Raw genomic sequence first — 56,750 nt, 5'->3', positions numbered from 1 at the left:
TATCGTGGTCGACTTCTTCACCAATCCGCTCGATTATGTGATTCCGTCTGAATATAGCAGTTTGGGAACCAGTGCTTATGTCCTGTCCAAGGTGGGCGATCGGGGGCGTTTCGCGGATACTGTCGATTCCATCTACTATGAAAGCGCGGATTCTTATGCTCAGCTAAGGCTGATCTATTTGCAGAACCGGCGCTATGAACTGGGTGAAGAGGCCCCGGCGGATGAAATCGACCCGCTGGCGCTGGATACGGAAGGATTTTGAGTATGGCGTTTGATGTGACCCGCCGCACATTTGTTCTGGGAACAACAGCCGCGTTGGCAATGCCAGGCGCGGCCTGGGCGCTGAATGAGTCACAGGCCAGCGCCTTGGTTGGCAAGCTGGTGGGCGCGATCAACAAGATCATCGATTCCGGCAAATCGGAAAAGGCGATGATTGGCGAGTTTGAGAAAGTGTTCAAACGTTACGCCGATCTGTCTTATGTGGCGGCCTATGCCATGGGGGCTGATGGTCGCCGGGCCAGTGGTGGGCAGAAAAAGGCCTTTACCAAGGCCTTTACCGGCTACATGTCGCGCAAATACGGCAAGCGCTTTCGCGAATTCATTGGCGGCCGGTTGGAAGTGACCGGTGTGCGCAAGGTCAAGAATTATTACGAGGTGACCACCGTCGCGCATCTGCGTGGCGAGGCCCCGTTTGATCTGAAATTCCACGTCTCGGATCGGTCGGGCAAGAACCTGTTCTTCAATATGTATATCGAAGGCGTGAACCTGCTTTTGACCGAACGCACCGAGATTGGCGCGATGCTGGATAAGCGGCGCGGCGATATTGATGCGATGATCAAGGATCTGAGCAAAGCCGGGTGAGGCGGGCGGAGCCAAAATCCGTTGACGGATTTTGAGGGGCGCCGCCCCTCTTGGTCGCGGGGCGACCAATTCACCCCGGGATATTTTTGGCCCAGAGAAACACAGGCTAGTCCAGTTGCGTTGTTTCTCCGCTGGCCGCGTCATAGCTGGCGGCCATGGCATGGCGGAGCGTGGCGAGATTGTCGTCAGTGCTTTGGCTCGGGTCGGGCGTGATCTGATCGAGAATGTCGATGGTGATACTGCCTGCTTTGGGCAGAAATGCACCGCGTGGCAGCAGTTTATCCGATCCAATGATGACAAAGGGCCGGACCGCTCGCTTTGTGGCCTGGGCAATCAGAACCGCGCCGGGTTTGAAGGGCGGCAGGCCGGGCGTGCGGGAACGGGTGCCTTCGACAAACAGGATCGGAGAGCGGCGGGGTGGCATGGCCGCGACGGCGTCGGTCAGCGAGTCGAGCGCGTGGCGGCCATTCTCACGGTCGATCTCCAGCAGGCCTGCGCCCTGAAAACCGCGTTTTAACAGGGCGGCGCGGCAGAGCTCTTTCTTGGCACCAAAAGTCACCCATTTCTGATCCGGGATCACATGCAGCATGGCGAACCCATCGAGATGGCTGCGATGGTTGACGGCGATGACGCTATTTTCGTCCTGTGCCAGCGCCGCGCGGGCGCTGTCGCTGATAATCACACGGATGTCGAGAAACCACAAAAGCCAGGAACAGGCGCGCGAGACCCGTCGCCAATACCAACCGCGAAACCCGCGCCTTTGGCCGCAGAAACTGGGGGCCACCGCAAGGAAAAGAAAGATCAGCGGGCCGCAAAGGATGAGGGTGAGGCGTTTCAACACGCGCAAAGGCGCAACCGGGAGCGGATGGGCGGTGGGCAAGGCGGGCTCTTTCACGCGGGGGCCAAACAGGCCGCAAAGGCGTGTCCGAACGGTTTGATTTCAATTCCCTTAGGGCAGCCTAGCATGTTGAGGCAAGGCGTGTTGTGGCCTCTGGGTCAGCGACAGCCGTTAATTCCCCCCCAGAATGTCGCGCAGAACCTGGTTCAGGATCGAATCTCGCACGCGTTGGTCGCGTGGCGCGGGCTGCGGGGCTGGTTGCGGTGCCGGGGCCTGCACCACCGGAGCCTGCGAGGGCAAGGGCTTGGCCGGGATGCCTTGGTGCACGCGTGTCATGACCTCGCGCCAGATCTCGGCGGGCAAGCCGCCCCCGGTGACGCCCGACAGCGGGGTGTTGTCATCATAGCCCATCCAGACACCGGCCACGTAATCGGCGGTAAAGCCGACAAACCAGGCATCGCGTGCCTCTTGGCTGGTGCCGGTTTTGCCAGCGACCGGGCGGTCGGACAGGCGGGCGCGGGCGCCGGTGCCTTCGGCGACGACCTTTTCCATCATCCAGATCAGCTCGCCCGCGGCGCGAGGCTGGATCACACGTTCGCCAATGCCGCCGCCGGCCCCCATCAGCGGGGTGTCATCACCGCGCAGGCGCAGCTCGGTCAGGCCATAGGGCGTCACGGAGGAGCCACCATTCAGGATGCCTGCATAGGCACCGGTCATCTCGAGCAGGGTCGCCTCGGAGGAGCCAAGCGCCATGGACGGTGTGTCCTTGAGATCGCGATAGATGCCGAAGTCGCGGGCGACCCGCATGACCAGATCGCGCCCGACAGATTCGGAAATCTTGACCGCTGGAATGTTGAGCGAGTCTTTCAGCGCATCGGTCAGGGTGACGCGGCCCTTGAAGGTCTTGGTGTAGTTCTTGGGGCACCATTCGCCGGAACCAGGGATGTTCATACAGAACGGTTCGTCCAAAACGGTGTCGAGCGGGCCATAGCCCAGTTCCAAAGCGGTCGCATAAACAAAGGGTTTGAAGGCGGAACCGGTCTGACGGACCGCTTGGCTGGCACGGTTGAACAGGCCTGACGCATCGGTTTTGCGTCCGCCGATCATGGCGCGCACGGCACCATCGGCAGACATGACCACCACGGCGACCTCGGCCTTGGATCCTTCGCGCACCTTTTCAGAGAAAACCTTGTTGACCGCTTCGGCGGTGGCGGCCTGCAGGCGTTGGTCCAGTGTGGTGCGGATCAGCACGTCTTCGGTGGTGTCGCGGGTAAAGAATTCAGGGCCCGAGCGCATGACCCAATCGGCAAAATAACCCCCGGCAGACATTTGCGCCTCGGCGGCCAGGGTGGCCGGGTTGTTTTGGTAATGCCGTGTTTCTTCGGCGGTGAGATAGCCCTGTTCGTTCATCAGGCGCAGCACGGTGGCGGCGCGATCTTGCGAGCGTTTCAGGTTGGCCGTGGGGGCCATGCGGGTCGGGGCCGTCAGCAGCCCGGCAATCATCGCCGATTCGGCTGGGTTCAGGCTGGCGGCGGTCTTGTTGAAATAGCGCTTGGCGGCGGCTTCGGCCCCATAGGCCCCGCCGCCCATATAGGCGCGGTTCATATAGATCGCGAGGATGTCATCCTTGGAATACTTACTTTCCATCGCCATCGCATAGATGGCTTCCTTGATCTTGCGCTGGATATTGCCGCGGCGGCAATCGGCGACAAAGGCCGACTCGCTTTCCCATTCGCTGGGGTCGTAGGTATTGCCGAGGCAAAGCAGTTTGGCGGTCTGTTGGGTGAGGGTCGAGCCGCCATGACCGGACAGGGGGCCGCGCCCTTCGCTCAGGTTGATGCGCACCGCGCTGGCAATGCCGCGGGGGCTGAGGCCGAAATGGTTGTAGAAACGTTTGTCCTCGGTGGCGACAATAGCGTTTTTCAGGTGTTTCGACACCCCGTCAGCTGTAACCGCGCCGCCATATTGATCGCCGCGTCGGGCATAGACCGCGCCATCGCGATCCAGCAGGGTGACAGAGCCGCGCGCGCGTCCATCAACGATTTCAGAGACTTCGGGCAGGCCCGCACGGGTGTAAAACACCGCTGTGCCGATGATCATCGCCAGAACCAGCGAGACAAAGACAGTGGTGCGCCAGATCAACCGCCAGAGCCAGCGAAAGATGCCGATAAAGAAGGCCGCAATGGGATTGCGACGGCGCGCGGTCTTGCGCTTGGCTGGTTTGCGGCGTTTCGGGGCGGGCTTTTTGGTGGGTTTCTTGGCACCTGCACGCGGATAGCGTTTATCCGCCACCAATCGCCCCGGTTTTCGTCCTGAGTTACTCATCAATTCTGCCTGCCTGAATGCTGCCCGACTACGGGTGCCTCGTTTTCATTGATACGATTCTATCTTGTTCTTTGGCGAATGTTGACCACCTCAAACTGCCATATACACTTTTTGTTTAGCTTAAATTTTGAGCATTAACCATGCTGTGCGCATTTTTTGTGCGCTATTTCCGCGAAGTTGCCCGTTTTTGTGGCTGAAAGCTTCAATCTGCGCCGCCGACAGGCTTTTTCTGCATTTGCGAAATACGCGAGGGGACGCTCGGGGGTGACCCCGATGAGATGAAAGGGAACAAGGTGAAACTGATCATTGCAACGATCAAGCCGTTCAAACTCGAAGAGGTGCGCGAAGCGCTCACCGGGATCGGGGTGCGCGGCATGATGGTGACCGAAATCAAGGGCTTCGGCTCTCAGTCCGGTCACACCGAAATCTACCGTGGCGCTGAATACGCTGTGAACTTCGTACCCAAGATCAAGCTGGAGATCGTCGTATCGGCCTCCATGGCGGATCAAGTGGTCGATACCATCAAATCCACCGCTCAGACGGGCAAGATCGGCGATGGCAAGATCTTTGTTCTGGATGTGGCGCAGGCCGTGCGGGTGCGCACCGGCGAAACCGACGCGGACGCGCTGTAAGCGCGACCAAGAAATCAAGGGAAGAAACGATGATGAATTTCAAGACACTCGCCTCGGCGGCTGTTCTTCTGGCCCTGCCCTCGCTGGGCCTGGCACAAGAAGCAGACGTCACGCCGCCGAACGAAGAGATCGGCTTTATCTTTACAACCTTCATGTTCCTGGTCGCCGGTTTCCTGGTGTTCTGGATGGCCGCAGGCTTTGCCATGCTCGAAGCCGGTCTGGTGCGCTCCAAGAACGTCACGATGCAGCTGACCAAGAACATCGCGCTGTTCTCGCTGGCGGCGATCGCCTATTACGTGGTTGGCTACAACTTGATGTATCCGGGTGACGCCTGGACCATGGACGGCGTAATCGGCGCGTTCAAACTGGCGGTGCTCGAGCCGGTTGGCCTGGCCGAAGCCACACCTGATCTGACCTATGCGTCTGTTGGTTCCGACTTCTTCTTCCAGTTGATGTTCTGTGCCACCACCGCGTCTATCGTGTCCGGTACTCTGGCCGAGCGTATCAAGCTGTGGCCCTTCCTGATCTTCGTGATCCTGCTGACAGCCTTCATCTATCCAATCCAGGCCTCCTGGAAATGGGGTGGTGGCTTCTTGGCACCGGGTATCGACGGTCAAGTTGACTTCCAGGACTTCGCTGGTTCCACTGTTGTGCACTCTGTGGGTGGCTGGGCCGCTCTGGCTGGCGCGCTTCTGCTTGGGCCACGTCTGGGCAAGTACAAAGATGGCCGCACTGTTCCCTTCATGGGTTCCAACCTGCCGTTGGCAACTCTGGGTACGTTCATCCTGTGGCTGGGTTGGTTCGGCTTCAACGGCGGTTCGCAGCTTTACATGGACACAGCCGGTAACGTTGCTGACATCTCGCGCATCTTTGCTAACACCAATACCGCCGCTGCTGGTGGTGCGATTGCAGCCCTGCTGCTGACCCAGATCCTCTACAAAAAGGTCGACCTGACCATGGTTCTGAACGGCGCATTGGCCGGTCTGGTGTCGATCACTGCCGAGCCGCTGACCCCAACCCTGGGTGTGGCCACTCTGATCGGTGCTGTTGGTGGTGTGATCGTGGTCTTCGCGGTTCCATTCCTGGACAAGCTGAAAATCGACGACGTTGTTGGCGCGATCCCGGTTCACCTGTTCGCCGGTATCTGGGGCACCATCGCGGTTGTCTTCACCAATGACGCGGCCACCATCGGCCAGCAGCTCTACTCGATCGTTGTGGTTGGTGTGTTCGTCTTCGCCGTCAGCTTTGCGATCTGGTTCATCCTCAAGATGACCATGGGCATCCGGGTTGGCGAAGAAGAAGAGATCACCGGTCTCGACATGGCCGAGCTGGGCATGGAAGCCTATCCGGAATTCACCAAGGGCTAAGCCCCGCGTGACATGAAATGAAGAGGCCCGGATCCATCGATCCGGGCCTTTAGCTGTTTGACGTGACTGTGACGTGTTTATGACTGCCAAAGAAAAGACTTTCATTTATGCGGTATAGAACTTATCTAATCTGCGCGACGTTACCTCTTTCGACTTCTCTACTCTTCGCAGGGTCAGGCATCGATTTAGCACTGACTTAGCCACACTGCCGAATAGTTCGGGCAGATTTGAGATAGGAGAAAGACAATGGCCAACGGCACTGTCAAATGGTTCAACACCACCAAAGGTTACGGCTTTATTGCCCCTGAAACCGGCGGCAAGGACGTATTCGTTCATATTTCCGCGGTCGAACGCTCGGGCCTGACCGGCCTGGCGGACAACCAGAAAGTCACATTCGACATCGAACCCGGCCGCGATGGCCGCGAGAGCGCGGTGAATATCGCTCTGGCGTGAGCTAAAAGTCAGATCGCTTTGGAAGGCCCTTCAAATATGAGGGGCCTTTTGCTTTCTTAGCGGCATACGTGATTGTTGATTTGGAGATTGTGATGCAGCGGCGTAGTTTGATGTTCGGTGCGCTATCAAGCCTTTTGGGTGCGAATTTGGTCAGAGCGGGAGGGGTCCCGGATTGGGTGCCGGTTCCGAAATGGTCGCCTGAGGTTATCCCGGATTTGAAAACTGTTTCCGAGCGCATGGTCTATTACTTTGGCAGCAAATACGATTATGTGTTGTTTTCCCACTCGACCTGTTGCGTCCTTGATAAGGGCAAAGAGGAACAGGCCGCGATCGACACCGCAATGCAGATCCTGCTGGATATTGTCGGTTTTCACCCCGATTTTGCGACTCGCACCATGACCGATGGGGCAGTCTTGGTGTCCTATAATGAGTCAGCATTCAACGTGTTGCCCGCAGAGTTTACTCTGGAAAACCAGGCTTGGGTGGCAGCGGAACACCTTCAGGGATTAACCGAAGGAGAGGCTCTTTGGGGCAAGGGCGGGTTGAATAAATTCGACCAAGAGGCTCAGATGGGCTTGCTAGGGCGGAGCTATATGTTTCTCGACGCTGAGGCGCGGGATGTGGTTCAGGTGATACGCGGGTAAGGCTTAAGGGATAGGTGACCTACCAAGGCGGCGGAACCAAAAGTTTTAAATAAAACTTTTGCAAATTCCGTGGACGGAATTTGGTAGCGCCTGGTCTTAGCGGTTGTTTTCCTGTTCCAGGCGTTGGCGCGCGATGATTTCGTTTTGTTCGGTCTTGCGATTTTCGAACAGGCTCGCTTCGACATAGCTCAGATGATCCTCGACTGCCTTTCGGGCGGCTTCGGGGTTGCGGGCCTGGAGCGCGTCATTGATCCGCCCATGTTGTTCCAGCAGTTGATCGCGGGTGGTGCGTTGGCGGAACATGATGGTCCGGTTGTAGAAAACCCCTTCGCGCAGCAGTTGATACATCGACCGCATCATATGCAGCATGATCACGTTATGGCTGGCCTCGATAATGGCGAGGTGGAAATCAGCATCCAGATGCGCCTCTTCTGCCGGATTGCGTTTGGAATGGGCGGCGCACATCTTGTCAAAGATTTTTTGGACCACATCCAAATCGGTGTCGCTGCCATGGGTGGCGGCGCGCTCTGCCGCCAGCCCCTCCATGTCGCGGCGAAAGGACAGGTAGTCAAACACCGCCTCGTCGTGATTGGCAAAGAGCTGGGTCAGAGCCTCGGAAAAGGCCGATCCCAGGAATTCGGTCACAAAAATCCCAGCCCCGGCCTTGCTTTCCAGCAATCCACGATCCTGCAGGGTTGCGATGGCCTCGCGCAGAGAGGGGCGCGACACGCCCATGCGCTCTGAAAGTTCGCGCTCGGAGGGCAGGCGTTCGCCGGGCCGAATGATCCCGCGCAGAATCAGTAGTTCGATCTGATCGACAACAGCGGCAGAGAGTTTTTCAGGCTTGACCGGGGTAAAGGGCATGGGGGGCTCGTTTCAAATTGGTAAGGTCAGCTTACCAACGAGAAAGGGAAATTACCAGCGATCCAGCGCCGCCTCATCCTCATCCCTTGCGGCGACCCAACCGGCATCCTGTGCCGTGTGCTCTTTCTTCCAGAAAGGCGCGCGGGATTTGAGGTAATCCATCAGATATTCCGCCGCTTCAAAGGCATCCTTGCGGTGGCGCGCGGCGGTGGCGACCATCATGATTTTTTCGCCTGCGCCCATGCGGCCATAACGATGGATGATCAGCGCATCCCCGAGTGACCAGCGCTCCACCGCCTCGGCGGCGATCTTTTCCAGCGCTTTTTCGGTCATGCCCGGATAGTGTTCGATTTCCATGACATCCAGGCCGCCAGCGACATCGCGCACGATCCCGGCAAAGGTAACAATAGCGCCCATATCATGGCGACCATTGGCAAAACTCTCGGCCTCTTGGCCATAGTCAAACGGGGCTTCCTGAACGGTGACGCGCATGGTTCAGCCGCCTGTCATGGGTGGGAAAAACGCCACTTCCTGTGCGCCCTCCAGCGGGGAATCAAAATCGCTCAGCTCTTGGTCAATGGCGACGCGCAGGGCCGACAGATCGGCAAAGGCCGCCTCATACCGTTCTTCGCGTCCGCGCAATTCGGCGATCAACTCGTTGACTGTGGTGGCGTTGGTTTCGATCTTTTCCTTGGGCAGACCGATACGCTCGCGCACCCAGGCAAAGTAAAGCACGTTCATGTTAACGGTCCTCTCGCAGCAAAGGCAGGGCCTTGCGGAAATAGTCAAACCCGGTGATCAGGGTCAGCGCGGCGGCCACCCAAAGCAGCACCAGCCCAATATCCCCCGACCAGATCATCCCGGTATATTTCCAGCGTAGCCCCAGCACGTCTTCCTCTTGTCCGTCCAAGATAGATTGGAACATCGCCTGATCCATGCCAAAGGCAGACATGCCCAGGTAATGTTCGAATACGCCCTGGGCAAAGAGGATGGCAATTGCGACCATCTGGGCGGTTGTCTTCCATTTGGCGAGCTGCGTGACCTTGAGCGTTCCGGCGACATCGCCGAGAAATTCACGCAGCCCCGAGACAAAGACCTCGCGGAACAGGATCACCGTGGCGGGCAGGACCAGCCAGGGTGACATCGAAGAATAGCCGACGATCACCATCAAGGCGATCACCACCATGGCCTTGTCTGCGATCGGGTCCAACATCGCGCCAAGCTTGGTTTCCTGTTTCCAGGTCCGCGCCAGATGGCCGTCAAACCAATCGGTGACGGCGGCCATGATGAACAGGATCAGGGCGGCCCAATCGGCAAAGGGGCGATGGAAATAGAGAAACATAAGCGCCAGGGCCGGGGCGGCCAGTAGACGCAGGGCGGTCAGGATATTTGGTATCGTCCAAGTCATTAACCCCTTCCTATCGTGGATTTCCCTGTTGTGAAAGGTGGCAGGGCGGGCTTGCACAATGGGTCGCGGGAGCACATTTGTGATAATGTGAATAAAAGCGTGAGGTTTGACGATGCGCGTGATGGGAATCGTGATGTTCGCGGCTTTGTCAGCCTGTTCCGGTGACGAAGGCGTGCGTGCCTATGGGGCGGCGGATAAGGTGTGGCACCTGACCCAGATTGATGGGGCGGATTTTGGCGCGGATGCCACTTTGATCTTTCCCAAGGCGGGGCGTGTGACCGGGCGTGCGCCCTGCAATAGCTGGTCTGCCCCACAAACCGCGCCTTATCCCTGGTTCGATCTTGGCCCTGTGGCGGCGGCCAAAATGGCCTGCCCGGATCTGGCGGCAGAGCAGCGGTTTTTTGATCATCTGGCCAAGATGAGTATCTCCGAAGTGTCGGGTGATGTCCTGGTGCTGTCCAATGATCAGGGGGGGGAAATGATTTTTACCGCTCGATCAGAATCGCCAGTCGATCCATAAAGGCCGCGCGGGCCGGGGGGAGGGCGCTGTCGCTCAGACTGTTGGCCAATTGGTTTTCGACAAAATGCCCAGTGGTGCGCAGGGCGGTCAGGATTTCGCGATCATCCATAGGGCTGTCGCCCAGCAGGACCGGGGGCAGGGGCAGGAGCCGGTCGATCCACTCCCCAGCGGCTGAGGCCGTGACCGCGCGCCCGGTGCGGGGAGAGATATAAGCAAGGTGATCATTGGCCCCGCTGATGGCACATTGGCTGAGATCGAGCCCGAACCCCATTTCCTCAAGCAACAGCATTTCCCAGCGCAGATAGGCCAGCGGCCAAATCTCGGTCTGACCCAATAGGTCGAGCAATTGTTCGGTTTGTTGATAGAGTTTGGGATAAGGCGCGCGATCGGGTAGGGCGAAACCCAAGAGCGAGATCACGGTGTTCAGACCCGCTAGCGAAAGACGATCCCCCATGGCCGCGGCGGCGCGGGAGCGTTGGGGTTCCATGGTGAAGGCGCCCAGATGCTCTTCGACCCGGGCGCGCCAGGTGAGATCCAGTTGGGCACCGGGTTGCAGATGCGGGGTGTTCTTGCGCGAGATGCCGCCGCGCAGCACGCCGGCATGGCGGCCATGCTCTGGGGTGAACACGTCAAGGATCAGCGAAGTCTCGCCATGTTTCCGTGTGTTCAGCAATATGCCAGTGTCGCGCCATTCCATGGCTGCAGGGTGATCGCTGATCAGGGCAGGTGCAAGCTGTTATGCGGTATGCAGCAAGCTGCATCCAGATTAGTCGGGCTTTGCCCTCCGGTGGGTGTGTGTTGCACGCGTGTTGCGCCGCCTCAGCGGGGGTGCTTGGGGAGGGGAAGCACAAGGAAGAGGCCCGCGAGAAGGATCAGCGCGAGGATCATGCCCTCGACCGGGGTGACCCAGCCCTGATAGATGCTGGCGAACATGGCGGTGGCGGCGGTCGCGCACAAGGCAAGATGCCTGAGAATATGGCGGGCTTTGAGGGCGGGTCTGAGCAGGTAGAGTAAAAGCGCGGCACTGCTTGGAAAGACCGTGAGAACAAAGATCAATTGGTAGAGTGCCGAAGGTGGCAGAAGTGTCGCCGCGAGGCCCGCAGCAAAGTAGAACCCGGCAATGGCGGATATGAGTGACATGAGCGCAAAGCTTAGGCGTGGCGCGCGGTTTCGCCAGTTCATGTCAGCCCGTCTTGGTCCAAGAGGTGACGACCAGCGCGGTCTTCGACCTCGATCACCCAAAGATCCGGGTCAAAGCTGCGCTGTTTGGTGATGCTGGCATCCACATCGGATTCGATCCCGGTGGCGAGTTCATTCCAGACCCGCTCACCGCTCATCAAATCAAAGCCCCGGGTAAAGGCGCGGGCCTGACCGTCCAGCGTGTTGAGCTTGATCAGAACCGATCCGGCGGTGTCATCGCCATGGGCCACCACAAAGGCAGGAATATCCGCAAAGCGCAGCCGCGCCAGATAGGCATCGACCCAAAAGCGCGCCGTCAGTTGCGCCATCAATTGCCGTCCTTGAAATCCAACCCCATCTCGGAATAACGCTCAGCCTCTTCCAGCCATTTCTCACGCACTTTGACCTGCATAAAGAGGTGGATCTTGCGACCGAGGAATTCTTGCAGCTCTTCCCGCGCGGCTTTGGAGATCGCCTTGATGGTTTCGCCTTTATTGCCGAGCACGATGCCCTTGTGTCCGTCACGCGCCACATAGATCACCTGATCGATGCGGGCCGAGCCATCCTTGCGCTCTTCCCAGCTCTCAGTTTCGACGGTTAGCTGGTAGGGCAATTCCTGATGCAGACGCAAGGTGAGCTTTTCACGGGTCATTTCGGCGGCAATCATGCGCATGGGCAGATCGGCGATCTGATCTTCGGGATAAAGCCAAGGGCCCTCGGGCAGCTCGCCGGCCAACCATTCGCGCAGAGCGTCGACCCCGTGGCCCTTTTCGGCGGAGATCATAAAGGTCTGTTCGAACCCGTAGCGTTCGTTCAGGTCTTTGGAGAGCGCCAGCAGGTCTTCGGCCTTGACCCGGTCGATCTTGTTGATGGCCAGGGCAATGCGACGCCCTTTGCCGATTTCTTCAAGACCGTCGAGAATGCGTTTTACACCATCAGTGACACCGCGATGCGCCTCGACCAGCAATACGATAATATCAGCATCCGCCGCACCACCCCAGGCTGCGGCCACCATGGCGCGATCCAAACGGCGCTTGGGTTGGAACAGGCCGGGCGTGTCGACAAAGACCAACTGGCTGTCCCCTTCCAATGCGACACCACGAATGCGGGCGCGGGTGGTCTGCACCTTATGGGTCACGATCGAGACCTTGGCCCCCACCATGCGATTGGTCAGGGTGGATTTGCCCGCATTGGGCTCTCCGATCAGGGCGACGAATCCGGCGCGGGTGGTCATGGCGTTTTGATACTCCGTAAAAGCAGACGCTGTGGGATAGCGTAAGGAGGGGGATTTGCCAATGCAATCGCACTTGCCGGCTGCGCACTGTATATAATGTGACGCGGAGTTGGGGGATTGGGGGGCGAAAGCAGATTGCGCGCATGTTTGGTTTCACTAGGGCGCGCGATTCAGCCCGAGTCCTGTCGCGCATTTGTGGCCAGAATAGGCGCGGCATCTATATCTTGGGGTGCGTTGGTGCTGCGATGCAGCGTTGGGTTGCGACCCAACAGGGTTGCGCTCGATGTTTTAAGGGGAGACAGAGAAAAAGATGCCGCTAACTGATTGTTTTTGTGTGCTTTTCAAGAAAAGTGCAAAAAAGATGGGAAAAACTGAAAAAAGGGGTTGCGGGTGTGAGGTGTTATCCGTAGAACCCCCTTCACCGGCGGCGCTGAGGCGCTAACGGGACGCCAGGCGGGGCGACGGAGCGAGGCTCTGAAGCGCAAGACGGTAAGAAATTTGAGGCAGATTGAGCGGGTTGCGCCAGAAAGATTTTGGCGCTTCCGGTTGATTTTGTCTCTGGGGATTTTCCCCACGTTGTTTGACATAGCTAATATCTGAAGAGATATGTGGGCGCCTTGGTTCAAATCGATGGATCAAATGTCTGCATATCAGCATTCTTAGAGTTTCGGCTCGATGATAGAATGTCAGCTTCACTGTTTGAGGCGGCTTTCGGTTTCTGATGAAACCTGAAGCACAATCAAACAGATGACTTCTGATGCGTCTCCGTTCCTAGCCGGGTGGAGATAGGGACCATGCCCCCAAAGCTGGTTCTGAAGTATCAGAGATGTGCAGAGGTTCGAACGTCAAGGATAAGCTGGTAACAGCTTTTCAACTTGAGAGTTTGATCCTGGCTCAGAACGAACGCTGGCGGCAGGCCTAACACATGCAAGTCGAGCGCGACCTTCGGGTTGAGCGGCGGACGGGTTAGTAACGCGTGGGAACGTACCCAGATCTAAGGAATAGCCACTGGAAACGGTGAGTAATACCTTATACGCCCTTCGGGGGAAAGATTTATCGGATTTGGATCGGCCCGCGTTAGATTAGGTAGTTGGTGCGGTAACGGCGCACCAAGCCTACGATCTATAGCTGGTTTTAGAGGATGATCAGCAACACTGGGACTGAGACACGGCCCAGACTCCTACGGGAGGCAGCAGTGGGGAATCTTGGACAATGGGCGCAAGCCTGATCCAGCCATGCCGCGTGAGTGATGAAGGCCTTAGGGTCGTAAAGCTCTTTCGCCAGAGATGATAATGACAGTATCTGGTAAAGAAACCCCGGCTAACTCCGTGCCAGCAGCCGCGGTAATACGGAGGGGGTTAGCGTTGTTCGGAATTACTGGGCGTAAAGCGCGCGTAGGCGGACCAGAAAGTTAGGGGTGAAATCCCGGGGCTCAACCCCGGAACTGCCTCTAAAACTCCTGATCTAGAGTTCGAGAGAGGTGAGTGGAATTCCGAGTGTAGAGGTGAAATTCGTAGATATTCGGAGGAACACCAGTGGCGAAGGCGGCTCACTGGCTCGATACTGACGCTGAGGTGCGAAAGTGTGGGGAGCAAACAGGATTAGATACCCTGGTAGTCCACACCGTAAACGATGAATGCCAGTCGTCGGGTAGTATACTATTCGGTGACACACCTAACGGATTAAGCATTCCGCCTGGGGAGTACGGTCGCAAGATTAAAACTCAAAGGAATTGACGGGGGCCCGCACAAGCGGTGGAGCATGTGGTTTAATTCGAAGCAACGCGCAGAACCTTACCAACCCTTGACATCCTGTGCTACATCCAGAGATGGATGGTTCCCTTCGGGGACGCAGTGACAGGTGCTGCATGGCTGTCGTCAGCTCGTGTCGTGAGATGTTCGGTTAAGTCCGGCAACGAGCGCAACCCACATCCTTAGTTGCCAGCAGTTCGGCTGGGCACTCTAGGGAAACTGCCCGTGATAAGCGGGAGGAAGGTGTGGATGACGTCAAGTCCTCATGGCCCTTACGGGTTGGGCTACACACGTGCTACAATGGCAGTGACAATGGGTTAATCCCCAAAAACTGTCTCAGTTCGGATTGGGGTCTGCAACTCGACCCCATGAAGTCGGAATCGCTAGTAATCGCGTAACAGCATGACGCGGTGAATACGTTCCCGGGCCTTGTACACACCGCCCGTCACACCATGGGAGTTGGTTCTACCTGACGACGCTGCGCTAACCTTCGGGAGGCAGGCGGCCACGGTAGGATCAGCGACTGGGGTGAAGTCGTAACAAGGTAGCCGTAGGGGAACCTGCGGCTGGATCACCTCCTTTCTAAGGATGATGCTAGATTGATAGGCTTGCCTATCACGTGCATCACTTAGCAACGGTCTCTTACCTTTGGAGACCAAACATTGAACGGACCAGGTCGTCCTCATATCTCTTCAGACACGCGATCCTCACCGGAGGATCATCAAGGGGCCTTAGCTCAGCTGGGAGAGCGCCTGATTTGCATTCAGGAGGTCAGCGGTTCGATCCCGCTAGGCTCCACCAGAATTGGCCCTTGTAAACCACATTGGGCTGACTGGCCGCTCTCGACAGACTTTGCAGAGCAAAGTCGTCTGCCGCGGCAACGACGTTTTTTGCAAAGCAAAAAACATCTGGGTCGGTAGCTCAGGTGGTTAGAGCGCACGCCTGATAAGCGTGAGGTCGGAGGTTCAAGTCCTCCTCGACCCACCACCCTGCACTTTGCTTGCAAAGTGTCAGGTATCCTGGTTCATCCAAGAGAAAGTGACAGGGTATTTTGCTTTAGCAAAATGTCCCGAGAGCGCCTCTCAGGAAGCCTCACTTCTTCGATTTGATCGAACAGCAGTTACTCAACTTCTGTTCCGTCCAATCGGACAAAACAGAGTTCTGCAAGCGGAACTCGTTTGAAATCGTTTAGAGATAATCAATCAACATTGCTTGGTTGCCATAAGTAAGTGGCCAACCTCGCTGGGTTCTCTTCGGAGAAGGTTGATCCCTGGTCTAGCCGGCCATTGATCGATATCCCCAGTCGAAACGAGCAATTGTTGTCCAAGTCAAGTACACTAACCCGGTGTCACGCGAGTGGCACCATTGTCCTAACGCAAGTTAGGGCGGGAAAATGTATGCATTGATGCAGTAAGATGGATGTCTCCCTTTGCCGGGTTCTCATCCTTCGCAAGGCTTTAACAAGTCTCGCTCTTACTGGATCAAATCAAGCGCGAGAAGGGCGTTTGGTGGATGCCTTGGCAGTAAGAGGCGATGAAAGACGTGATACTCTGCGATAAGCCATGGGGAGCTGAGAATAAGCTTTGATCCATGGATCTCTGAATGGGGCAACCCACCTGAAAGTTCATTATAATTACTTCGGTACTTTATAGTGGGCTTAACCAGGTACTTTTGACCTGAATACATAGGGTCTTAAGAGCAAACCCGGGGAACTGAAACATCTAAGTACCCGGAGGAAAGGAAATCAATTGATACTCCCCTAGTAGCGGCGAGCGAACGGGGACCAGCCGAGCCTTGAACGTGATCAGAATGTGTTGGGAAGCACAGCCATAGTGGGTGATAGCCCCGTATGAGAAGCGTGATGGGACGTATTAAGTAGGGCGGGACACGTGAAATCCTGTCTGAAGATCGGAGGACCACCTTCGAAGGCTAAGTACTCCTTACTGACCGATAGCGAACCAGTACCGTGAGGGAAAGGTGAAAAGCACCCCGACGAGGGGAGTGAAACAGTACCTGAAACCGAACGCCTACAATCAGTCGGAGGCTCCTTGAGAGCTGACGGCGTACCTTTTGTATAATGGGTCATCGACTTGGTCTATCTAGCAAGCTTAAGCCGTTAGGTGTAGGCGCAGCGAAAGCGAGTCTTAATAGGGCGTCGAGTTAGATGGATCAGACCCGAAACCGAGTGATCTAGGCATGACCAGGATGAAGGTAAGGTAACACTTACTGGAGGTCCGAACCCACACCTGTTGAAAAAGGTCGGGATGAGTTGTGCCTAGGGGTGAAAGGCCAATCAAACTCGGAGATAGCTGGTTCTCCGCGAAATCTATTTAGGTAGAGCGTCATCCGAATACCCCGGGGGGTAGAGCACTGGATGGGTAATGGGGCCCCACAGGCTTACTGATCCTAACCAAACTCCGAATACCCGGGAGTACTAGATGGCAGACACACTGCGGATGCTAACGTCCGTAGTGGAGAGGGAAACAACCCTGACCTACGACTAAGGCCCCCAATTCATGGCTAAGTGGGAAAGCAAGTGGGACGACCAAAACAACCAGGAGGTTGGCTTAGAAGCAGCCATCCTTTAAAGATAGCGTAACAGCTCACTGGTCTAAATAAGTTGTCCTGCGGCGAAGATGTAACGGGGCTCAAGCCATGAGCCGAAGTCTAGGATGCCGTAAGGCATGGTAGCGGAGCGTAGTGTGACATAGAACTCATCCTCTTTAGTCTTCTTCGGAAGGCCTTGGAGGATAGAGTTCTTTCGATGAAGCCGGGCTGTAAGGCATCCGGTGGAGAGATCACTAGCGAGAATGATGACATGAGTAGCGACAAAGAGGGTGAGAGACCCTCTCGCCGAAAATCCAAGGGTTCCTGCTTAAAGCTAATCTGAGCAGGGTAAGCCGGCCCCTAAGCCGAGGCCGAAAGGCGTAGGCGATGGGAACCAGGTTAATATTCCTGGGCCAGAAGGAAGTGACGGATCGGAGCGGCGTGTAGTCCTTATCGGATTGGGCTGCATCTTAACCGGTTCCTGGAAATAGCCCTTCATGAGACCGTACCCTAAACCGACACAGGTGGATAGGTAGAGTATACCAAGGCGCTTGAGAGAACGATGTTGAAGGAACTCGGCAAAATACCTCCGTAAGTTCGCGAGAAGGAGGCCCGGTACATGAGTGCCGGGGGCACAAACCAGGGGGTGGCGACTGTTTACTAAAAACACAGGGCTCTGCGAAGTCGCAAGACGACGTATAGGGTCTGACGCCTGCCCGGTGCCTGAAGGTTAAAAGGAGGGGTGAGAGCTCTGAATTGAAGCCCAGGTAAACGGCGGCCGTAACTATAACGGTCCTAAGGTAGCGAAATTCCTTGTCGGGTAAGTTCCGACCTGCACGAATGGCGTAACGACTTCCCCGCTGTCTCCAACATCGACTCAGCGAAATTGAATTGCCTGTCAAGATGCAGGCTTCCCGCGGTTAGACGGAAAGACCCCGTGCACCTTCACTACAGCTTCGCACTGGCATCAGGCACAATATGTGCAGGATAGGTGGTGGGCTTTGAAACCAGGACGCCAGTTCTGGTGGAGCCTCCCTTGAGATACCACCCTTATTCTGCTTGATGTCTAACCGCGGTCCATTATCTGGATCCGGGACCCTGCGTGGTGGGTAGTTTGACTGGGGCGGTCGCCTCCTAAAGCGTAACGGAGGCGCGCGAAGGTTGGCTCAGAGCGGTCGGAAATCGCTCGTTGAGTGCAATGGCAGAAGCCAGCCTGACTGCAAGACTGACAAGTCGAGCAGAGACGAAAGTCGGCCATAGTGATCCGGTGGTCCCAAGTGGGAGGGCCATCGCTCAACGGATAAAAGGTACGCCGGGGATAACAGGCTGATACTGCCCAAGAGTCCATATCGACGGCAGTGTTTGGCACCTCGATGTCGGCTCATCTCATCCTGGGGCTGGAGCAGGTCCCAAGGGTATGGCTGTTCGCCATTTAAAGAGGTACGTGAGCTGGGTTTAGAACGTCGTGAGACAGTTCGGTCCCTATCTGCCGTGGGTGTAGGATACTTGAGAGGAGTTGCCCCTAGTACGAGAGGACCGGGGTGAACGATCCACTGGTGGACCAGTTGTTATGCCAATAGCAGTGCTGGGTAGCTATGATCGGACAGGATAACCGCTGAAGGCATCTAAGCGGGAAGCCCCCCTCAAAACAAGGTATCCCTGAGGACCGTGGAAGACTACCACGTCGATAGGCCGGAGATGTAAGCATGGTAACATGTTCAGTTGACCGGTACTAATGGTCCGATAGGCTTGATTTGATCCAGTAAAAGCAAGACTTACCGCGCTCAAGTAGCAAAGCGGTAGCGCAAAATACTGCGATATCAAGTGCATACACCAATACACAGAACTTACTGGACAATACGGCAATAGCCGGTTGATTGAGACGATCCTCCGCGAGGGTGTGGGTTCTCGAGCCATTTTGCACAGCAAAATGCTCTGCCACCCACTCGTCGTCCGGAGGACGACATTGCTATTTATTCGGTTTGGTGGTCATAGCGAGAGCAAAACACCCGGATCCATCCCGAACCCGGCCGTTAAGTGCCTTTGCGCCGATGGTACTGCATCTTAAGGTGTGGGAGAGTAGGTCACCGCCAAACCTAATAAATAGCAATAAATATCTCCGAATGATAAAGAATATCCCCGATATCCCAACCGATAAAGGGGCTTAGGGTCCAAATCGCAAATGCGGCGGCCCGAAACTTGGTCAACCCCCAAAAGGGGAAACGCCAAAACGCACTCAAGTAGCCGCTAGGCGGTAGTGCACTAACAAGTGTCGCGGGATGGAGCAGCCCGGTAGCTCGTCAGGCTCATAACCTGAAGGTCGCAGGTTCAAATCCTGCTCCCGCAACCAAATCTACAAAAACGGCCCGTGAAGCATTGCTTCCGGGCCGTTTTGTATTTGGTCTTTGAGAAAACCGTTTTTGGAGCCTGGCTCGTTTGGCTGTGATGCACGGAAACCCGGTGACGTGACGGGCGATTCCCTAGTTTGCGTCTGTATGCTGAGTTAACGCAGAGAGGTGATGCTTGTGGTTGTGTGCCAGTGACGTAACCGGCATTTGCGTCATCCCATGCCTGCCCTGGCTCGGCAGAAACCTGGCAAAATTGGCTTATTTTTTACCCTGATTTGAGTCTTTTCAACGTTAACCTTTTTCTGCAGCTGCAAAATCATTGACACGTCATATAGCGAGGTTAATAAATCCTTAAACAATATCTATTTCTTTTTTGTTAACCTCTTTGGGCTGCCAAGGTCATGTTCGACATCGATATCCAGAATAGCGAGTCACTGCATGTGACGACGCGCCACTCTTCCCAGATTTTGGGCCAGATTTCAGGTCAAAACTCCGGGCAAACCTGGTTTTTCAACCTCTCCAAACGCGCCTTTGATCTGTTTGTCAGTTTCTTTGCGCTGCTGCCCTTTGCGCTGATCAGCGCCCTGGTTCTGCTGGTGCTGAACCCGTTCTGGAATCGCGGCCCGCTGATTTACAAACAGCAGCGCATGGGGCGCGATTGCAAACCCTTCACCGCGTATAAATTCCGCTCCATGCGGCCCGAAGGCACGATCAAACGCGCCGCGAATGATCCGCTGGAAACCGATCGGATCACGCCGCTTGGGGCGTTTCTGCGCAAGTCTCGTATTGATGAGCTGCCGCAAATCTTCAATGTTCTCAAGGGGGATATGAGCCTGATCGGTCCGCGCCCCGATTATATCGAACATGCCAAGAATTACCTCACCAGCGTGCCGGGCTATCAAAAGCGCCACGCGGTGCGCCCGGGCATCAGCGGGCTGGCCCAGGTGGAACTGGGCTATATCGAAGGCATCGAGGGCACGCGCCGCAAGGTCTATGCGGATCTGCATTATATCGCCAATCGCAGCTTTGCGATGGAGACCTTTATCCTGTGGCGCACCCTGGACGTGGTTTTGCGCCGCGGCGGGGCCTGACCCTGTCTGCTTGAACCCGCTGCTTTTGGCGGGTTCGCATTGATCCCCCTTCAATATCCCCCTCGCTTCGGGCTAAGACCGCATGAGCGCATTGTTTCTCGCGCGATATGAGGTCCCGTATGTCCCACCCCCCAGCCACGATTTCCGAGACCGCGCGCCGCGTGCTCGATGTAGAGATGCGCGGGCTTGAACAGCTTGCCCAGGATCTGCCCGGTGATTTCACCGCCTTTATCGAGGCGGTTCTGTCCATGTCCGGGCGCTTGATCGTCTCGGGTATCGGCAAATCCGCCCATATCGGTCACAAGATCAGCGCCACCCTGGCCAGCACCGGCACGCCCTCGCTGTTTGTCCATGCCACCGAGGCCAGCCATGGCGATCTGGGCATGATTGTTCCGGGCGATATTGCCATCGTGATTTCGAATTCGGGCCAGACCCGCGAGCTGCAGGATCTGGTCAGCTATTGCAAACGCTTTGATATTCCCATGGCGGGGATCTCGGCCAATCCCGACAGTGTGCTGATGCGTGCCGCCACCTATCAGCTGTTGATCCCCAAGGCCGAAGAGGCCTGTTCGATCGGCATGGCGCCGACCACCTCGACCACCATCACCCTGGCGCTGGGGGATGCGATTGCCGTGGCGCTGATGGAACAGCGCGGCTTTACCGCGGATCATTTCAAGAATTTCCATCCCGGCGGCAAGCTGGGCATGCAACTGGCCACGGTGGGGGATCTGATGCATGGGGGGAATCTGCCGCTGGTGACGGGGGACACGCCCATGTCGGATGTGCTGCTGGCGATGACCGCCCATGGGTTGGGCGCCGCTTTGGTGGTGCGTGATGGCCAGCTCAGCGGCTTTATCACCGATGGCGATTTGCGCCGCCATATGGATGATCTGCTGTCCAAAACCGCCGCCGATATTGCCACAAAGGACCCGACCACCATGCATCCAGATGATTTCGCCGCCGAGGCGATGGCGGTGTTGAACCGTCTCAAGGTCAATGTGCTGCCGATCCTGGATCAGCAGGGGGCACCGGTTGGTCTCTTGCATATGCAGGATCTGGTGCGCGCGGGGGTGGTGTGATGAAGGTCGTTATCCTCATTCCCGCCCGCTATGCCTCGACCCGCTATCCGGGCAAACCTTTGGCGGAACTGACCCTGCCATCGGGTGAAAAACAGTCTCTGATTCACCTCAGCTGGCAGGCCGCGCAGCGCGTGTCCGGCGTGGCCGAGGTGCATGTGGTCACCGATGATGAGCGTATTCGCGATCATGCTTTGGGCTTTGGGGCCTCGGTGATCATGACCAGCCCGGAGGCCGAGAATGGCACCGCCCGCTGCGCCGAAGCCCTGGCCAATGGCGCGATTGAGGCGGATCTGATTGTGAACCTGCAAGGGGACGCGCCGCTGACCCCGGAATGGTTCGTCGAAGACCTGATTGCCGCCATGGCAGAGGACCCCGAGGCCCAGGTCGCCACGCCGGTGTTGCAATGTGATCCGCTCACCTATGGTCATTTTGTCGAGGATCGCCAGGCGGGCCGCGTCGGCGGCACCACCGCCGTGTTCAACGCCAAGCATCACGCGCTCTATTTCTCCAAAGAGGTGCTGCCCTATATCGATCCCGACAAGGTGCCGGATGAGAATATCCCGGTCTATCACCATGTTGGCGTCTATGCCTACCGCCCCGCCGCTTTGCGTGCCTATGCCAGCTGGCCGGTCTCGCAGCTCGAAACCCTTGAGGGGCTGGAGCAGCTGCGCTTTCTGGTCAATGACACGACGGTGCGCTGTGTCGAGGTCGAAGGGCGCGGCCGGGTGTTCTGGGAGCTGAACAACCCCGAAGACGTGGCGCGGATCAATTCTGTTTTGGGTGGTGTTGGAGCCTAGTGGGTTCCCCTCCACGCGGAATCAAGGGCCTCTGGCCCGCCGCGTGATCGTCATGCCAGAGGCATGCCTTCGGCATGACCCGCCCCCCGGGTGGGCGATTGTGCTTACGTCTGGGTGAACACAGATGTTGGAGAGAGTTTGGCAAAGATAAAGTGGCAGAAACGAATGTGCCTTCGCCAACCCGCGGGAGGGCGATCACGCGTCTCAACGCTCCCCAGTAACCAGTCGACACCGCCCTCGCCTTATGCCAAGCAAACACAGCCCCGCAACGCTGATCACATGCGCCGGAAAGGAGCCTTTCAATGTCCGTAACCGATACCAAAACCGTGATGGTGGGCGATGTGCCCTTTGGCGGCGCCAACCCGATCTCTTTCATCGCCGGCCCCTGCCAGCTGGAAAGCCGCGACCATGCCTTGATGATGGCGGAAAAAGTGGCCGAGGCCTGCGCGCCCACCGCGTCGAAATTCGTCTTCAAGACCAGCTATGACAAGGCCAACCGCTCCTCCATCGGATCAGCGCGCGGCATTGGCATGGAGGAGGGGTTAAAAATCCTGTCGGAGGTGCGCGACACCTTCGGCTGCCCGGTCATCACCGATGTGCACGAGACCAGCCATTGCGCCGCCGCTGCCGAGGTGGTGGACGTGATCCAGATCCCCGCCTTTCTTTGCCGTCAGACCGATCTCTTGCTGGCCGCTGGCCGCACCATGAAGCCGCTCAACATCAAAAAGGGTCAGTTCCTGGCCCCTTGGGAAATGGGCAATGTCGCCGAAAAAGCCGCCAGCACCGGCAATGACCAGATCATGCTCTGTGAGCGCGGCACGTCCTTTGGCTATAACACCCTGATCAATGATTTCCGTGGTCTGCCCACCATGGCAGAGACCGGCTATCCGGTGATCTTTGACGCCACCCATTCGGTGCAACAACCGGGCGGGCGCGGCAATTCCTCGGGCGGAGAGCGCAAATTCGTCGCCACCCTGGCCCGCGCGGCTTGTGCCGTGGGCGTGGCGGGCCTGTTCATCGAGACCCATCAGGACCCGGACAATGCCCCCTGTGACGGCCCCAACATGATCCAGGTCGATCAACTCGCCACCCTCATCGCACAGCTGCGCGATTATGATGCGCTGAGCAAGGGGCTCTGACCCTCGAGGTTTCTTTGGGCCAAAAATATCCCGGGGAGTCCGCCCCAAGGGGCGGACGGGGCAGCGCCCCAGAAATCGAAACGCTGGCTTTAGGGGTCCAGCGCTTCTTCTTCGCAGACCAGCTTGTTGAGCTCCTGAAAGCTGCTTTCGGACTGGGCGATGATCTCCTGGCTCAGCGCCGGTTTTGCGCCATCCTGCTGGGTCATCTCGCGCATGAAGTTGCGCATCACATGGCGCACCCCGCGCATGGAGACATTGCGCATATCCGGTTCGAAATACAGCCCGCCATTATAATGGCCGGTGATGATTTCATAAGACGGGAAATAGGTGACCGTCTCATGCGCGCGCGAGACCTCTTCGGCCACCACCCGCAGCACGGATTTCGAATAGGTGGTCGAGGACAGCACATGACGATCCTCATAGGTCGCTACCAGCGGCACCGGTGAAACAGTCAGCAAGAACCGGATGCCGGGATTGCGCGCGCGGAAAAACGCCATCGCCTCTTCGAGACTGTCGCGCACCTGAGAGGCGCTCATATTGAGGAATTCGTGCTGATCGGGGTCATGTTCCCCGGTCACCGCCCCCGGCACCACCGGATAGATCGAGCCATCGGCGCGGTTGCGCCAGGTCTCGGTCAGACCCATCGTAAAGACAAAGATATCGCTTTCTTCAACGATCCGGCGCACCGCGGCGCACATGACCTCGCGCGAGGCCAGCATGGCCTCGGCACTGTCAAAGCCATTCGGTTCAATGGCCGGGCGATAGGGGTCGTAAAACCGACCCTTATCATCCTGCCAGACCCGATCCTGCGGTGTGCGCAGCCCATAGGCCTCTTGCAGCAGCTGCAGCAGTTGCAAGGTGGTGTAGATATTGCCGTAACGGGCCGAATAGACCCCGTAATTGCGCTGTTTGCGCGTCGCCGGGTCCAGATCTTCGCCCGCTTCGGGCACGAAATAGTCAAAGCCGGATTTCTGCAACCCATTGGCCAGATGCTGGGCAAAGCAGCTGCCGGCGGTGGCCACCTTGTCGCCCGGTTCCACCTGAAAGCTGGAGGCGACCGGCAGCATCAGATCCTGCCGGGGCACCCCTGCCACGGCTTTGCGCCAGAAATTCTGCGGGGGCAAATTCTTGTAGGGGTGGGACATGATCTGGTCTTTCCGTGTTGGCCTCAAAGAGGGCAGGGAAGGGGTATCAGGGGGCCGGTCAGGCGGGCACGCCGGACTCTTTGAAATAAGCCAGTTCGTGGCGGATGAATTCCGGCAGGGTCAGCACATCGCTTTGCCCCGAGAGCCGGAAAAAGAAACTGCCCTCAAAACCCAGCTCTTCGGCCAGATCCGGATAGATTGGCCAATTGGTATCATTGAGCAGGAAATCCTCGGCCATGGGGCGCCAATAGCGCGCGCGTTCGGGGTCAAATGCCCAGCCTTCGCGCTTGCACAGCGCCATGGCGAGATCAAAGATCACATGCGGTTTGGGGTGGTTGGTGGTGCGCATGAAAATGCTGCTGCGCATCCAGCTGTTATAGGCCGCGCCCATCTCGAGCCCCTGATCAACAAACCCGGCCAAAAGCCGTTTCTGCTCGGCCTGGAACATCTCGAAATAGCCCAGCTCGCGATAGGTGTGTTCGTTGAACTCCGCCGCGATCTCGGTTTCGGACAGGCCGCGCTCATATCCGCGATGCACGATCTGCGAATGCAGCCCGGCCAGCAAGGCCGTGCCATTCTGTTCCTTGCGCACCGCCACCGCATCCGGGTGAAAGCCGCGAAAGATGATCGGGTTGAGCATGATCGGGTCCACATCCGGCAGCAATTCGCTGCTGGGGTGATGGCCCAGAATGGTTGGCCCATTGGGCAGAAAGACAAAGGCATCTGCCGCAACCTTGCTGTCGATCTCTCCGCGTTCCTGACGCAGCGAGAAGAGATGCGTGCTCATCCCCGTCACCTCAGAGTCAGGCAGCAGGCGTTGCAGCGCCTGGATCAGCATCCGGTTCTGGCAGTTGAACAGGACAAAGATCTTGTTCGGGGCGGAGGAAACGCGCTGCATATCAGGCCTCTCAGGTCCAGTTCAGGGTCATGGATGCGGTGTTTTGCGTTGGGTGGAACAGGGTGATTTCCACCAAAAGCCGCTTGCAGCCCTCGCGCGCCTCGGCCGGGGGCAGGGTGCCATCCTCGCTGGGAATTTCCGTGCGATGGGTGCCGAAATCCACATGCCACAGGATCTTGGCCTTGCTGCGCTCTTCGCCCAGCTCCACATCCAGACGGCTCACCCCATCAGCGGCGGGGCCGGTCATGTCCAGAAAGGCACCGCGCCCGATGAACATTTCAAACGGGGTGCCGCGCAGCGCTTCGGTGCGGGCGCGCTGATCGGCCAGCATATCCTGATAGGCCTTGGCGACGATCTCGCCATGGGCGGGGATGTCAAAGTCAAAGATCACCAGATCCTGGTTGTTCTTTTTCTGCGGAAAGGCGGCGGCCAGACGGTGCAGGTTGAACATGTTGTTCATCGCCACCCGGTTGGATTGGCGCACCAGTTCGGTGAATTCCGCGTCGCTCGAGAACTCCTTGTTGATATCCAGCCCAATCCGCTTGCCCACCCGCATCGAGAGCAGGTTGTAGAAACGCGAGCGGCGATAGGGGTTGTTATCGGTGCGGAACATGCTGAGGTGATAGAAAATCCCCAGCGGCACCCGTTCGATCAGCGCGCGATCCACGATCTCGCCCTTTTCGCTATCGGGCAGCAGCAGCCAGAGCGAGGCGACCACGGTTTCGATCTCCTGCCCGGCCAGGTTCAGAAAGACCGGCTTGAGCGGATAGGCGTTTGAGGCGGAATGCCAGGTCACCACGTCCTGATGCAGGAACAGCGGCGCCTGAAGTGAGGCCATGACCTTGCCCGAGGCCCAGAAGGTCTGCAGCTTGTCATCATCGATATTGTAGATTTCGTCACTGTCGATCAGCATGACGCGATCGGTTTTGACAAATTCCAACGAGGCCTGGCGCTTGTGGGTTTCGTTCTGCCAGGTGCCGGTGTGATAGGTATAGGGCAGGCCGGACTGATCGAGGATCTCGAGCAGATTATCGGTGGATTTCTCCGGGTCCTCACCATTCATCTCGCAAAATGGCGCCACCCAGTCATAGGCCCCATCCACGACAACCAGACTGTCGACCAGATGTTTGGCGCTTTGCAGGGTTTCGGCCAAAAGCGAGCTGTCATTATGGATGATCAGAACGCCGGTCGTCTCGGTGGCTTGGCTCATGACAGAAAATCTCCTGAAAGTCCTTCCAGCACATCGGGGGCAAAGGGTTCGGCCCCGGCTTGGATGCGCTGTCTCAATTGTGAAATGCAGCGGTTGATATTGGAAAATTCCAGCCCGCTCAGCATGCTGGGATGCAGGTTCCACCATTGCAGATCCAGCAGATCGGCGATGGTGTCCTCGTCGAAACGATGGCGCAGCAGGCGGGCCGGATTGCCGCCGACAATCGCATAGGGCGGCACATCCTTGGTCACGACGCTGCCCGCGCCAATGATCGCCCCGTCGCCAATGGTGATGCCATTGACCAGGGTGACATTGGAGCCGATCCAGACATCATTGCCAATGGTGATGGTCTTGTTGCCAATCGGCGGGCGTGGCTGGGCCTCAAACCCGTCGAAATAGGGGCTTTTGGCCCCTAAAAACGCGTCGGGCTGGTATTGGAACGGGTTGGTGGACAGCCAGTCCACCGGATGGTTGGGCTGCAGCGCATAAAGGTTGCGCCCGATCGAGCAATAGCGCCCGATCACCAGGTTAAACCCCTGCCCATCATGCATGTAGGAAAAGGCCCCGATCTCAAACCGGGTGGCGACATTGAACATGCCAACCCGGGTCGGGCCTTCGAGCCGAAGCCGCGCCCGAGGACCAACGACCCGCGCAAAGGCGAACCATGAAATCCCGGCCTCGGCAAAGCGGCTTTCCCAGCTCATGCGGCGGCATCCTTGACCAGTTGGCGATAGGTCTCGAAATCGGCAGTTTCGCAGATTTCCTTGACCTCAAGCGCGGTCAGCGCCCGGGCGCGCCCGGCCTCAAGCGTGCCCGACCGGGTCAGCAGGTTTTTGAAAGTGGCGCGCACTTCGGGGGTGATGTCGAGATCGAGGAAGGCATAGAGCTTTTCCAGCCCCTGCTGTTCCATCAGCAGTTTTTCATAATCCACCAGCGCCAGATCACCGCCATAGGCCTGCGCCGCCTTGAGCGAGGCATTCCAATCGGCAACCGCGTTGGAGACATTGAGCTGCCAATTGTCATTCTCATCCAGCATCCGCGCCTTGTAGGACGCCGCCACATCAAAAATGTTGCGGAAGATGAAGATGGTTTTGCAGCCGGGGAAATTGCTTTGCAGCTGGTCCAGATAGCCATACAGCTTGGGGATCTTGTCACCGACATAAGCCGCGTCATCAAAGCCCTCCTGGGCCTTGGTGTAATAGGGGTTGAACCCGGCCAGGTCGGAATAAAACGTGTCGCCCTGCTGAGGCGTGAAAAAGCGGTCTTTTTCAAACAGGTCAGGCGTCAGGAATTCACGGGCATAAAACCGGTTGCCATAGCGTTCCACCCCAAGGCGGATGCGGGAATCCCCGACCAACAGGCGCCACAGCGCCGTTGTGCCCGACCTTGGGCAGCCACAGACGAACAGGAATGATTTTGCCATTATATATCTCCAGGAGTGCTGGCGGGACGGCGGGACAGATCCGGTGACAGGCCCGCGGCCCGTTGGGGCTTTGCCTGCGGCGTTTTGCTGTCCGTGACGCGCATCCAAACTCTCTTATATGGGCGCGCCCCCGGAATGAGACGCGCGGTTTGCCCAGATGTAGACCAGTTCTTTGACAACTTGAACCTGTCATGCTTGCGTTTTGCCCCCCTTATGCGGGGAATTCACGCATCCTGAACTTAGCTGAGCAGAGTCAGCAGATATTTGCCGTAATTGGTCTTTTTGAACAGCTCGGCGCGGGCGGCCAGTTCGGCCTCGTTGATCCAGCCATTTTCAAAGGCGATCTCTTCGGGGCAGCCGACCTGCTGGCTCTGGCGGTCGCTGAGGGTGCGAACGAAATTCCCGGCATCGAGAAGTGAGGCATGGGTGCCCGTATCCAGCCAGGCAAAGCCGCGCCCCATCTGCTGCACGTTCAGCGCACCCTCATCAAGGTACATTTCCAGCAGCGAGGTGATCTCCAGCTCGCCCCGGGGCGAGGGTTTGACGGCGCGGGCGCGCTCTGGCGCGCTGCCATCCAGGAAATACAAACCCGTCACCGCATAGGGCGAGGGCGGCACATCCGGCTTTTCAATGATCTGATTGACATTGCCCTCACTGTCAAAGCCCACCACGCCATAGCGTTCGGGATCAGAGACGCGATAGCCAAACACCGTGCCGCCACTTTCCTGAGCGTCCGCAGCGGCGAGCTTGTCAGGCAAGCCATGGCCGAAAAAGATATTATCCCCCAGCACCATGGCCGAGGGCGCGCCATCAAGGAAATCCTCGGCCAGCAGATAGGCCTGGGCCAGCCCATCCGGAGAGTCCTGCACCACATAGGTCAGCGACAGCCCCCATTGACTGCCATCGCCCAGAGTGCGTTTGAACTGGTCCTGATCCTGCGGGGTGGTGATGACACAGATCTCTTGAATCCCGGTCAGCATCAGGGCCGAAAGCGGGTAAAAGATCATCGGTTTGTCATAGATCGGCAAAAGCTGTTTGGAGACACCCATGGTGATCGGATATAGCCGCGTGCCCGAGCCTCCGGCCAGAATAATGCCTTTGCGCTTGCTCTGTTTGCTCATGTCTCAAGGTCTTTCAATATCTCGCGCAGCCCGTCGCGCCAGTCAGGGCAGGGCTGTCCAAATGTGATTTCCGTGGCGCTGCAATCCAGTCGGGAATTCAGCGGCCGTGTGGCCGGGGTGGGGTAGGCGCTGCTCGGGATGTCTTCGACGGCGCAGGACAGCCCGGCCTGTGCAAAGATTTCGCGCGCGAAACCTGCCCAGCTGGTCAGGGGCGTGCCGCTGAAATGATAGGTGCCGGATTTCTCAGGATTGCTTTGCAGCTGCTCGGCCATGGCCAGGCAGGTGCGGGCAATGTCGCGCGCGCAGGTGGGCGCGCCGATCTGATCGGCCACGATGGTGAGCTTGTCGCGCTCGGCTCCAAGGCGCAGCATGGTTTTGACAAAGTTATTGCCAAACGCCGAGACCACCCAGGAGGTGCGCAAAATCGCATAGGGGCCGCCCGCCGCGCGCACCGCCTCTTCGCCCAGCAGTTTTGAGCGCCCATAGGCGTTTTGCGGGGCAACAGGGTCTGACGGGGTCCAGGGGGTGTCACCATCCCCGGCAAAGACATAATCGGTCGAGATATGCACCAGCGGGATAGCCAGCGCTGCGCAGGCCCCCGCCATCGCGCCGGGGGCTGCGCCATTGATGGTGCTGGCCAGCTCTTCTTCGTCTTCGGCGCGGTCCACGGCGGTATAGGCGGCGGCATTGATCACCGCATCGGGCGCGGCGGCGCGAATGGCGGCGGCGCAGGTCTCGGGCTGGCTCAGATCCGCGGCGGCGCGGTCCAGAAACTGTGCCTCATGCACCTGGGAGCCAGAGATCAGCAATTGCAATTCGCGCGCGACCTGACCGGTGGCACCAAAAACAAGGATATTCATCGCGGCGGCTCTTACTTTCGTCTCAAGAGGTCTGTTCAGGGGGGGCTATATCATAGCCAAAGCGGTCATAGTCACTGGCATAGATATCAGCAATCAGCGCCAGATTGGCCTCATCCAGCAGCACGGGCGGGCGGTTCACCACCTCGGGGGGCAGGCGGCGCTCCAGCTCGTTGACGCGGGGCAAGGTTTCGGGCGGGTCGCTGGGCTCTTCGCCAATCAGCGCCTCGATCCAGGGGATGACCTGATCCAGCCCCTCTTCCATGCGAAAGACCTGCGCCTGTTTGGGCACGTAATCCGACATGGGGCGGGGATGGCCATGCAGCGCATAAGGCGCCGTGGCCAGCGTGCGCGGCAGCCCCTCGATCCAGGTGCGAAACCGGGTGTTGGGGGGCAGGGCGTTTTCAATATCGCGCTGAAAACGGAACATGCTGCGCAGCCGGGTGGCCGGGTGGCGCACCGTGGCGAATTGCGCATCAAACAGCCGGTCGGGCAGCAGATCGCGGCGCACAACCTCAAGCACATGCTGGGGCGGCGAGATCGTCCAGGCCGAGGCCGGGTCCCGCTGGGCATAGGCCTCGTCCCAAAAGCCGAGCTTGCCAAAGCGTTTGGCAAGATAGCGTTCCACCGCCGTGCCGCCGCATTTGGGCACATGGGCGAAATAGATCAGCTTGGCTCCGGCGCGACAGATCGGCATGGCTCAGCCCGTTCCCAATCTTTGACCAACACCGTCGCGATTTTGCAGCGCGCGCCACCAGTCTTCGTTGTCGAGATACCATTGCACGGTCTTTTCCAGCCCTTCCTCGACGGTGACCGAAGGGCGCCAGCCCAGTTCCGTGGCGATCCGGGTCGGATCAATCGCATAACGCGCATCATGGCCAGGGCGGTCGGTCACGAATGTGATCAGATCAGCGTAAGGTGTCGCGGCGGGCTTCAGACGGTCGAGAATGGCGCAGATGGTCTGCACCAGCTCAAGGTTAGAGCGCTCATTCTCGCCGCCAATATTATAGCTGCGATTGAGCGCGCCCTTTTGCAGCACCAAGAGCAGCGCATCGGCGTGATCTTCGACATAGAGCCAGTCGCGCACATTCGAGCCATCGCCATAGATCGGGATCTCTTTGCCCGCCAAAGCGTTGAGGATCACCACCGGGATCAGCTTTTCAGGGAAATGGAAGGGGCCGTAATTGTTGGAGCAATTGGTCAGCACCACGGGCAGCCCATAGGTTTCGGCCCAGGCGCGCACCAGATGGTCAGAGGCGGCCTTGGAGGCGGAATAGGGGCTGCGCGGATCATAGGACGTTTCTTCGGTGAATTGCCCGGTTTTCCCAAGTGAGCCAAACACCTCATCGGTGGAGATATGATGGAAACGGAACGTCTCGGGGCGGCCAGCCTCAAGCCAATATTTGCGCGCCGCCTCAAGCAGGTTGAAGGTGCCGGTGATATTGGTCTCGATGAAATCACCCGGCCCGTCGATGGAGCGATCCACATGGGACTCAGCCGCCAAATGCATCACCGCATCGGGCGCATGTTTGGTGAAAACAGTGTCTAACGCCGCGCGATCCCGGATATCGACCTGCTCAAAGGCATAGTTTTCGTGATCGGCCACCGAGGCGACATTGTCCAGACAGGCCGCATAGGTCAGCGCATCCAGATTGACCACCTGATGCCCGTCGCCAATCGCCTGACGCACCACCGCTGATCCAATAAACCCGGCCCCGCCGGTCACCAGGATCTTCATGCCGCGCCCTCCCAGACGAAGGGGCTGTCAAAATCGGCCATCACCGGGGCGGCGGCGTCTTTTTCAGACAGGACCGCGTCGCCCGACAGACCCCAATCAATGCCCAGATCCGGACAGTCAAAGCGCACCGCGCCGTCGCATTCGGGGGCGTAATAGTCAGAGCATTTATAGATGATTTCCGTGTCAGGCGTGCGGGTGGCAAAGCCATGCAGAAACCCTTCGGGGATCAAGAGCTGTTTGCCATTGTCAAAGGAGAGCTCATAGCCAACCCATTGCCCATAAGTGGGCGAGCCTTTGCGGATATCCACGGCGACATCAAACAGCACACCGCGCCCGCAGCGCACCAGTTTCGCCTGGGCATGGGGGGGCGATTGGAAATGCAGGCCCCGCACCGTGCCCAGCTGGGCAGACATCGAATGGTTGTCCTGGACGAAATCGTAATCCAGACCGGCCTCGGCCATGCGGGCCTTGTTCCAGCTTTCGCAGAAAAAGCCCCGATCATCGCCAAAACGGCGGGGTTCCAGCAGAAATACCCCGGGAAGGGGGGTCTCGGTCACTTGCAACGGGGCGCTCCCTTTATGGTCTTGCGCCCCGTCTTAACAGTGGGTCAGGCCCTTGTCACGTCAGGTCTCAGGACAGCCCTGAGTGGTGTTCCCGACCCTGTTTTCAGGGTGATTTTTACGAAATCACCGCGCGATCCGTCGCGCGCAGCCAGTTTGTGCCATCGGAAAAGGCCAGCACGGCCCCGCCGACCTCATCACTCACAAAAATCATCGCCCCAGCGGTGGCCGTGGCCGCGCTTGGCACGGTGGCCACGGTGTAAGAGGGGGCAACAACCGGGCCGGAAAATTCGATGCGACCCTCCACACCGGGGAAAAGCTGCAAACGGTCCGTCAGATTGGTCTGGTCGCGCAGCTTAAAGGCGCCCGCGCCGGTGGTCTTGAACTTCCAATTGGCCCCAGAGAGATCATCAATGGCCTGGAATTGCGCGCCACCCGTGCCGCCAAGATTGCGGATCAGGATGGTGGGTGAAATGGCGTTTTCGGCCACGGTGAACAGCTCATCATGTGCGGCCCCCTGGCCCAGGGCCACACGCCCGGTCGCGGCCTCGGCCTGCAGGGCGGTGTGAAAGGTGGTGCCATCGGCGCTGACCTTGATCGAGAAATCATCCGATCCGGCGGTGCCCATTTCAGCGCGCCCCGACCAGCCGGTCTGGAACAGCAGGCTGGCGGTATCGGTCGCGGTGTCCTTGTTGACCTTCACCTGATGGCCCGCGCCATTATGGCTGAACAGCGAAGCCTCGGAGGCCACCGCAAGACGGTTCACCGTATCGGCCGTGGCATTGACTCCGATCTGAGGCACGACCGACACATCACTGGCCGGGCCCCATGTGGTGCCGTCAAAGCGTAGGCTGTTGCCGGTCGGGGTGACATCGGCGCGCCAGCCGGCCTGGGGGGCAAAGAACTGCCAGGTATTGTCGGTCCAGACGGCGATATTGCCATCCTGACCGGCCCAATCCGCCACGCCACCCGCGGCGACAATATAGCGATCGCCATCAGCAGGGCTGGCCGGAGGCGTGGCCAGATCGGCGCTTTGCACGCTGAGCTGGGTCACCGCATCCAGAATGCGCAGCGCCTCATTATGGGTCACATGTTTCTGAGCCTGAGAGGGTTCAATATAGGGGAGGTTCATGATCGGCGAAGACTGCGGCATCTGGGACCTTCAAAATTTGGCAAAACAGGGAAGTGTTCGCCGCGCAGGGTTTCATCGGGGCCTTAGCGCGCGCTTAATCCAGCGTGCGCGCCATCGGCAACACCCAGCGAAATCGCCGGCAAGATATCCGGTGCCTTTGCCGGGATGGCAGGCCCGGAAAAGACGCTGTTTTAGCAAAAACTGGAAACGCTTTAATCTTTGTAAAATTGAGGTTTCAGGCCCGAAAACCGCCCCAATTCATCCTCAGCAAAGCGCGATGAAAATCGTCTCTTGGCCCCTGCAAATAGAGTGCGGGATGTCGAGGGCGAAATGCTGCAGGCAGGCTTGTCCGGGGTTGGCGCAATCTCGGTTCCAGATATGGAAATGTTATATGGTCTGACCGATCTTGAGGTCGTTCAGGGGGCGTCGGGGCCTGTCCTGTTCACGGTGGGCCGGGCGGGCAGCTATCTCAGTGTTTTTGATCTGAGCGGCGGGCAGACCCGCTTGATCGATCATTGGGAAATCCCCTCTTTTTATCTGCAACTGGAACGCACCGATCTGGCGATCCTGCCCACCGATGATGGGCTGCAGGTCCTGCTGGCGGGGCTGGATAATGGCGATCTGCGCGGGCGCACCAGTGTCGGCACCGATTTGCAGACCTATCTGCGCTATGATGCCGGGTCTTTTGATCTCGGGACCATTGCCAGCATTGCGGTGACCGGGGATGGGCAAGAGGCGATTGCCACCTTGCAGGATGGGTCAATCCTGCAACTCACCTTTGATCACACCCTGCGCGGCATTTCCGTGCGCCGCCCGCTGGGCGAGATAAACGGGCTGGATGCCACCAATGTCACAACGGTCAGCAGCGATAGCGGCTCTTATGCGGTGGTGGCCTATGGCGAACAGGATGCGCTGGCATTTTTGCGGATGAATGGCAGCGGCGATTATAATGTGATCCAGACCGTGGATGTGGCTGACGGGCTGTGGATCGACCGCCCCGGCGCCATGAGCGCGGTGGTGGGGGCGGATGGCGTGCCCTATGTGGTGGTGGCCGGATCGGGCAGCAGCTCGCTGACCGTGCTGGCCATTCAGGATGAACGCTTGGTGCCCACTGGCCATGTGATCGACAGTCTCGACACCCGCTTTGGTCAGGCCAATTTTGTTGAAACGGTTGTGATTGGTCATCAGACCTTTGTTGTTGCGGCGGGGGCGGATCAGGGGATCACGGTTCTGGCGCTTTTGCCCGGTGGGCAGCTGTTGCCGGTGGCCACGGTGGCCGCCAGTGTGGACACCCCATTGGGCGGCATCACCGCGCTGGATGTGGCCGTCGAAGGCGACAGTGCGCGCATCTTTGTCTCGACCCAGACCGATCCCTTTCTTGTGGAGTTTGAATTCACCCTGGACAATGCCGGGCTGACCCTGGCCGGGGGGGATGGGGCAGATGCGCTGGTGGGGGGCTATGGCGATGACGTGATCGCCGGAGGCCTGGGCAATGACACGCTGACTGGCGGGGCGGGCAATGACATTCTGATCGACGGCGAACAGGTCGACACCCTGCGCGGCGGCGCCGGGGCCGATACCTTTGTGCTGGGCTCGGACGGGGTGCGCGACCAGATCCTGGATTTCCAGCGCGGCACCGACCGGCTGGTGCTGCAAAGCTCCGACCTGGTGGCCGATCGCAGCGATGTTGAGATTTACAGCCGCAGCTGGGGCGCGGAAATCCGCATCGGCACCGAGGTGCTCTGGGTCTATTCCGCCGATGGGCAGCCCCTGTCGCTGAGCGATTTTCAGGGTGACACCATCACCCTGACCCCCAATGTCTCGGTCAATCTTGACGATTATCCCGATCCCGGCCGTGATCCCGGCCCCGAGGCGGGCAGCGATCTGGACCCCAGCCAGATTCCCGGCCCCCCGCCTGCCGGACCGGAACGGCTGGCGGAACCGGCGATTGCCCTGGTTGGCGGCAATACCCTGATTGGCGGCGGCCAAGGCGAAGTGATCGGCGCGCGCTTTAACGGTGAACAGATTTCGGGCCAGGGCGGCAATGACCGCATCACCGGCAGCTCAACCGGGGATATCCTGCTGGGCGATGGCGGGTTTGACACGATTTATGGCCAGAACGGAGACGATTCCATCTCGGGCGGGTCCCATGCGGATTCCCTGATGGGCGGCTCCGGCAATGACGTCATTTCCGGGGGGGCTGGTTATGATCAGATCCATGGCGAGGGCGGCAATGACAGCCTTTGGGGTGGGAGCACCGCAGATCGGCTCTATGGCGGGGATGGCCATGATTGGATCAGCGCGGGCACCAATTTTGGTATCACCGTGGATGGGGTCTGGGGTGGCTCCGGCAATGACACGCTGATGGGGGATGCTGGCTATGACCTGCTCTCGGGGGGCACCGGCGATGACCTGCTGGATGGCGGGCATCAGGCCGACAACCTTTATGGCGATGCGGGCAATGACACGCTTTTGGGCGATCTCGGCCTGGACCGGCTCTTTGGCGGTGACGGCAATGATCTGCTTTATGGCGGCGAAGGCAGCGATGGCCATTTTGGCGAAGGCGGCAATGACACGCTCTGGGGTGGGGTGGGCAATGACCGTTTCTTTGGCGGGCAGGGCAATGACCTGATTGATGGGGGCGACGGGGTGGATACGATCTATGGCGGGGCCGGGTTCGACACGATCCATGGCGGCGAGGGCGATGATGTGCTCATGGGCAATTTCAACGCTGACCGCTTTGTCTTTGATGACAATCACGGCCATGACCGGGTGGTGGATTTTGATGCCGATAGCGCGCTGGAAGTGCTGGATTTCAGCCAGCACAGCAGTTTCTCCTCCACCAGCGATGTGCTGGCGGCATCGCAACAGGTGGGCAATGATGTGATCATCACCACCGGGGCGGACAGCTCGATCCGATTGCAAAACGTCAATCTGGACGATCTCGACGGCACGGACTTCCTGTTTTAGGGCCAAAACAGAGACTGTTTCAGCCCAAAGTCACGTCCAATCGTCAGACCCTGAATCAAACCTGAAGATCAGGACCGGGCATAGACATCTTCGTAGCGCACGATGTCATCTTCACCCAGATAGCTGCCGGTCTGCACTTCGATCAGCACCATGGGCACCTTGCCTGGGTTTTCCATGCGATGCACCGCGCCCAGCGGGATATAGACCGACTGGTTTTCGCTCACCAGTTTCACATCCTCATCCACGGTGACCTTGGCGGTGCCCTGCACAACAATCCAATGTTCCGAACGGTGGTGATGGCTTTGCAAGGAAAGCGCCGCGCCGGGATGCACATGGATGCGTTTCACCTGGAAACGTTCGCCAATGACCAGGCTTTCAAACCAGCCCCAGGGGCGGTGATCCTTGGGGAAGGATGTCGCCTGGAGCGCGCTTTTCTCTTTCAGCGCCGCCACGGCCTTTTTGACATCCTGGCTGCGCGATTTATCCGCCACCAGAACCGCATCGGGCATGGCCACGGCAATGATATTGTCGAGCCCAATGCCGACCAGCTCCACCCGCTCGCTTTCCGAGCGCAAGAGCGTGTTGTCACAATCAATCGCGGTGGCATTGTCTGTGGTGGCAACGCCGCGCGCATCCGGTTCGCTTTCGCGCCAGACCGCATCCCAGCCGCCCAGATCCGACCAACCGGCATGGAAGGGCACCACTGACAGGTTATCGGCCTGTTCCATCACCGCATAATCGACCGAGATATCCTCGGCACCGCCCCAGGGCTCGGGGGCCAGACGCAGAAAGCCGAGATCGGGCTGGGCAGCCTCATAGGCGTTGCGCACCGGCTCCATCAGCTGGGCCGCGGTCTTTTCATAGGCGGCGATGATATCGCAGGCGCGGAACAGAAAGATCCCGGCATTCCACAAATGTTTGCCATCGGCCAGCATCTCGGCGGCGCGGGCGGCATCGGGTTTCTCGACAAAGCGGCTCAGCGGCACCGGCGCGCCGGATTTTGGCGGCTCGGCCAGTTCCAGATAGCCGTAACCGGTTTCGGGATGGGTGGGTGTGATGCCAAAGGTCACCAACTGACCGGCATTGGCGGCGGTGCAGCCTGCCTCGACCGCAGCACGAAACGCTTCGGCATCGGGCACCACATGATCAGACGGTGCCACCAGCATCAGACCTTCGGGGTCGGATTTCGCCACATGCAGCGCGGCGGCCAGCACGGCGGGGGCGGTGTTGCGCCCTTCGGGTTCGATCAGGATCGCGCCGGGGTCGATCCCCACCGCCTGCAACTGCTCGGTCACGATAAAGCGGAAATCAGATCCGGTGATCACCACCGGACAGCCATAGCCCGCGCCCTGCAAACGCTGCGCCGAGGCCTGAAACAGGGTCTCTTCCCCCAGGATCGGCGCAAATTGCTTGGGATAAGACTTGCGGCTCAGCGGCCAAAGCCGGGTTCCGGAACCGCCGCAAAGCAGAATAGGGGTGATCATATCGGGGTAACCTTTTGCTGCTGAGGGACCAAGGGGCGCGGGGGACAGGCCAGCCTTGCCGCCTGTCTTGTCAGAATATCCGCGCCACTGCCCATCTGCGTGAAAATCTCTTTGTCTTGTCAAAACCGTATCCGAACCGGGCCAAGGCTGCTGAGAGCTCACAGCCGGTCGATCCGGGGCATGCCATGGCAGGCATATAAGGATTTTGCACTTGCGAACAGTGGTTTTTTTGCCAGTCCGCTCCCATCCCGGCTTGCCGTTAGGCCCGGCGCGACATGGGTGCTGAGTGCCTGTGCCCTTTGCCTGAAAACTGCGCATAAGCATTTGCCTTTTGCCCTGGTTCCGGTGACATGTGAGCCAATGAATTTTCGCAATGAGTCAGGAGAGCGGATATGCCCCCCAAGTTTGGAACCAGCGGATTGCGCGGTCTGGTTGTCGATCTGACCCAAGAGCTTGTCAGTGATTACACAAGGGCCTTTCTGGCTGCCTGTCCCGTGGGGGGCGCTGTTTATCTGGGCCGCGACCTGCGCGCCTCTTCACCGGATATTGCCGCGGCGGTGGCGGGTGCGGTGCGCGGCGAGGGCGTTGATGTGGTCGATTGCGGTGTGCTGCCCACCCCGGCTTTGGCGCTGGCGGCGGGGCAGGCAAAGGCCGGGGCAATCATGGTCACCGGCAGCCATATTCCCGCCGACCGCAACGGGCTGAAATTCTACACCCCGTCGGGTGAAATCAGCAAAGAGGATGAGGGCGCGATCAATGCCAATCTCGGCCGCGCACCTGCAGGCGGGCAGGGGGCGCTGAGTGATGGTGCAGAGGCGGCGGTTTCGGCCTATTCGGGCCGGTATAGAGACGCATTTGGCGCTGACGCCCTGACGGGTCTGCGCATTGGCGTCTATCAACACAGCTCTGTGGCGCGCGACATCATGATGGAGGTGATCGCCGCCCTTGGTGCGACCCCGGTGGCTTTGGGGCGCTCTGACACATTTATCCCCGTCGATACCGAGGCGCTTGACCCCGACACCCAGACCCTGCTGGGTGGCTGGTGCGCGGAACATGGGCTGGATGCGGTGATCTCCACCGATGGGGATGCTGATCGCCCGATGCTGGCCAATGCGCAGGGCCAGGTCATTCCCGGCGATGTGCTGGGGGCGCTCAGCGCGCAGAGCCTCGGCGCGCGACTGATCTGCACCCCGGTCTCCTCCAATTCGATGATTGCGCAGATGTCCGAGTTTGACGAGATCACCCTGACCCGCATCGGCTCTCCCTTTGTGATTGCCGCGATGGAGGCGGTTTTGGGCAAGGATAGAGACGCATCTGTCGTCGGATACGAGGCCAATGGCGGTTTTCTTTTGGGCTTTACCGCCAGTGGCCCCGCCGGGCCGTTGGCCCCGCTGATGACCCGCGATTGCCTGCTGCCGATCCTCGCGCCGCTGGCTATGGCGCGCGCGGCGGGTCAGAGCTTGAGTGAGCTTGTCGCCAGCCTGCCGCCACGCTTTACCGCTGCGGATCGCTTGCAGGGCATAGCCACGGAAAATTCCAAGGCATTTCTGGCGGAATTGCAGCAAGATGCCGAGGCCCGAGCGGCGTTTTTCGCCGAAACAGGCTCTGAATCCGGTGTGGACCTGACCGACGGTTTGCGCGTGACATTTGACGGTGGCGATGTGGTGCATCTGCGCCCCTCCGGCAACGCCCCGGAATTCCGTTGCTATGCCGAAGCCGCCAGTTTTGAACGCGCCCAAAGCCTGGTGCAGCGCCACCTTGGCAAGATCGCCGATAAGTTGGGGTAGGGTGGTCACATGCGTATGAGTGTCTTTGGTAAAGCCCCCCTGATCGCCGTGCAACTGACCGGGCTGATCCTTTCGGCCCTGCTGGTCATGGTCACCTTCACCAACCCGACCCAGGTCGAAGAACGGCTGCAATCTTTTGCCATCGCCAAGGTCGAAGAGGCGGCTGATGCTGCCTGGGCAGCGGGCGAGGTGCAATTGGCCAAGGGGGATCGCGCCGAACGCCTTGGGGCCTTGGCGCGCCGCTTTGGTCTAGAGGCCGAGGCGCTTGATCTCAAACGCCAACAGATCGTGCCCGCACTTTTGTCTTATGCCCTGTCAGATCGTTGTCAGGAAAATTGCGAGACATGGGCGGCCCTGTCGGTGATTGCGGACAGCGCCATGATGCAACGGGTGGCACAGCTGCGGATTGGCACAGAAACCGTGCAGGATTTTGTGCTGGCGCGCTATGAAAGCTCGGTCCGAGGTTTGCTGCTGGATCTGCGCCGCTTTGGTCTGGTCAATGTGGTGGTGCTGTCGCTCATGCTGGGGCTGGTGCTGTTTCGCGATGTTCTCAACTGGCGCTTTACGGCGTTTTCCATCGCCCTGACCGGATACAGCGCCTGGGCGGCCTATGGCTATGTGGCCAAGCAGAACTGGGCGCTGACGATCCTGCTGCAGGACTGGGCCGCGCCGGGCTATCAGATGGGCATGATCTTTGTCGCCTGCCTGTTCTTTGACTGGCTGTTCCTGCGCGGCAAGATCACCGAAATGGCGCTTAATGCGCTGAGCGGTTTGTTTGGAGGATGAATCTCTATTCAGCCGCTTGCACAACCGAGACCCACAGGGGCAGGGCATGAGGATCTTTCAGGGCAACCATGCGCTGATGCAACCTTTTCTCCCAAGACCCGCGTTTCTCCCGTGCATCTTGCAGGGCAGTCTTGAAGGCGGCGATTGCTTCGTCGTTTCGACCCATTTGCGCCAATGCGATCCCACGTTCCAAGTGAATGATTGATCTTTTGGTGCGCTCAACCGGCAAGAGACGCATCCAAGCCGCGGCTGTCAGTGAGATATTGCAAAATCGCAGCTTCTTTTCACCTTCATATCGGTCGTTCCGACAGGCTCCAGCCATCAAACCTGCCGTCATCCCACTCAGCCATAAGCAAAGGAATGCGATGATGAAAACCGTATAGGCCCAGGTCTTCATGCGTGAGCGTGGTGGGATGTCTACGGTATTCATGTTTTGAACACATCTCCAATAATGCGTGTTATGTTAATTAAGCCGTATTTCCCAGCCGCTATTCCGCAGAAGTAGAGCCTATATCACCCCAATCCCAAACGTTTCGCGCGCGAACGGCTTAGCCTTTGACCGAGGCCAGCACCCGCGCCACCAAGGCCTCGAACTCCCGGGCCTGGTCGCCAAAGCCGGTGATCGCAACCGGGTCTGGGGCGGGTGCGGGATGGGCGCTTAGGGCGGCATCGAGCTGGGGCATCAGGATCTGACTGCCCGCGCCAATCGGGATCAGCTCTTGGGCGTGGGCGGCCCCATGTTCCGTGGTGCCGCCGCTCTCGGTCTGGATCACCCGGATACCCCGGGCCAGCGCTTCTCGGATTGCCAGGCCAAAGGTCTCTTTCCATTGCGACATGAACAAGAGCACATCAATGCCCGCATAGAACTGATCCATCTGCGCCTGTTTGAAACGCGGCACCACCTGCCATTCGCCCGGCAGATCCGAGAGATCAATGCCTCTCCACCAGCTGCCATCCATGCTGCCATCCACCACCTGCACGACAAAATCATCGCGCCCGGTCTCGGCCCCCAGCTCCTGAAAGGCTTTGCGGATGATCGGCCAGCCCTTGATCTGTGACGGCCCGCCAACAAAGCCAAAGACCAGCCGGGGATCGCGGGCGCGCCGCGCCGCCTGGGCTGCGGCAAAATCCGGGCCCGGCAAATGCACGCCATTGCCCCAGACCACCCCGCGCCCCGGTGCCAGACCCGAAGCCTCGCTCAGCTCGCGGGCGAAATGGCTGGGATAGGTGATCATATCGACATCCCGCGCGACCTCATGCAGGCAAAGCAACCGCGCCTTGGCCGCTTCCCAATTGCCGACACAGGATTTGCAATTGTCGATATTCACCGGGTTTTGCGCGCAATAGACATTGTCCATGCGGATCATGAATTGCCGCTCGCAGATCCACCAGAAATCATGCACCGACAGGATGGCCGGCAGATTGGCGCGTTTTGCGGCGCGCAGGGCGTCGACACCAATTTCCTGAATGCAATGCAGATGCATCAGATCCGGGGCGAGATCGGCGATCAGCTCGTCAAAGACCCGGCCCACTTCGGGATTGTCGTAATTGGCCTCATAGCCCCGGCCCGCAGGCATGTTGATCATGTAATTATCAACGCCGGCATTCTGGGCGCGCATCACCGTATAGGGGGCCATTTCGGCGCGCGACATCAAAGAAACCGCGCTGACACGGGCGGCATCACGGGCCACCAGATCACGCGCCACCTCTTCGGCGACCACCGTCGCCCCGCCATAGGAAAACGGCGAGAAAAACACATTGCCCAGCAGGATATGAGGCCGTTTCACTGGGGGGGTCATGTGCGAATCCACGCAAGCACCTCGGGCGAGATGATGTGATCGGCCGCTTGCGCGCTCCAGCGCGTTTCCAGATCCTGGCGGGTCGCGGCGCGCATGGCGGCGCGGCGGGTGGGATCAGCGGCCAAAGCCTCAAGCGCAGCCGTCCAATCCCCCGGCGCAGCGGCGACAAAGCCGGTCTCGCCGTCGCGCACCAGATTGGGCAGATCGCCGACGCTGCTGACAATGGCGGGCAAGCCGACCGAAGCCGCATCAATCACCCGCACCCCGCTTTTGCAGCGGTTAAAGATGTCATCTTGCAGCGGCATCAGCGCCACATCCGCCCCCGCCAGCCGGGCGAGATATTGGTCATATTGGCTGAACGGGTGATGTTCGACCTGCGCCGCCAGCGCCTCGGGCAGGTGATCGAGCTGGAAATGCCCCAGAATGGTCAGGCGGCGGTTCGGGTCAGCGGTGACAAACGCACTGACCTGATCGCGGATCAGATCAAAATCCGCCTCATGCCCCTGTGACCCACTGGCAAAGACCACCCGGAAGAGATCATCGCTTTCGCGCGCGGCCATGGCGGTCGCGCCATTCTCCAGCGTCGCCTGATCGGCAAAGTTGCGGCGCAGATAGGTCGGGCGGCGGGTATAGAGGCTGGCATGCTCCACCAGACCCGGCGTGGAGAGCGTGACCAGATCGGCCCCCTCCATCATGGCGGCATATTTGGGGGCCTCATTCAGGAAATGCGCCTTGAGCCCCGGGTCGAGCATGGCCATGTTCTGATAGGTCTCATAGGCCGAGACCGAGAACAGCGGGTCATCAATATCATAAAGGATCGGCAACCCGAGACGGCGCGCCTCATAGCGATACATCTGCGTGAGCGGGCTGGCCTGCAAGCGGTATTCGCACAGATGCGTGGCCTGCTGCAAAATCCGCGTGGCGCGAGGCACGTCCTGATAATGGGAATAGTCGCAGCGCACGCCCTGCGCCTCCCAGAATTCCGCCAGCTGCTCGATGCGGTATTTGCGACATTGCGCGAGGTTCAGATCGCCAATCAGCGCGATACGCGGCCCATCCGCAAGGCTGCGGGTGACGTGAAACCCATCGCCGCGCGCCATTTCGGCCCAGATCCCGTGCAGGCTGGTTTCCGGACCACCCCCGGTATTGCCCCCGGCCAGGACCGAAGGGGCATGGCCGCGCCATTGCATGCCCAGATAGATCCGCGCCTTGTGCAAAGCCATGCGCAGACCTTCCTCGCGCAGGCTGGCAAAAAACCGGCGGATCAGGGCCGGGCGTAAAAAGCGTCTCATCAGGGCGGCATCTCTCTCTTTGCAACCGCGGGTCGGATAGCCTATTTCCTTCGCAACTACCATGAGGGAATTCTGCTAGAGTCGCTCAAGAGGGTATGAGCAGAGTGACGGGCTTTTCATGACGCAGGTGCAGATTTTGATGGGTGTCTATGAGGGCGCGCCCTATCTGCAGGCACAATTGCAAAGCCTGCTGGATCAGAGCCATGGCGATTGGCACCTGCATGTGAGCGATGACAGCCCCACCCCAGAGAGCCGCGATGTGATCCAGCGGTTTTTCGCCCAGACGCCCGATCGGCTCAGCCTGCGCGCCGGGCCGCGCGCCGGGTTTGCCGCCAATTTCATGTCGCTGATCCGCCAATTGCCACCCAAAAGCGGCGCAGGGTCGGGCGATATGGTGGCCTTTGCCGATCAGGATGATGTCTGGTTCGCGGATAAACTGGCCCGCGCGGTGGCGGCCCTGCAAGAGGTCCCGGCAGAGATCCCGGCGCTCTATTGCGCGCGCTCGCGCTATTGGGATGGCGGCGACAGCTATCAGGAGTCCGCCCCCTTTGCCCGCCCGCCGGGGTTTCGCAATGCGCTGATCGAAAACATCGCTCAGGGCAATACGATTGTGCTGAACCCCGCCGCGGCCGAGCTGGCGCGGGCCGCCAGTGCCGAGGTTGTGGCGGTGTTTGCCCATGATTGGTGGCTCTATCAGCTGATCATTGGCGCAGGCGGGCAGGTGATTGCCGATAATGGCGCCCCGGTGCTGGGCTATCGCCAGCATGGTGGCAATGTGCTGGGCTCGGGCCAGGGGCTGCGCGCGCAAATGGCGCGCAAGGCCAAGGTTCTGGCGGGCGGGTTTCGCGACCGGCTGGACCTGAATGATGCGGCGCTGATCGCCTGTCAGCGCTGGCTGACCCCGGAAAATGCCGCCCTGCATCGCGCCTTTATGCAGGCGCGCCGCGCGCCCCTGCCCCGGCGGTTGCGTGATCTGAATGCGCTGGGTCTTTATCGTCAGCGCCCGCTTTCTACCTTTGGTTTTTGGGGGGCGTCTTTGATTGGCCGGGCCTGACATGCATAACGCCCCCGATACGCGGCCCCATATCCTGCTGGTGGGCGGTGATGGCCACCCGTCGGGCGTGCCGCGCCATATCTGCGATCTGGCCCGCGCCCTGCAAGGGCAGGCCCGGATCACCGTCGCCAGCGAGGCCGATGCTGGCGGCTATCACGAGCTGTCCCAATATGGCGCGCGCCATGTGGCGCTGCACGGGTTGGCCAGCCGGTTGAACCCCGCCGCCGTGCGCGCCGGGAAACGCGCGCTTTTGTCTCTGTTACAGCAGGAAAGCCCCGATATCGTTTGGCTGCATGCCCGCCTGCCGGTGCTGTTGGGGCGGCAATTGCTGGCCTCGGGCGATTGGCGCCCCCGGCCCGGCACCCGCATCGCGCTGACCTATCACGGGCTGCCCTTTGGCCCGGGTCATCGCCGTTCAACCGCGCTGGTCTCCAAACGGATCGAGCGCAGCTTGCTCAGCCAATGCCCGCCCCTGGATCTGGTCTTTCTCAGCACAGAACAGCAGCAGATTATGACGCGGGCTTTGGGCGGATCATTGCAGCCCCATCGCGCCCATGTGCTGGGCAATGCGTCTTGTCTTGGCCCCCTGCCCGCGCCGGATCGCCGTGACATTCCGGGGCGTCATCTGGTGATGACCGGGCGCTGCGGCTTTCAAAAGAATTACGAAGCAGCCCTGCGCCTGATGCGCCACCTGCCCGATGACATCACCCTCAGCCTCTGTGGCTTTGGCACCGATCGCCCGGCGTTTCGCGAACAGGTCAGCAAGCTGGCCGGAACGGCAGCCCCACGCATTCGCTGCCTTGGCCCCCTGCCCGATATCCGCCCTCTTATGGCGGCGGCGGATGGCTATATGCTGTTGTCGCGCTATGAGGGCATGCCCATTGGCGCGCTTGAGGCCTGCGAGGCCGGGCTGCCGCTGATCCTGGCGGATTTCAACGGATCGGCAGATCTGCTCGAGGGGCTGCCCATCGGGCTGCGCCTGACCCAGAAAAAGCCCGAGGCCCAGGCCCGGCGCATTGACGGGGTGCTGGCCCGCTATCTGAGCGATCGCGACAGGCTTAGCAGCAGCATCCGCGCCCATTGGGCCAAACGCTGGTCTTCGGACGCCTTTGACGCCCAGGCCCGCACCCTGGTGGCGGGGTGGTTGGAGGGACCTTAAGGCATCCCTGCCCCTTTGGATGTATGATGTGCCAAGCCGCGCTATCGCCGTCCTGCGGGTTGGCGAAGAAAGCTCTGTTTCTGCCACTTTATCCCAGTCGCGCATTCTCCAACATCCGTGTTCACCAAGACGACGGCAAAATCGCCATCCCGGGGGGCGGGACGGCGATAGCGCGGCGGCCTAAAGGCCTTGATTCCGCGCCAAGGCATAACAAAGCCCCCATCACCGAATACCCCTATTTCGGTCTGGGCTTTTGCATGTTTTCCTCGTGATGCTCCAGCGCCGCGTCGATATCGTCGTAAAACACCACCTTGCCGTTCTCCAGCACCACCGCCATGTCGCACATGCGTTTGACCATGGGGGGGGAATGGGTGACCACGATGGCCCCGGCGCGGGCGCGGCGGTCATCAAACACTGCGACGCTTTTGGCGCGAAACGCCCCGTCTCCCACCGATGTCACCTCATCGACCAGATAGGTGTCAAAGGGGATGCCCATGGAGACCCCAAAGCTCAGCCGCGATTTCATGCCCGAGGAATAGGTGCGCACCGGCATGTAGAAATGCGGCCCCAGCTCGGCGAAATCGCGCACGTAATCCACCAGCTCATCCGTATCCACCCCATAGATCCGCGCCACAAAGCGGGTGTTTTGCGCCCCGGTCAGCTGAGGATGGAACGAGCCGGAAAACCCCACCGGATAGGAAATGGTTCCCGTGGACAGAACCCGCCCCGAACTGGGGCGCAAAGAGCCGGAAATCAGGCGTAACAGGGTCGATTTCCCCGCCCCGTTGCGCCCCAAAAGCGCAACGCTTTTGCCGCTGGGAAACACCGCGGTGAGATCCTTGACCACCACCTTATTGGCCCCGCGCATGGCAAAGATCTTGGTCAACCGGTCAAGTTTGATCATCGCCAGATCCTATTTGCGATCCCGCAGGCTGTAATAGACCAGAACCGCAATCGCCCAGCCAAAGATCAAAAACACCTCGATCAGCAAAAAGATCTTGATCCGCTCGGGATATTCCGCCTTTTCCGCCAGGGTCGGGCGCACATGCGGGGCCAGATAGCGGCTTTGTTTGCGCGCCGCCGCCTGGGCCGCGTCAAACCCGGCCAGGGCGGTGGTATAGGCGGCTTCGGCAAATTCGCGATCCACGATCAGCCCCTCATATTCACCGACCAGGGTGGCGAAAACCTCGCCCTGTTCATCCGACGTCCCGATGCCAAGATTGCGCCGCTCGGCCTCGATGCGCTTGTTGATCACCTCGACCCGGCGCTGCGCCTGGGCGACGCGCGGATTGTTTTCCTGCGAGGTCTCGCTCATCAGGTCGAGCTCGATCAGAGCCTCGGCCAATTGCTGTTGCAGGGTGACCAGCAGGCCCATCTGGTTCTGGGTGTCGATGGTGGGGTCGACAATCTGGGTGCGGTTGCGGAATTCGGTCAAGGCCTGACGCGCGGTCTTGAGCCGTTCCACCGCGACCTCAAGGTCGTCCCTTGCATATTTGATCGCATCCTCGCGGGCGATATCGGACAATTCATTGATCATCCGCGTACATTCATCCAGCAGCACCGTGGCGATGGCGCGCGCCTCTTCGGGGCTGAAGGCCAGGATGCGCAGGTCAATCAGCCCGGCACCACTGTCATAGACGATGGAGACCTGACGTTCCCAATGTTCTTGCAGATCCTCGATCGTGCCGGTTTCGTCAAAGGCAAAGACCGGATCCCCCTGCATCAGCCCATGCGGCCCCTGCCCGGCCCAGATGCCGCGCAGATCGACCCGTTCATCAACCCGGCGCACCAGTTCCTGACTGGTGAGATAGGCAAAGAGAATATCCGTATCCGAGGAACTGCCGCCCGACAGTTCGGTGATACCGCCCAGCAATTCGATGGCCGAGCTGTTTTCCTCGGTGCGCACCGAAAACCCCAGATGCGAGGCAAATTGATCATCGGCCCGGGTCCAGAGATACCAGCCCACCAGGGCAAGCGGCGCCACCACAACCAGCAGAAAGGACCAGAGGACAAAACGATGGCGCGAGCGGATCTTGGCCGGGGCCACAGGGGGGCGCACGGGCGGGTCAATGGCACCGGCAGGACCCGGTTTGGGGGCTTGCACCGATGGGGCCGGCCGCGCGACGGGCGCGGGCGCTTTGGGGGATACCAGTTTCGGGCCGGGCTTCTGCTCTGACATAATCTTCCGCTATATTCTGCTTCCCTGCCCCTAAAATGGGGGGTATGCGTTATGGGTGTCACAATAAGCCTCTTTGCAGGGGCAAGCCAAGACCTTGAGGTTTTCACAGGATCATGTCCCAGAGCGACAGCCTGAGCGCCCCCGCCCGTCACGAGCCGTCGGAGCTGCGCGAAATCCACACCCGGTTCGCCACCCAGCGGGCGGTCATGGCACTGATCCTGCGCGAGATGTCGACCACCTATGGGCGCTCTCCGGGGGGATATATCTGGGCTTTGCTCGAACCCATCGCCGGGATTGCCCTGCTGACGGCGATCTTTTCCGCCGGGTTTCGCGACCCGCCTCTGGGCACCAATTTCCCGGTTTTCTATGCCAGCGGATTATTGCCGTTCATGCTCTATTTTGATGTGGCCAACAAATTGGGGCAATCCATCGCCTTTTCCCGCGCCCTGCTGGAATATCCCCGCGTGACCTTTGTCGATGCGCTGCTGGCGCGGTTCCTGTTGAACACGCTGACCCAGCTGATGGTGAATTTTGTCGTCATGGCGGGGATCTTTGTGATTTTCGATCCGACCCTGACGCTGGATTTCGGCAAGATCACCCTGGCCTATGCCATGGCCATGGCGATGGCTTTTGGTGTTGGCACCCTGAACAGCTTTCTGATCCTGGCCTATCCGGTCTGGCAAACCATCTGGTCGGTGATGAACCGGCCGATCTTTATGATCTCCTGCCTGTTCTTCCTGTTTGAATCCATTCCCCGCCCCTGGTCCGATTACCTGTGGTACAACCCGCTGGTGCATATCAACGGCGTCATGCGGGACGGGTTTTATTCCTTTTATCACCCCTCCTATGTCTCGATCGCCTACCCGTTTGTCATCGGCGCGGTCTTTGCGATTGCCGGCCTGTTCCTGCTCAATCGCTATCACCGTGACATTCTTGACAAATAGACCTGACAATCCGGATGTGATTAGGGTCAGCCTGGGCTTATTTACATGGTTCAACTCGTCAGATTTCGGCTCAAGCAAGGCATATGCACGCAGGAATACCAGTTGTCTTTCAAGGGTATATAACGCAGATTGCGCCGAAATCCGACGAACCCGAAGGGCAAGGAGAAATACATGAGCTCAGCGGCGTGGTTTTCTGGTCAAGGCAACCAGCCTTGCCGGCGAAATCCAAACCACTGATCCCTTGTATTTTTCCATGCTGAGCCATGTAAATAAGCCCAGGCTGACCCTAGCCATAAGCAAGCAACCTAGAACTGATTGACGCCCGTCTTGGGCTTTGAGGATCGTACTATCCATGATTATCTCGACCGGCCTTCCCGATCTGAGAACCCTATTGCTCGTTGACGGGCAGGTTTTTGCCAATTTCACCAAACATCCCGATGCCGCAACCCATCTGGTCATCGGCTCGGCCCAGACCACCCTGACCGATTGCCCGGCCTCGGATCTGGATCTTTATGCGACGGTTTATGGCAGCCCGCTGGTGACGCAGAACCTGCAGGCGGATATGCGCTCGATCCCCGGTGAGCAGGCCAATGGCGACCGTTATGCGATCTGGGTGAATGATCTGTCGGATTGGACCCTGTCGGGCAGCCAGACCCTGCAGCTGATGATCACCGAATATAACAGCCCCTGCGTGATCGAATGCAACCGCTCCATCCGGGTGGATGCGGATCATGACAATCTGTTCTTCCAGGCCCGGCTGGGCATTCACCGCGCCAATGCGGTGCTGCGGGTCAATATCCTGGATCCCGATACCGGCGGTGTTGAAACCCGCAAAGTGCCTTTTGCCACCGCCAATCTGGGCGGCAAGCATCTCTCGGGCTATCAGGAAGTCATGGTGCCCCTGCCCCGCAAGAAAGGCTTTCTCGAGGTCACATTTGCGGTCGAATATCAGGGCTATATCGATGATGGCACCGGGATCGAGCCCTTTATCTTCCTGGCCGATATCCGCGCCGACAAACGCCGTACGCGCAAGCTTTCCGAGGCGCGCCCGCTGTTCATTTATGGCGATTACATCCCCTCGGACGGGGTCTGGATGTCGGCGCCGCTGCCCAACACCCTGGCGCCAGAGCAGACCCTGCATGTGCGTCAGAACCGCAAGAGCGTCAGCCACACCGCCGAGGCCGCGCCCAAGATCACCGTCGAGGATGAATATGGCCACACGCTGGTGATCCAAAGCCAGACCCGCTGCGATATGGTGCTGTATGTGGATGGCAAACCCGATCAGGCCTTTGTCGCCGAGGCCGGGCATACGCCGGTGCGCCTGTCGGAATGCTATTTTGATGGCAACACCCATCATGTCAGCCTGCGCGACCCCTCCGGCTCGATCTCGTATTGGGCCAGCCAATGTCTGGTTCCCGCCCTGCTGACCCCAACCGACATCCTGCAGCGCGAAACCAATGCGCCCTTCCCCGATGCGATCTTTGCCCAGACCGGACGGCGCTATGCGGCGCTCAAGGATCTGCTGGCGCGCGCCGATGCACAGACCGATTTTGCCCAGCTCTCCCATGCGCTCACCACGCTTGAGGGCGGCTATGAGCGGGTCAAGCTCAAACCGCTGAGCTTTCCTGAGGTCGACAGCCCCGATGTCTCTATCGTCATCCCCGCCCATAACAAGGTCGAGGTGACCTATCTGGCGCTGTGTTCCCTGCTGCTGGCCAGCAACACAGCCACATTCGAGGTCATCGTGGTCGATGATGCCTCAACCGATGAAACCGCCGAGCTTGAGAGCTTTGTCTCGGGCATCACGGTGATCCACAATGCCGAAGCCCAACGTTTCATCCGCGCCTGCAATGCCGGGGCGGACAAGGCGCGGGGCAAATTCGTGTTGCTCTTGAACAATGATGTCGAGGTCACCACCGGCTGGCTGGACGAATTGATCGCCGGGTTTGAGCGCTTTGACAATGTCGGGCTGGTGGGCTCGAAACTGCTCTATCCCAATGGGCAATTGCAGGATGCGGGTGGCATCATCTGGGGCAGCGGCAACCCCTGGAACTATGGCAACCGGCAGAACCCCAATGCGCCACGCTTCTGCTATGCCCGTCAGGCGGATTACCTGTCCGGTGCGGCGCTGATGACCTCCAAGGCGATCTGGGACGAGGTTGGCGGCCTCTCGTCCTATCTCGAACCGATGTATTTCGAGGATACGGATTTCTCCTTCAAGGTGCGCGAGGCCGGGTACAGCACCTGGTTCATCCCCTCCTCGGTGATCTATCACTATGAGGGCATGACCTCGGGCACCGATGTCAAAGGCTCGGGCTTCAAACGCTACCAAGAGGTCAACCGCCCCAAATTCAAACGCCGCTGGGCCGAGGCCTATGCCAATTTCGGCCATGAGGGGCAAAAGCCCGATCTGGAAAAGGATCGCGGCATTGTCGGACGGGTGCTGTTCATCGATTACACCACCCCGCGCCCCGATCAGGATGCCGGCTCTTATGCGGCGATCCAGGAAATCAAGCTGGTGCAGGCCCTGGGGTACAAGGTCACCTTCCTGCCCACCAATCTCGCCCATCTCGGCAGCTATACCGAGGATCTGCAAAAGATGGGGGTCGAGGTGATCTATGCCCCCTTCTACATGTCGGTGAATGATTACCTCGCCCAGCATGCGACGGATTTTGATGCCTTCTACATCACCCGTTTCTATGTCGCCAATGACTCGCTGGCGCAGATCCGCGCCCATGTGCCCGAGGCGCGGGTGCTGTTCAACAATGCCGACCTGCACTTCCTGCGCGAAATCCGCGCGGCGCGGGTGTCAAACGATACCGAGCGTATGGAATCGGCGCGCAAGACCCGGGACGAGGAAATGGCCGTCATCCAGCAGGTGGATGTGGTGCTGTCCTATAATGAATTCGAACATTCGGTGATCGAAGCCTATACCGAAGGCAGCGCCAAGATCCTGCGCACGCCCTGGGTGGTGGATGTGCCCGAAACCATTCCGGCCCTGTCTGAGCGGTCGGGCCTGTCCTTCCTTGGCGGGTTCCGTCACCATCCCAATGCCGAAGGGCTGCTCTGGTTTGCGCGGGAAATTCTCCCGCAAGTGAGCGCGCGCCATAAAAAGACGCAGAAACCCGGCGAAAAGGATCTGGTTCTTTCGGTCTATGGTTCGCGTATGACCGACGAAATCAAGGCGCTGAAAAGCGATGCGCTGGATCCGGTCGGCTTTGTCCAGGATGCGGCGGATGCCTATGACCAGCACCGTGTCTTTGTGGCGCCGCTGCTGTCAGGGGCCGGGATCAAGGGCAAGGTGCTCTCGGCGCTGGCCCATGGCGTGCCCTGCGTGCTGACCCCGGTGGCCGCCGAAGGCATCGGGCTGCGCCATGGCCATGACAGTTTCATCGCGCGCACCCCGGCGGAATGGGTTGATGCCATCATCCGCCTCAACAGCGATGATGCGCTCTGGCAGGAAATGTCAGAGAATGCCCGCGCCTATATGGCTGAAAGCTTCTCCTTTGAGCGCGGCAAACAGGCCATGCGCGACGCGTTCGAAGCCGCCGACCTCTTCCTGCCCGGGGCTGGGCGTTAAGGCACCGTCACAACGGCACTTGCCCTGCTATAGGGCAAGTGTTATCAGCCCGGTATGAAACGGATGACTCACCAGCTGTATTATTACTCGTAATCGGGCGCGCAAGCGTCCGACCATGGGCGCTGGCTGAACGTTTCATATTTCCCATTCACCGTCAGACCCCATGTCTATCTTGCATGTCTTTTCGTGCATGTCTTGATTGATTTGGCCTGCGCCTGCAGTGGATCGGCCACCTCTCAAGACACCAACTCAGGGGAGTTGGCAGAGCGGTCAAATGCGGTGGACTGTAAATCCACTGGGGCAACCCACCTAGGTTCGAATCCTAGACTCCCCACCATACCCAGCCTTTGGGATGATCTGAAAAACACGCCGATATCCCTGCGATGCGGAAAATGGCGGCTATGAGTCCAGACTAATCCTCATGGAGGTTTGAGAATCCAATTATGAGGCTAAGGTTAAAGTAATTTTGACTAGAGGCAGATCAGTTGACGCAAAGTAGCAAACAGAGTTTTGGGGTTTCCTATGAAGAAGTCCGCAAGCCACTCGACAAGAAAGATCTTGCGATTATCAGGCGGGCAATTAACGAACGCGGGGGATTTGATGGTCGCGTGATCAAGGAGGCTCTGTCGTTCTACAAAGTTGAAGATAGAGACGTGGAACAACTAAAAACTCGCGTCAGCCCCCATCAAACACCTGAAAGTCTCAGCTACGAAGACAAGCTGAATTCGTTGGTGCTTTGTTGCCTGGCAAGTGCGGCTCTTGGCGAAGAGGAGCTATCAACAATAACTGGCTATGATCGCGACGAATTCTACACAACAATTCGCAGGCTCTATCACGGTGTGCGAATGTCGATAAAAAAGAAATCGATGTAACAATGCGCTCTGTCAATTCATGTGCCGGGTGGCAGCATTGTCCGCACTGCCGACCTTCTCGACCCCAACCAAACGCTAGTCTGGATGGGGCCTGACCCTCGTGCAGGAGTTCGCCCCTATCGGCAACGGGGGCGGTCACCCCCCATTTTTCAGCCCCACTTTGCCGGTAGCGTGAATCCTTCGGCCTCGATCTCGGCGCGGATGCGTTCGATATCCTTGGCAAAGAGTTCGGGGAAGAAATCAGGCATCGGGTGTGACACGCTTTCGGTAAAGCGGCGTTCCAGCAGGCGTTGCGGGTAATCAAAGGCCGGCAGGTCAAGGAACTCTTCGATGCTGCGCAGGGTGCCGCGCTGATCGGCATGCAGGTCCTCGTAAAAGATCACCTTGCGCTCGTCTTCGCGCAGGCCCTTTTTCATCCGCCGCAGCACCGCACCATATTCGGCATTTTCCCAGATATGGGCCTGGCGCACGAATTTGTTGTAATCCTTGGCCTTCCAGCTCTGCAACTTGTCCAGGCTATTGGTCATCTGCAGGTGGAACTTGGTATGGCTCCACAGCCGTTTCAGCGGGTCACGCATGGTATAAAGCACGCGCAAGCGGTCGCTGGAATTGGAGATGGTCGGCCAGGCTTCGGCCGGGATATGGGCGTGCAGATTGGAAAAGTCACAGGCCCAGATCTGCTGGTCGCGCATGTCAAACAGGTTGCGATACCAGAAATCATCCACCGGGCGCTGCAGATATTGCGCCACCCAATGCAGGTTATAGCGCACGCGATCGATCTGGGTCTTTTGCGGGTCAAACCGGAACAGGTAACGGTCGCGCGCCGAGGCCAGCCGCCGCTCTTCGCTGAGATGGCGATTGTTCACATAGCGGTGGTAGAAATAGTGAATTTCCTTCTCCGGCGTGAAATGCAATGCCGGATGACGCTCGAGAACCGCGTAAAGCCAGGTTGTCCCGGCCTTCATCGCGCCGATGCTGAGAAACAGGTTGCCAAAGGTTTTATGGCTCATGGTCTGCGGGGCCCTTTTTAAACTGACAAAGGGCCTATCCCGCCCGCTCCGAGAGGTAAAGAGCAGAGCCACAGGAGCGGGAGCAATCGGCAAATTTTCCCGTCATGGGAGGGCGCGGAAACACGCCGTCCCTCTCAATCATGTCAGCTTTGTAGCGTTTCGAGCAAACGCTTTAGAAGATAAAGTCGCCAGCATCGAGGTCGGACAGGGTCACCCCGGTCAGACGGATGGAATTGCCACTGCCTGTGTCGATCACCACATCTGCGCCGACCTGGGTGGCGGCACCGCTTGTGGCCGAGCTCAGGTCGAGATCCGCCAGGCTGGTGATGGCAGAAACCGCACTGAGATCGATCTTTTCAAGACTCGAGGTCGCATCGAAATCGGTGATCGTATCCACGCCATGCCCATCCTCAAAGATAAAGGTATCGGCGTTGAAATTGCCCGAGATCACGTCATTGCCCGCGCCGCTATTGATCGTGTCAAAGCCTGCGCCGCCATAGATCGTATCGACACCGCCCCCCGAGGAAATCACATCATTGCCAATGCCGCCAAAGAAACGGTCATTGCCATCCCCCGATTGCAGCGTGTCATTGCCGGCATTGCCAAACAGCCCGCCCGATCCATCCGTATCGATCACCAGGTCATTGCCATCGCCACCAAACATCCGGTCCAGCCCCTGGCCGCCATAAAGCGTGTCATTGCCTTCATCGCCATAGAGATTATCCGCCTGGTTGCCGCCATAGAGCAGGTCATTGCCGGTGCCCCCCGAAAGCAGGTCATACCCCCCTTCACCAAACAAGGTATCATCGCCGCCTTCGCCCCAGATGCCATCAACCGACAGGCCGATATTGGTGCCCGCGCGGATGATATCATTGCCATCACCGCCATAGACGCGGTCAGCCTCGCTGCCAGAGAGCAGGCTGTCATTGTCATCCCCCCCATAGAGGTGGTCCGTACCCACGCCTCCGATCAGCGTGTCATTGCCTGCGCCGCCATTCAGGGTGTCAGCATTGCCTTCGCCATCAAGACTGTCCGCGCCGGAACCACCATCAATCGAGTCAAAGCCAAAGCCGCCCAGGATCGTGTCATTGCCGCCTTCACCTTCGATCTCGTCATTGCCGCCATAGCCATTGACCGAATCCGCGCCGTCTCCGGCATTGATGTCATTGGCCACCTGGTTGCCGATGATCGTGTCATCCCCCGATCCCAGCATCGCGTTTTCGATGATCGTGCCACGGGCAATGCCGACATTGCCGATCAGACCATTGATATTGGAGAACTGCTCGGCGCGCAGGTCAATCAATTGGTTCTGGGTGCTGGAGGAGAAATCAAACAGATCGATCCCGCCCGCATCATAGACGGTAAAGGCCACCGCCCCGCCGCCATAATTGCCATCACTATTGGTCAGGCTGTCGATATAATTGCCCAGGGAACTGCCTTCGCCCCAGGTGGTATTGCCCGCCGTGGCGCTGCCGGCCCCGGCCGCGCCATAGAGCGATTGAATGGCGACGATATCCGCCAGCATGGCTGAAATCGGTTCGGCATAGCTGGCAATGACGCTCGTATTGTCGGTCTGGCTGAAATAGGACATGACCGAGACCTGATAGCTGTCATTGGAAAAGGTCGCGTCACTGGGATAAGAGGCGCTGCCATTATAGCCGCCCTGATGGCCCAGACCCAGCGCATGGCCGATCTCATGCACATAGGTCGAGAAGGAATAGCTGTCGATCCCGGTGCCATAGCTTGCCAGCCAGCTGGCGGAGACATTAACCTCAGAGGAAATAATATTGCCATTGCCGTCAAAGCTCGAGCTGGCAAAGGCCCCGGATTGGTTGTCATCAAAGGTAATATCGGCGCTGCCGGTGGTCTCGACAAAATCGATATCCGCCACCATTTCCCAGGCCTCAAAAGCCCAACGCGCCAGTTGCTGGCCATCCGCGGTCAGCGCGGTGATATTGACGGTGATGACATTGCTCGACGAGGTGTCAAAGCTGCGCTCTTGCCCGCCCCAATATCCCGAGGTCAGGTAATCTGCCAGCTCATCCAACGTGCCCGCGCTGGGGCCTGTCACGGTGGTGGCCTGCACTTCCAGCGTATAGGTGCCGCTTTGGCTGGTCGGGCTATAGGCCTCGGCCACCAGATAATAGGTGCCTGTGGCGGTGGCGGTAAAGGTGATCAGGGAATCGCGCCCGGTGCCGCCATCATCATTCTGTGCGATCACAGTGCCCGCGCTGTTGGTCAGATAAAGATAGCTGTCGCTCAGGGTGCCACCGCCGCCCGAAGAGCCGCTCATGGAAAGCGTATAAGACTGCCCCGCCACCAGATTGACCTCGACCCAGTCATTGTCATTCAGGGACAGGCTGCCCTCGAATGTGTCCCCAACCGCCATCATATAGGGGGTGCCGGTATTGCTGGGGGCGTCTGCCCCTTCGATCACAACCGCAAAAGCCGGTTCGCCATCGGTATGCCGGGCGGGATCAAAGGTCTGGGTGGCGCTGCAAAGTGTACACATGGAAGATACTTTCTCGTCGAACCGGGTCGTATGGTTAATGCGTTCTTACTTATTTCGTTCCCGACTGACCCTCGTCAAGCTCGGAAAGAAACGCTGGGAAATGCCCCAAAAGGGCGCGGGCGGTTTGGCGAGCCCTATCAACGGAAAGCGGCGATTCCGTG

Annotated in this window: 49 protein-coding genes, 4 tRNA genes and 3 rRNA genes (2 of these 56 running past the window's edge); 26 read left to right on the top strand and 30 right to left on the bottom strand. The window is 59.0% G+C overall.

Features of this window, described 5'->3' with window-relative positions:
• A protein-coding gene (locus tag CLV87_RS05865; RefSeq protein WP_099242856.1) for an MlaA family lipoprotein crosses the window boundary here: on the top strand, positions 1-262 show its end. 485 nt of this gene lie to the left of the window's left edge; only the last 262 of its 747 coding nucleotides appear in the window; its start codon lies off the left edge, out of view; its stop codon occupies positions 260-262.
• Positions 263-264: 2 nt separating this feature from the next.
• Complete coding sequence (locus CLV87_RS05860) at positions 265-861, top strand: MlaC/ttg2D family ABC transporter substrate-binding protein (RefSeq protein WP_099242858.1); 597 nt, start codon at positions 265-267, stop codon at positions 859-861.
• Positions 862-967: 106 nt separating this feature from the next.
• Here the strand turns inward: CLV87_RS05860 and CLV87_RS05855 are convergent, their stop codons facing one another.
• Positions 968-1,741, bottom strand: coding sequence for a lysophospholipid acyltransferase family protein (locus tag CLV87_RS05855; protein WP_166652679.1), 774 nt, complete (start codon positions 1,739-1,741; stop codon positions 968-970).
• A 129-nt stretch (positions 1,742-1,870) separates the two neighbouring features.
• Positions 1,871-4,024, bottom strand: coding sequence for a transglycosylase domain-containing protein (locus CLV87_RS05850; protein ID WP_176556013.1), 2,154 nt, complete (start codon positions 4,022-4,024; stop codon positions 1,871-1,873).
• A 293-nt stretch (positions 4,025-4,317) separates the two neighbouring features.
• Between CLV87_RS05850 and CLV87_RS05845 the strand changes: the two genes are divergently transcribed.
• The 4 genes from CLV87_RS05845 to CLV87_RS05830 all read left to right on the top strand — a co-directional run bounded on the left by CLV87_RS05845 (position 4,318) and on the right by CLV87_RS05830 (position 7,120).
• Positions 4,318-4,656: a P-II family nitrogen regulator gene (locus CLV87_RS05845; RefSeq protein ID WP_099244701.1), complete on the top strand. Its 339-nt coding sequence runs from the start codon at positions 4,318-4,320 to the stop codon at positions 4,654-4,656.
• A gap of 29 nt (positions 4,657-4,685) precedes the next feature.
• A complete protein-coding gene (gene amt / locus CLV87_RS05840) occupies positions 4,686-6,023 on the top strand; it encodes an ammonium transporter (RefSeq protein ID WP_099242864.1) in 1,338 nt (445 codons plus the stop codon).
• Positions 6,024-6,269: 246 nt separating this feature from the next.
• Complete coding sequence (locus tag CLV87_RS05835) at positions 6,270-6,476, top strand: cold-shock protein (RefSeq protein WP_099242866.1); 207 nt, start codon at positions 6,270-6,272, stop codon at positions 6,474-6,476.
• Positions 6,477-6,568: 92 nt separating this feature from the next.
• Positions 6,569-7,120, top strand: coding sequence for a hypothetical protein (locus CLV87_RS05830; protein ID WP_133840702.1), 552 nt, complete (start codon positions 6,569-6,571; stop codon positions 7,118-7,120).
• Positions 7,121-7,216: 96 nt separating this feature from the next.
• On the opposite strand, the gene CLV87_RS05825 is transcribed toward CLV87_RS05830, so the two are convergent.
• From CLV87_RS05825 to pgsA, 4 genes are read right to left on the bottom strand one after another with little or no spacing between them, the layout of a single operon-like run.
• Positions 7,217-7,984, bottom strand: a complete 768-nt coding sequence (locus CLV87_RS05825) for a FadR/GntR family transcriptional regulator (RefSeq protein WP_099242870.1) — start codon at positions 7,982-7,984, stop codon at positions 7,217-7,219.
• A 51-nt stretch (positions 7,985-8,035) separates the two neighbouring features.
• Positions 8,036-8,476, bottom strand: coding sequence for a molybdenum cofactor biosynthesis protein MoaE (locus tag CLV87_RS05820; protein ID WP_099242872.1), 441 nt, complete (start codon positions 8,474-8,476; stop codon positions 8,036-8,038).
• A 3-nt stretch (positions 8,477-8,479) separates the two neighbouring features.
• Positions 8,480-8,725 carry a molybdopterin converting factor subunit 1 gene (moaD, locus tag CLV87_RS05815; RefSeq protein WP_099242874.1) on the bottom strand — a complete coding sequence of 82 codons (246 nt, stop codon included), beginning with the start codon at positions 8,723-8,725 and terminating at the stop codon, positions 8,480-8,482.
• A 1-nt stretch (position 8,726) separates the two neighbouring features.
• Positions 8,727-9,392, bottom strand: a complete 666-nt coding sequence (pgsA, locus tag CLV87_RS05810; protein WP_099242876.1) for a CDP-diacylglycerol--glycerol-3-phosphate 3-phosphatidyltransferase — start codon at positions 9,390-9,392, stop codon at positions 8,727-8,729.
• Between the two features lie 112 nt (positions 9,393-9,504).
• Between pgsA and CLV87_RS05805 the strand changes: the two genes are divergently transcribed.
• Positions 9,505-9,912 (top strand): META domain-containing protein, encoded by a 408-nt coding sequence (locus CLV87_RS05805; protein WP_099242878.1) that lies wholly within the window; start codon positions 9,505-9,507, stop codon positions 9,910-9,912.
• Here the strand turns inward: CLV87_RS05805 and recO are convergent.
• The 4 genes from recO to era form a co-directional block, all read right to left on the bottom strand.
• Complete coding sequence (recO, locus tag CLV87_RS05800; RefSeq protein ID WP_099242880.1) at positions 9,878-10,609, bottom strand: DNA repair protein RecO; 732 nt, start codon at positions 10,607-10,609, stop codon at positions 9,878-9,880. The two genes, CLV87_RS05805 and recO, sit on opposite strands and share 35 nt — an antisense overlap.
• Positions 10,610-10,731: 122 nt before the next feature.
• Positions 10,732-11,094: a hypothetical protein gene (locus CLV87_RS05795; RefSeq protein ID WP_099242882.1), complete on the bottom strand. Its 363-nt coding sequence runs from the start codon at positions 11,092-11,094 to the stop codon at positions 10,732-10,734.
• Positions 11,091-11,420 carry a DUF1491 family protein gene (locus tag CLV87_RS05790; RefSeq protein ID WP_099242884.1) on the bottom strand — a complete coding sequence of 110 codons (330 nt, stop codon included), beginning with the start codon at positions 11,418-11,420 and terminating at the stop codon, positions 11,091-11,093. The genes CLV87_RS05795 and CLV87_RS05790 overlap by 4 nt, the downstream gene beginning before the upstream one ends.
• The gene (era, locus tag CLV87_RS05785) at positions 11,420-12,325 is read right to left on the bottom strand and encodes a GTPase Era (protein ID WP_099242886.1); all 906 of its coding nucleotides are present in this window, start codon (positions 12,323-12,325) and stop codon (positions 11,420-11,422) included. The genes CLV87_RS05790 and era overlap by 1 nt, the downstream gene beginning before the upstream one ends.
• Before the next feature lie 871 nt (positions 12,326-13,196).
• Between era and CLV87_RS05780 the strand changes: the two genes are divergently transcribed.
• The 10 genes from CLV87_RS05780 to kdsA all read left to right on the top strand — a co-directional run bounded on the left by CLV87_RS05780 (position 13,197) and on the right by kdsA (position 23,077).
• Positions 13,197-14,658, top strand: a 16S ribosomal RNA gene (locus CLV87_RS05780).
• Positions 14,659-14,801: 143 nt separating this feature from the next.
• A tRNA-Ala gene (locus tag CLV87_RS05775) sits at positions 14,802-14,877 on the top strand.
• Between the two features lie 109 nt (positions 14,878-14,986).
• Positions 14,987-15,063 (top strand) — tRNA-Ile (locus tag CLV87_RS05770).
• A gap of 497 nt (positions 15,064-15,560) precedes the next feature.
• Positions 15,561-18,380 (top strand): 23S ribosomal RNA (locus CLV87_RS05765).
• Between the two features lie 224 nt (positions 18,381-18,604).
• Positions 18,605-18,719: ribosomal RNA gene (rrf, locus tag CLV87_RS05760) — 5S ribosomal RNA — on the top strand.
• The 16S, 23S and 5S rRNA genes sit together here with 3 tRNA genes alongside, the layout of an rRNA operon.
• Positions 18,720-18,896: 177 nt before the next feature.
• Positions 18,897-18,973, top strand: a tRNA-Met gene (locus CLV87_RS05755).
• Between the two features lie 399 nt (positions 18,974-19,372).
• Positions 19,373-20,062: a sugar transferase gene (locus tag CLV87_RS05750; RefSeq protein ID WP_099242888.1), complete on the top strand. Its 690-nt coding sequence runs from the start codon at positions 19,373-19,375 to the stop codon at positions 20,060-20,062.
• 119 nt (positions 20,063-20,181) lie between these two features.
• Positions 20,182-21,141 (top strand): KpsF/GutQ family sugar-phosphate isomerase, encoded by a 960-nt coding sequence (locus CLV87_RS05745; protein WP_099242890.1) that lies wholly within the window; start codon positions 20,182-20,184, stop codon positions 21,139-21,141.
• Complete coding sequence (locus tag CLV87_RS05740) at positions 21,141-21,938, top strand: 3-deoxy-manno-octulosonate cytidylyltransferase (protein WP_099242892.1); 798 nt, start codon at positions 21,141-21,143, stop codon at positions 21,936-21,938. Before CLV87_RS05745 ends, CLV87_RS05740 begins: the two co-directional genes overlap by 1 nt.
• Before the next feature lie 302 nt (positions 21,939-22,240).
• Positions 22,241-23,077: a 3-deoxy-8-phosphooctulonate synthase gene (gene kdsA, locus CLV87_RS05735; protein ID WP_099242894.1), complete on the top strand. Its 837-nt coding sequence runs from the start codon at positions 22,241-22,243 to the stop codon at positions 23,075-23,077.
• Positions 23,078-23,166: 89 nt separating this feature from the next.
• Here kdsA and CLV87_RS05730 read toward each other — a convergent pair whose 3' ends face one another.
• The 11 genes from CLV87_RS05730 to CLV87_RS05680 form a co-directional block, all read right to left on the bottom strand.
• On the bottom strand, positions 23,167-24,222 hold the full coding sequence (locus CLV87_RS05730) for a GSCFA domain-containing protein (protein ID WP_099242895.1): 1,056 nt from the start codon (positions 24,220-24,222) through the stop codon (positions 23,167-23,169).
• Positions 24,223-24,280: 58 nt separating this feature from the next.
• Positions 24,281-25,120 (bottom strand): WcbI family polysaccharide biosynthesis putative acetyltransferase, encoded by an 840-nt coding sequence (locus CLV87_RS05725; protein ID WP_099242897.1) that lies wholly within the window; start codon positions 25,118-25,120, stop codon positions 24,281-24,283.
• Between the two features lie 10 nt (positions 25,121-25,130).
• Positions 25,131-26,330, bottom strand: coding sequence for a glycosyltransferase family protein (locus CLV87_RS05720; protein ID WP_099242899.1), 1,200 nt, complete (start codon positions 26,328-26,330; stop codon positions 25,131-25,133).
• On the bottom strand, positions 26,327-27,034 hold the full coding sequence (locus CLV87_RS24325) for a CatB-related O-acetyltransferase (protein WP_099242901.1): 708 nt from the start codon (positions 27,032-27,034) through the stop codon (positions 26,327-26,329). The genes CLV87_RS05720 and CLV87_RS24325 overlap by 4 nt, the downstream gene beginning before the upstream one ends.
• Positions 27,031-27,753 (bottom strand): sulfotransferase family protein, encoded by a 723-nt coding sequence (locus CLV87_RS05710; RefSeq protein ID WP_099242903.1) that lies wholly within the window; start codon positions 27,751-27,753, stop codon positions 27,031-27,033. Before CLV87_RS05710 ends, CLV87_RS24325 begins: the two co-directional genes overlap by 4 nt.
• 239 nt (positions 27,754-27,992) lie before the next feature.
• Positions 27,993-28,874: a glucose-1-phosphate thymidylyltransferase RfbA gene (gene rfbA / locus CLV87_RS05705; RefSeq protein ID WP_099242905.1), complete on the bottom strand. Its 882-nt coding sequence runs from the start codon at positions 28,872-28,874 to the stop codon at positions 27,993-27,995.
• A complete protein-coding gene (gene rfbD, locus CLV87_RS05700; protein WP_099242907.1) occupies positions 28,871-29,734 on the bottom strand; it encodes a dTDP-4-dehydrorhamnose reductase in 864 nt (287 codons plus the stop codon). The genes rfbA and rfbD overlap by 4 nt, the downstream gene beginning before the upstream one ends.
• Positions 29,735-29,756: 22 nt before the next feature.
• A complete protein-coding gene (locus CLV87_RS05695) occupies positions 29,757-30,428 on the bottom strand; it encodes a sulfotransferase family 2 domain-containing protein (protein WP_099242910.1) in 672 nt (223 codons plus the stop codon).
• Between the two features lie 3 nt (positions 30,429-30,431).
• On the bottom strand, positions 30,432-31,469 hold the full coding sequence (gene rfbB / locus CLV87_RS05690) for a dTDP-glucose 4,6-dehydratase (protein ID WP_099242912.1): 1,038 nt from the start codon (positions 31,467-31,469) through the stop codon (positions 30,432-30,434).
• A complete protein-coding gene (gene rfbC / locus CLV87_RS05685; protein ID WP_099242914.1) occupies positions 31,466-32,032 on the bottom strand; it encodes a dTDP-4-dehydrorhamnose 3,5-epimerase in 567 nt (188 codons plus the stop codon). The genes rfbB and rfbC overlap by 4 nt, the downstream gene beginning before the upstream one ends.
• A 115-nt stretch (positions 32,033-32,147) precedes the next feature.
• The gene (locus CLV87_RS05680; RefSeq protein WP_099242916.1) at positions 32,148-33,182 is read right to left on the bottom strand and encodes a DUF2793 domain-containing protein; all 1,035 of its coding nucleotides are present in this window, start codon (positions 33,180-33,182) and stop codon (positions 32,148-32,150) included.
• Between the two features lie 309 nt (positions 33,183-33,491).
• On the opposite strand from CLV87_RS05680, the gene CLV87_RS05675 reads away from it, so the two are divergent.
• Positions 33,492-36,131, top strand: coding sequence for a calcium-binding protein (locus CLV87_RS05675; RefSeq protein ID WP_133840701.1), 2,640 nt, complete (start codon positions 33,492-33,494; stop codon positions 36,129-36,131).
• 68 nt (positions 36,132-36,199) lie between these two features.
• Here the strand turns inward: CLV87_RS05675 and CLV87_RS05670 are convergent, their stop codons facing one another.
• Positions 36,200-37,615 carry a mannose-1-phosphate guanylyltransferase/mannose-6-phosphate isomerase gene (locus CLV87_RS05670; RefSeq protein ID WP_099242920.1) on the bottom strand — a complete coding sequence of 472 codons (1,416 nt, stop codon included), beginning with the start codon at positions 37,613-37,615 and terminating at the stop codon, positions 36,200-36,202.
• Positions 37,616-38,007: 392 nt separating this feature from the next.
• On the opposite strand from CLV87_RS05670, the gene CLV87_RS05665 reads away from it, so the two are divergent.
• Both CLV87_RS05665 and CLV87_RS05660 read left to right on the top strand, forming a co-directional pair.
• Positions 38,008-39,402, top strand: a complete 1,395-nt coding sequence (locus tag CLV87_RS05665) for a phosphomannomutase (protein ID WP_099242922.1) — start codon at positions 38,008-38,010, stop codon at positions 39,400-39,402.
• Between the two features lie 9 nt (positions 39,403-39,411).
• Positions 39,412-40,188, top strand: a complete 777-nt coding sequence (locus CLV87_RS05660; protein ID WP_099242924.1) for a hypothetical protein — start codon at positions 39,412-39,414, stop codon at positions 40,186-40,188.
• 4 nt (positions 40,189-40,192) lie between these two features.
• Here the strand turns inward: CLV87_RS05660 and CLV87_RS05655 are convergent, their stop codons facing one another.
• From CLV87_RS05655 to CLV87_RS05645, 3 genes are all read right to left on the bottom strand, one after another.
• The gene (locus CLV87_RS05655) at positions 40,193-40,618 is read right to left on the bottom strand and encodes a tetratricopeptide repeat protein (RefSeq protein WP_133840700.1); all 426 of its coding nucleotides are present in this window, start codon (positions 40,616-40,618) and stop codon (positions 40,193-40,195) included.
• A 118-nt stretch (positions 40,619-40,736) separates the two neighbouring features.
• Positions 40,737-41,987 carry a glycosyltransferase gene (locus tag CLV87_RS05650; RefSeq protein ID WP_099242928.1) on the bottom strand — a complete coding sequence of 417 codons (1,251 nt, stop codon included), beginning with the start codon at positions 41,985-41,987 and terminating at the stop codon, positions 40,737-40,739.
• A complete protein-coding gene (locus CLV87_RS05645) occupies positions 41,984-43,279 on the bottom strand; it encodes a glycosyltransferase (protein ID WP_166652676.1) in 1,296 nt (431 codons plus the stop codon). The genes CLV87_RS05650 and CLV87_RS05645 overlap by 4 nt, the downstream gene beginning before the upstream one ends.
• 118 nt (positions 43,280-43,397) lie before the next feature.
• Between CLV87_RS05645 and CLV87_RS05640 the strand changes: the two genes are divergently transcribed.
• Both CLV87_RS05640 and CLV87_RS05635 read left to right on the top strand, forming a co-directional pair.
• Complete coding sequence (locus tag CLV87_RS05640; protein ID WP_099242932.1) at positions 43,398-44,333, top strand: glycosyltransferase; 936 nt, start codon at positions 43,398-43,400, stop codon at positions 44,331-44,333.
• Between the two features lies 1 nt (position 44,334).
• Positions 44,335-45,492, top strand: coding sequence for a glycosyltransferase family 4 protein (locus tag CLV87_RS05635; protein ID WP_099242934.1), 1,158 nt, complete (start codon positions 44,335-44,337; stop codon positions 45,490-45,492).
• 235 nt (positions 45,493-45,727) lie between these two features.
• On the opposite strand, the gene CLV87_RS05630 is transcribed toward CLV87_RS05635, so the two are convergent.
• Complete coding sequence (locus CLV87_RS05630; RefSeq protein ID WP_099242935.1) at positions 45,728-46,396, bottom strand: ABC transporter ATP-binding protein; 669 nt, start codon at positions 46,394-46,396, stop codon at positions 45,728-45,730.
• Between the two features lie 9 nt (positions 46,397-46,405).
• Positions 46,406-47,671, bottom strand: coding sequence for a capsule biosynthesis protein (locus CLV87_RS05625; protein WP_235871853.1), 1,266 nt, complete (start codon positions 47,669-47,671; stop codon positions 46,406-46,408).
• Positions 47,672-47,784: 113 nt separating this feature from the next.
• Between CLV87_RS05625 and CLV87_RS05620 the strand changes: the two genes are divergently transcribed.
• The 4 genes from CLV87_RS05620 (at position 47,785) to CLV87_RS05605 (ending at position 53,067) form a co-directional block, all read left to right on the top strand.
• Positions 47,785-48,615 (top strand): ABC transporter permease, encoded by an 831-nt coding sequence (locus tag CLV87_RS05620; RefSeq protein WP_099242937.1) that lies wholly within the window; start codon positions 47,785-47,787, stop codon positions 48,613-48,615.
• 352 nt (positions 48,616-48,967) lie between these two features.
• A complete protein-coding gene (locus CLV87_RS05615) occupies positions 48,968-52,195 on the top strand; it encodes a glycosyltransferase (protein ID WP_099242939.1) in 3,228 nt (1,075 codons plus the stop codon).
• Between the two features lie 252 nt (positions 52,196-52,447).
• Positions 52,448-52,532: transfer RNA gene (locus CLV87_RS05610), tRNA-Tyr, on the top strand.
• A gap of 148 nt (positions 52,533-52,680) precedes the next feature.
• On the top strand, positions 52,681-53,067 hold the full coding sequence (locus tag CLV87_RS05605; RefSeq protein ID WP_099242941.1) for a hypothetical protein: 387 nt from the start codon (positions 52,681-52,683) through the stop codon (positions 53,065-53,067).
• Between the two features lie 149 nt (positions 53,068-53,216).
• Here the strand turns inward: CLV87_RS05605 and CLV87_RS05600 are convergent, their stop codons facing one another.
• The 3 genes from CLV87_RS05600 to CLV87_RS05590 all read right to left on the bottom strand — a co-directional run.
• Positions 53,217-54,077 (bottom strand): sulfotransferase, encoded by an 861-nt coding sequence (locus CLV87_RS05600; RefSeq protein WP_099242943.1) that lies wholly within the window; start codon positions 54,075-54,077, stop codon positions 53,217-53,219.
• A gap of 172 nt (positions 54,078-54,249) precedes the next feature.
• The gene (locus CLV87_RS05595; protein WP_099242945.1) at positions 54,250-56,589 is read right to left on the bottom strand and encodes a M10 family metallopeptidase; all 2,340 of its coding nucleotides are present in this window, start codon (positions 56,587-56,589) and stop codon (positions 54,250-54,252) included.
• Between the two features lie 49 nt (positions 56,590-56,638).
• Positions 56,639-56,750 carry the end of a hypothetical protein gene (locus CLV87_RS05590; RefSeq protein ID WP_099242947.1) on the bottom strand. Its footprint extends 353 nt past the window's final position, so the window shows 112 of its 465 coding nt (coding positions 354-465); the start codon falls outside the window, past its right edge; its stop codon occupies positions 56,639-56,641.

This window comes from Pelagimonas phthalicica (assembly GCF_004364805.1).
GTDB lineage: Bacteria > Pseudomonadota > Alphaproteobacteria > Rhodobacterales > Rhodobacteraceae > Pelagimonas > Pelagimonas phthalicica.
The sequence above is the reverse complement of the archived record's forward strand: the minus strand, read 5'-3'. Positions and strand labels throughout refer to the sequence as shown.

Bases quoted from the DNA above. Each gene is read 5' to 3' on its own strand.
- CLV87_RS05635 (WP_099242934.1), top strand. From the start codon at position 44,335: ATGCATAACGCCCCCGATACGCGGCCCCATATCCTGCTGGTGGGCGGT.
- CLV87_RS05595 (WP_099242945.1), bottom strand. From the start codon at position 56,589: ATGTGTACACTTTGCAGCGCCACCCAGACCTTTGATCCCGCCCGGCAT.
- CLV87_RS05675 (WP_133840701.1), top strand. From the start codon at position 33,492: ATGCTGCAGGCAGGCTTGTCCGGGGTTGGCGCAATCTCGGTTCCAGAT.
- CLV87_RS05620 (WP_099242937.1), top strand. From the start codon at position 47,785: ATGTCCCAGAGCGACAGCCTGAGCGCCCCCGCCCGTCACGAGCCGTCG.
- moaD (WP_099242874.1), bottom strand. From the start codon at position 8,725: ATGAACGTGCTTTACTTTGCCTGGGTGCGCGAGCGTATCGGTCTGCCC.
- CLV87_RS05825 (WP_099242870.1), bottom strand. From the start codon at position 7,984: ATGCCCTTTACCCCGGTCAAGCCTGAAAAACTCTCTGCCGCTGTTGTC.
- CLV87_RS05650 (WP_099242928.1), bottom strand. From the start codon at position 41,987: ATGACCCCCCCAGTGAAACGGCCTCATATCCTGCTGGGCAATGTGTTT.
- CLV87_RS05795 (WP_099242882.1), bottom strand. From the start codon at position 11,094: ATGAACTGGCGAAACCGCGCGCCACGCCTAAGCTTTGCGCTCATGTCA.
- pgsA (WP_099242876.1), bottom strand. From the start codon at position 9,392: ATGACTTGGACGATACCAAATATCCTGACCGCCCTGCGTCTACTGGCC.
- CLV87_RS05745 (WP_099242890.1), top strand. From the start codon at position 20,182: ATGTCCCACCCCCCAGCCACGATTTCCGAGACCGCGCGCCGCGTGCTC.
- rfbD (WP_099242907.1), bottom strand. From the start codon at position 29,734: ATGAATATCCTTGTTTTTGGTGCCACCGGTCAGGTCGCGCGCGAATTG.
- CLV87_RS05835 (WP_099242866.1), top strand. From the start codon at position 6,270: ATGGCCAACGGCACTGTCAAATGGTTCAACACCACCAAAGGTTACGGC.
- CLV87_RS05860 (WP_099242858.1), top strand. From the start codon at position 265: ATGGCGTTTGATGTGACCCGCCGCACATTTGTTCTGGGAACAACAGCC.
- CLV87_RS05680 (WP_099242916.1), bottom strand. From the start codon at position 33,182: ATGCCGCAGTCTTCGCCGATCATGAACCTCCCCTATATTGAACCCTCT.
- CLV87_RS05640 (WP_099242932.1), top strand. From the start codon at position 43,398: ATGACGCAGGTGCAGATTTTGATGGGTGTCTATGAGGGCGCGCCCTAT.
- amt (WP_099242864.1), top strand. From the start codon at position 4,686: ATGATGAATTTCAAGACACTCGCCTCGGCGGCTGTTCTTCTGGCCCTG.
- CLV87_RS05720 (WP_099242899.1), bottom strand. From the start codon at position 26,330: ATGAGCCAAGCCACCGAGACGACCGGCGTTCTGATCATCCATAATGAC.
- CLV87_RS05695 (WP_099242910.1), bottom strand. From the start codon at position 30,428: ATGCCGATCTGTCGCGCCGGAGCCAAGCTGATCTATTTCGCCCATGTG.
- CLV87_RS05600 (WP_099242943.1), bottom strand. From the start codon at position 54,077: ATGAGCCATAAAACCTTTGGCAACCTGTTTCTCAGCATCGGCGCGATG.
- CLV87_RS05710 (WP_099242903.1), bottom strand. From the start codon at position 27,753: ATGGCAAAATCATTCCTGTTCGTCTGTGGCTGCCCAAGGTCGGGCACA.
- CLV87_RS05820 (WP_099242872.1), bottom strand. From the start codon at position 8,476: ATGCGCGTCACCGTTCAGGAAGCCCCGTTTGACTATGGCCAAGAGGCC.
- CLV87_RS05725 (WP_099242897.1), bottom strand. From the start codon at position 25,120: ATGCAGCGCGTTTCCTCCGCCCCGAACAAGATCTTTGTCCTGTTCAAC.
- CLV87_RS05830 (WP_133840702.1), top strand. From the start codon at position 6,569: ATGCAGCGGCGTAGTTTGATGTTCGGTGCGCTATCAAGCCTTTTGGGT.
- CLV87_RS05615 (WP_099242939.1), top strand. From the start codon at position 48,968: ATGATTATCTCGACCGGCCTTCCCGATCTGAGAACCCTATTGCTCGTT.
- CLV87_RS05645 (WP_166652676.1), bottom strand. From the start codon at position 43,279: ATGAGACGCTTTTTACGCCCGGCCCTGATCCGCCGGTTTTTTGCCAGC.
- CLV87_RS05805 (WP_099242878.1), top strand. From the start codon at position 9,505: ATGCGCGTGATGGGAATCGTGATGTTCGCGGCTTTGTCAGCCTGTTCC.
- CLV87_RS24325 (WP_099242901.1), bottom strand. From the start codon at position 27,034: ATGAGCTGGGAAAGCCGCTTTGCCGAGGCCGGGATTTCATGGTTCGCC.
- rfbA (WP_099242905.1), bottom strand. From the start codon at position 28,874: ATGAGCAAACAGAGCAAGCGCAAAGGCATTATTCTGGCCGGAGGCTCG.
- CLV87_RS05790 (WP_099242884.1), bottom strand. From the start codon at position 11,420: ATGGCGCAACTGACGGCGCGCTTTTGGGTCGATGCCTATCTGGCGCGG.
- CLV87_RS05750 (WP_099242888.1), top strand. From the start codon at position 19,373: ATGTTCGACATCGATATCCAGAATAGCGAGTCACTGCATGTGACGACG.
- era (WP_099242886.1), bottom strand. From the start codon at position 12,325: ATGACCACCCGCGCCGGATTCGTCGCCCTGATCGGAGAGCCCAATGCG.
- CLV87_RS05630 (WP_099242935.1), bottom strand. From the start codon at position 46,396: ATGATCAAACTTGACCGGTTGACCAAGATCTTTGCCATGCGCGGGGCC.
- CLV87_RS05670 (WP_099242920.1), bottom strand. From the start codon at position 37,615: ATGATCACCCCTATTCTGCTTTGCGGCGGTTCCGGAACCCGGCTTTGG.
- CLV87_RS05665 (WP_099242922.1), top strand. From the start codon at position 38,008: ATGCCCCCCAAGTTTGGAACCAGCGGATTGCGCGGTCTGGTTGTCGAT.
- kdsA (WP_099242894.1), top strand. From the start codon at position 22,241: ATGTCCGTAACCGATACCAAAACCGTGATGGTGGGCGATGTGCCCTTT.
- CLV87_RS05655 (WP_133840700.1), bottom strand. From the start codon at position 40,618: ATGAATACCGTAGACATCCCACCACGCTCACGCATGAAGACCTGGGCC.
- CLV87_RS05660 (WP_099242924.1), top strand. From the start codon at position 39,412: ATGCGTATGAGTGTCTTTGGTAAAGCCCCCCTGATCGCCGTGCAACTG.
- rfbB (WP_099242912.1), bottom strand. From the start codon at position 31,469: ATGAAGATCCTGGTGACCGGCGGGGCCGGGTTTATTGGATCAGCGGTG.
- CLV87_RS05740 (WP_099242892.1), top strand. From the start codon at position 21,141: ATGAAGGTCGTTATCCTCATTCCCGCCCGCTATGCCTCGACCCGCTAT.
- recO (WP_099242880.1), bottom strand. From the start codon at position 10,609: ATGGAATGGCGCGACACTGGCATATTGCTGAACACACGGAAACATGGC.
- CLV87_RS05730 (WP_099242895.1), bottom strand. From the start codon at position 24,222: ATGTCCCACCCCTACAAGAATTTGCCCCCGCAGAATTTCTGGCGCAAA.
- CLV87_RS05625 (WP_235871853.1), bottom strand. From the start codon at position 47,671: ATGTCAGAGCAGAAGCCCGGCCCGAAACTGGTATCCCCCAAAGCGCCC.
- CLV87_RS05850 (WP_176556013.1), bottom strand. From the start codon at position 4,024: ATGAGTAACTCAGGACGAAAACCGGGGCGATTGGTGGCGGATAAACGC.